Genomic DNA, 48,992 nt, shown 5'->3' on the forward strand with positions numbered 1-48,992 from the left:
AGTATAAATGAAAGTTGTATTTCATTGTATAGGTGACAAACACAATACCCAATTGTGCTTCATATTATATATATAACAAAGCGATGTATATTTTTCAGAAAAGTGTTAAGGAATAGGAGTAGGTATATTTTGATTTAAAATAGAGGGGAGGAAATATCTTATATTGTTCTCGGTTAGGCGAGAATGATTAGGATAAAGATATGGAAACAAAACACGAGGTTTGTATTGTATGTGAAAATAAGAAAGATGATGGTATACATGTACAAACAAGTTTTATATGTGACACTTGTGAGCGAGACATGGTAGAAACTGAAACGAATGATCCTAAATATATATATTATTTACAACAACTACGAAAAATTCAAATATCATATTCATAAATAGGCATACACGCCTATTATTTTTTTTGTCTCAATATCTCTGTATAATAAGTAAAGAATGAAAAATAAGGAAGAGATAAACATGAATCAAAATCAAATACCGTTATATGAGGCGTTAATTCAGTTTAAAGATAAAAATCCTTTATCTTTACATGTTCCAGGACATAAAAATGGTTCGAATTTTCCAGAGCGAGCACAAGTTGGTTTTAGTGATGTACTTTCTATCGATGTAACAGAACTAACAGGATTAGATGATTTGCATAGTCCGTTTGAATGTATAGATGAAGCACAGCAATTGCTGGCTGATGTATATCGTGTAAAAAAGAGTTATTTTTTAATTAATGGTTCTACAGTTGGAAATTTGGCAATGATTTTATCATGTTGCGGGGAGCATGACATTGTTCTTGTACAAAGAAATTGCCATAAGTCTATTATCAATGGCTTGAAGTTAGCTGGAGTGAATCCAGTATTTTTAGAGCCGTGGATTGATGGATTGTATGGCGTGCCAGTTGGAGTTCAGTATGAGGTTATTAAGAGAGCTATTGAACGATATCCAGAAGCAAAGGCATTGATTTTAACACATCCTAATTATTATGGTATGGGGCTTGATTTAAAAGAAAGTATTTTATATGCACACGCACATAACATTCCTGTTTTAGTAGATGAGGCACATGGAGCGCATTTTTGTATAGGAGAGCCATTTCCCAAATCAGCATTAGAATACGGTGCTGATATAGTTGTACATTCTGCACATAAGACATTACCTGCTATGACTATGGGTTCTTATCTACATATAAATAGTAATTTAGTGAATGAAGAAAAAATTTCTTCTTATTTAAGTATGTTACAATCGAGCAGTCCATCTTATCCGATTATGGCTTCACTAGATGTAGCTCGTTTTGCATTAGCAAATATGAAGGAGAAGGGCTGTCATGAAATTGTGGGGTTTGTGAGGAGATTTAGAGAGGAATTACATAGTATTCCACAAATTTCTGTCTTACAGTATCCTTTGCAGGATGAGCTCAAAGTTACAGTACAAACGCGCTGTGAGCTTTCTGGATACGAATTACAATCTATATTTGAAAAGGTAGGTATATACGCAGAAATGGCAGATCCATATAATGTTCTATTGATTTTACCGTTGCAGGTGAATGAACAGTATATAAAAGCGATAGAAGTTGTACGACTGGCATTACGTAATTGTACGGTAACAGACAAGAGACCATCAATTCGGTATACTTACAAAGAAGGCTTTTCTTCTTTACCATTTACTTATAAGCAATTAGAGAAGTATAAGAAAAAAGTTGTATCTTTACAAGAAGCTACCGGAATGATTGCAGCGGATATGATCATTCCGTATCCACCGGGTATTCCCGTACTTATGTATGGAGAAGAAATTACGACAGAACACATTGAACAAATTTCTTATTTAGGAGAAATAGGTGCCCGTTTTCAAGGAAATATAAAATATATGAATGTGTATGATATAGAAAGAAAGTAGGTTTTAGGATGAAGGGATTATTTGTAACAATTGAAGGACCAGAGGGTTCAGGTAAATCAACATTAATTACAAAGTTGTTACCGCACTTTGAAAAGAAAGAACAAAAAGTAATAGCAACAAGAGAACCAGGGGGCATCGTAATTTCAGAAGAGATTCGAGAAATCTTACATAAAAAAGAGTATACAATGATGGAAGCACGTACGGAAGCATTGCTATATGCTGCAGCACGTAGACAGCATTTAGTAGAAAAAGTTATGCCAGCTTTGGAAAGAAACTATCTTGTATTATGTGATCGTTTTATTGATAGTTCTCTTGCCTATCAAGGTTATGCAAGAGGGCTAGGAATTGATAAAGTATTTGAAATTAATCGATTTGCAACAGAAGACTGTATGCCTGGTTTGACAATCTATCTAGATATAGAACCTGAAGTAGGCTTAGCACGCATTGAAAAGGATGCTAATCGTGAAGTGAATCGTTTAGATATGGAAAGTATGAAATTTCATAAACGCGTTCGTGAAGGGTACTTACAGCTTGTAGATCGTTTTTCAGATCGCATAGTTGTTGTGAATGCAAATCAATCAATGGAAAAGATTATGGAAGAAGTTATTCAGCTTATAGAAGATAAATTGTTATAATAGAAGGAAAGTATAAAACAAGTGAGGTATGCATTATGATGAGGACGTGGGAGCAGCTTTCTGCTATACAACCCATTGGTGTAAAGATGTTGATGAATAGTATTGCAAAAGGGCGTATATCCCACGCTTATTTGTTAGAAGGCGCAAAAGGAACTGGAAAATACGAAACGGCAATTCAAATGGCAAAAAGTTTTCTTTGTTTACAAAGAAAAGGTGTAGAACCGTGTCATACATGTACGAATTGTCGACGGATTGATTCAGGTAATCATCCCAACTTACACGTTGTAAAACCAGATGGATTATCTATTAAAAAACAACAAATTCATGACTTACAGGAAGAGTTTTCAAAAACAGGTTTAGAGGCAAATAAAAAGGTATATATTATTGAGCATGCAGATCGAATGACGGCAAATGCTGCTAATACCTTATTGAAATTTTTAGAAGAACCAAGTAGCGATACAACGGCTATTTTACTTACTGAACAAAGTCATCAAATTTTAAATACAATCTTATCACGTTGCCAAGTTGTAACATTTAGGCCCCTCGCTGCAGAAGCTTTAATTGAGAGATTACAGGCGGATGGCGTTCCGGTTTCTTTATCTACTCTTGCTGCACAGCTTACGAATAGTTTTGAGGAAGCATTATTACTGTGCAATGATGAATGGTTTGCACAAGCACGAACTTTAGTGATAAAATTATGTGAAGCGCTCGAAAAAGATACAGCCTCTCTTTTTTTTGTACAAGAAAAGTGGGGGAAACACTTTGGAGAGAAGGAACAATTACAACAAGGTTTAGATATGTTACTCCTTATTTATAAGGATTTATTATATGTTCAACTAGGAGAAGAAGATCGTCTCGTTTTTCAAGAGCAAAAGGAGATGTTTCATTCTTTCTCTTACGCTCAGAAGCGCATTGTATCAGCTCTTTTTAATATATTAGAAGCAAAAAATAGAATCAACGCTAATGTAAATGCGCAGCTTGTGTTCGAACAGTTAGTGTTGCGGTTGCAGGAGGGATGACCGTTTTGTATGATGTAGTAGGTGTTCGCTTTAAGAAGGCCGGAAAAGTGTATTACTTTGACCCGAATCAATTTGATATCTCAGAAAATGAATTCGTGATCGTGGAAACTGTAAGAGGTATTGAATATGGGAAAGTAGTTATTACAAAAAAGCAGGTTGATGAAAACGATGTGGTACTACCGTTAAAGAAAGTTATTCGCATTGCGAATGAAAATGATCGGACAGTTGTTGAAGAGAACAAACATGCTGCAAAAGAAGCATATCAAGTTTGTCAACAAAAGGTAGGGGAACACAAGCTTGATATGAAACTTGTAGACGTAGAATATACCTTTGATCGTAATAAGATCATTTTCTATTTTACAGCCGATGGTCGTATTGACTTCCGTGAGCTTGTAAAAGACTTAGCTGCAATTTTCCGGACAAGAATTGAGTTAAGACAAATTGGTGTTCGTGATGAAGCGAAAATGCTTGGTGGTATTGGTCCATGTGGTCGTATGCTTTGTTGTTCTACATTTTTAGGTGATTTTGAACCCGTATCCATTAAAATGGCGAAAGATCAAAATTTATCATTAAATCCTGCGAAAATTTCTGGTTTATGTGGCCGATTAATGTGTTGCTTAAAATATGAGAATGACGAGTATGAAGCGGCAAAAGAGCAACTTCCTGATTTAGATCAACGTATACAAACGCCGCATGGGCTTGGGCGCGTCATCGGATTAAATATTTTAGAAAGATTAATTCAAGTGGAACTAGTAGACAAGGAACGGATAGTGGAATATACGTTAGATGAATTAATTAATGAAGGGGTCGTTTCGAGTCAAACCACAGATTAATGAGGTGGGTGCTTGTGGAGAAAAAGGATATTTTTGCAGCTGTTTCCAGTATGGAAGAGCAAATTGGACATTTATATAAGCAGTTGGGAGAATTAAAGCAACATCTTGCAGAGTTACTTGAAGAAAACCAACATATTAAAATGGAAAATGAAAATTTGCGACGTCGTTTTGAAGAAGTACAGAATAAGGAAAAACAAAAAACGCAAAAGCGAAAAGAAATGAAACCTAAAACGGATATTGGTGAAGGATATGATAACTTAGCTCGTCTATATCAAGAAGGTTTCCATATCTGTAATTTACATTATGGAAGTGTACGTAAAGAAGGAGATTGTTTATTCTGTCTGTCATTTTTAAATAAAAAATGAAATTACCTTTCCAATATATTGGAAAGGTAATTTTTTATACATGTGAGTAAAGTTAAGATGGAATCGTTTTTGCTTTTACGTAAATAGGGTAGGTTAAGTATAAGAAAGGGAATTGTATATGCACTTATATGAAGATGAACGTTTAGATTATTTACTAGCAGAAGAAATGAAAATCATTCAAAGCCCATCTGTGTTTAATTTCTCTTTAGACGCAGTATTACTTGCAAATTTTGCGTGGGTTCCGATTCAAAAAGGGAATTTACTTGATTTATGTACAGGAAATGCTGTTATTCCACTTTTATTAAGTACAAGAACAAAAGGTAAGATTACAGGTGTAGAAATTCAAGAGCGTTTATATGATATGGGAATCAGAAGTGTTCAGTATAACAATCTGGAAGAGCGAATTCATTTAATACATGGGGATTTAAAAGATATGCCGGAGCAGCTGGGGCGCCATCAATATGATGTTGTAACATGTAATCCACCATATTTTCAAACGCCAAAGGCATCTGAGAAAAACATTAACGAGCATTTAGCTATAGCTCGTCATGAAATTATGTGTACATTAGAAGATGTCGTATATGCTAGTAGTCAGCTTGTAAAGCAGGGCGGTAAGGTAGCGTTTGTTCATCGACCAGGTCGATTACTTGATATTGTAACATTAATGAGAAAGTATAAGATTGAACCAAAACGTGTACAGTTTGTATATCCAAAGGCGGGTAAAGAAGCAAATACGCTACTAATAGAAGGAATTAAAGATGGAAATGCAGATTTGAAAATTTTACCGCCCCTTTTCGTATATGAGGAAAATAATGAATATACAAAGGAGCTTCGTTCGATTTTATATGGAGAAAAATAAACATTATTTTTACGTAGTAGAATGTTCAGATGGAAGTTATTATGCAGGATATACAAATCATATAGAAAAACGAATTCAGACTCATAATAGTGGTAAGGGAGCTAGGTATACACGTGCTAGGCTCCCAGTTGTTTTAAAATACTTAGAGACTCACGAGGATAAACGGACAGCGATGCAAGCTGAATATCATTTTAAACAGTTAAGGCGAAAAGAGAAAGAAGAATACATACAAAAAGGAGAACGCTATGTGGCAGCAGAAAAGCTTTCAAGAAAATGAAAAGGGTGTCTTATATTTAGTTCCAACACCGATCGGTAATTTGGAGGATATGACGTTTCGTTCAATTCGGATATTGAAAGAGGCTGATATCATTGCTGCTGAAGATACACGGCAGACGAAAAAGCTTTGTAACTATTTTGAAATTGACACACCAGTCATGAGTTATCATGAGCACAATAAGGAAATAAGTGGACAGAAAATTTTAGATAAGCTAGAAGATGGAAAAACAGTAGCTCTTGTAAGTGATGCGGGTATGCCTTGTATTTCTGATCCCGGCTACGACATTGTGGTAGCAGCTGTAGAGGAGCGATATCATGTTATTCCGCTTCCAGGGGCAAACGCTGCTCTTACAGCGTTAATTGCATCAGGGTTAGAGACAAGACATTTCTATTTTTATGGATTTTTACAAAGAAATAAAAAAGAACGTAAAGCGGAATTAGAAAAGCTTCGTTATGTTCCAACTACGATGATGTTTTACGAAGCACCACATCGATTAGACGATACGTTAATTTCTATGAAAGAAGTACTTGGAAATAGAGAGATTGTATTGTGCCGAGAGCTAACGAAAAAATTTGAAGAATTTATTCGTGGATCGATAGAAGAAGCGATTGAATGGACAAAACAAAATGAAGTTCGTGGTGAATTTTGTATATTGGTATCTGGATCAAAAGAGGAAGCTGCTTCAGAGGAACAATGGTGGGAAGCTATATCAGTATACGATCATATCGAACATTATATAAACGAGCAAGGAATGTCTTCAAAGGATGCAATTAAAAAAGTTGCAAACGATCGAGATTTGTCGAAACGAGACGTGTATCAAATCTATCATGTCGATAAAAAATAAGCTTCTCATAATTGAGAAGCTTATTTTGCAGCTTGAATATATTGTTGAAGTTCGTTTAAGATTTGTTCAGCGCCTTCTTTGCTTAAAATAATTTTACCTTCAGCTAAAGAAAGGTTGCCATCAGATACTTCACCAGTTACTTGGCAAGTCATGTTTGGCTTATATTTTTTTAGGATGATTTTTTCGTCATCAACGTAAATTTCAAGAGCATCCTTCTCTGCAATACCTAATGTACGACGTAATTCAATCGGAATTACAACACGGCCTAATTCATCAACTTTACGAACGATACCAGTAGATTTCATATTCGTTATCCTCCTCATATTCTGTAAGTTTGTGAGTCTATATTTTAATTCGTCATTTTTCGACAAAATACCCTATGAACATATGATACCAATCATTTACATTTCCGTCAATTCATAAATTATAGATTTTATGAAAGAATTATAGATTTTTTTACTCCTTATATATAATAGAAAATGAAAGAATTGCACAAGTATTTTTACTGCATTTTTTAATTTTATCAATTTTTTCAGAAAAAACACTGTATATTTTTTGGGAAATGAGTAATAGATGATAAAGATAATCGAGCATTAATTCGTTTTTATGCGTCAGTTTTTGATATACTGTTTATAAATACATATGAGGTCATTTGGGAGGCTTAAAACAATGACAGAGGAAAAGAAAACCTTTTATATTACTACTCCAATTTATTATCCGAGCGGAAAGCTTCATATTGGACATGCTTATACGACGGTAGCGGGAGATGCAATGGCACGCTACAAGCGCATGCAGGGATACGATGTTCATTATTTAACAGGTACTGATGAGCATGGACAAAAGATTCAAAAGAAAGCAGAAGAATTGCAAGTTACACCACAAGCATATGTTGATAACATTGTAGCAGGAATTAAAGAACTGTGGGAGAAAATGGACATTTCTTACGATGACTTTATTCGTACAACAGAAGACCGTCATAAAGAAGTTGTCGAAAAGATTTTTAAACAACTTGTCGATCAAGGCGATATTTATCTTGATGAGTATGAAGGATGGTACTCTGTACAAGATGAAACATTCTACACAGAACACCAACTTGTTGATCCAATTATGGAAGGTGACAAAGTAGTTGGTGGAAAAAGCCCAGATAGCGGTCATGCTGTAGAACTTGTTCGTGAAGAATCTTATTTCTTTAGAATGGGTAAATATGTAGATCGACTATTACAGTTTTACGAAGAAAATCCACACTTCATCCAACCTGAATCTCGTAAAAATGAAATGATTAATAACTTCATTAAACCAGGTTTAGAAGATTTAGCAGTTTCACGTACTTCTTTTGATTGGGGAGTTCGTGTACCAGGTAACCCAAAACACGTTATTTACGTATGGGTAGATGCATTGTCTAACTACATTACAGCACTAGGATATGGAACAGATAATGAAGAGAAGTATAAAAAGTATTGGCCAGCAGATGTTCATTTAGTAGGAAAAGAAATTGTTCGTTTCCATACGATTTATTGGCCAATTATTTTAATGGCACTAGATTTACCGCTGCCGAAAAAAGTGTTTGCTCATGGATGGATCTTAATGAAAGACGGAAAAATGAGTAAATCAAAAGGAAATGTAGTTGATCCTGTTACGTTAATTGATCGTTACGGATTAGATGCACTACGTTATTATTTACTTCGTGAAGTTCCATTTGGATCAGACGGTGTATTCACACCAGAAGGATTTGTAGAGCGAATTAACTTTGATCTTGCGAACGACTTAGGAAACTTATTAAATCGTACAGTAGCGATGATTGATAAGTACTTTGATGGAGAGATTCCTGCTTTTAAAGAAAATGTAACAGAGTTTGATCAAACGTTAGTAGCATTCGCACAAGATATATTGAAAAAAGTAGAAGAAGCAATGGAGAACATGGAGTTCTCAGTGGCATTAAGCTCTATTTGGCAATTGGTTAGCCGTACGAATAAATACATTGATGAAACACAACCTTGGGTATTAGCAAAAGATGAGAATGACCGTGATAAACTTGCTTCTGTAATGGCACATCTTGCAGAAATGCTTCGTCAAACAGGTATTATGCTTATGCCATTCTTGACAGCAACACCAAGTAAAATCTTTACGCAACTTGGCCTTACTGATGAAGCACATCAATCTTGGAATAGCCTTTCTACGATTGGTTGTATTCCTGCTGGTACAAAAGTAGTGAAAGGACAGCCAATATTCCCACGCTTAGAGGTGGAAGTAGAAGTTGAATATATTAAAGAACAAATGAAAGGTTCTGCCCCTAAAGTGGAAGAGAAAAAGGAAGAAGAACCGAAAGCAGAAGAAATTACAATTGATGATTTCTTTAAAGTTGAATTGCGTGTGGCGGAAGTAATAGAAGCAGAACCTGTGAAAAAAGCAGATAAGCTTTTAAAAATTCAACTTGATTTAGGTACAGAAAAGCGACAAGTTGTTTCTGGCATTGCTAAATTTTATACACCGGAAGAATTAAAAGGGAAAAAAGTTATTTGTGTAACGAATTTAAAGCCAGTGAAATTACGTGGTGAATTATCACAAGGTATGATTTTAGCAGGCGAAGAAAACGGAGTATTATCGTTAGCGACAATTGATCAAAGTTTACCGAATGGTACAAAAATCAAGTAATCCTGACAAAATAAGAGATGTTTCACGTGTAACATTCGTGAAGCATCTTTTTTCTTGTTAGGAATCTTTTTAAAAATTTCTTTTTTGTATTAAGATTGTGCTATCGTTTTTATTACGTTGTTAGGATAGAGATTTTGAAACATGATAGAGTTTATTTCATATAAAAGGAGTTATTTGCTATGTTGTTTGATACACATTCACATTTAAATGCAGAGCAATTTAAAGAAGACTTGCAGGAAGTCATTGTAAGAATGAAAGAAGCTGGGGTTTCATATACAGTTGTAGTTGGTTTTGATGAAGTAACGATAAAAAAGGCAATGGAACTTGCAGAAACGTATGATTTTATTTATGCAGCAGTTGGTTGGCATCCGGTTGATGCAATTGATATGACAGAAGAGCATTTAGTTTGGCTAGAAGAATTAGCAGCACACCCAAAAGTGGTTGCTCTTGGTGAAATGGGATTAGATTATCATTGGGACAAATCTCCGAAAGAAGTACAGAAAGAAGTATTTCGTAAACAAATTCAGTTAGCAAAGAAAGTAAAGTTGCCTATTATTATACACAATCGTGATGCAACGCAAGATATCGTGGATATTCTAGAAGAAGAAAATGCAGCTGAAGTAGGAGGCATTATGCATTGCTTTAGCGGCAGTGTAGAAGTGGCGCAGCAATGTATTGGCATGAATTTCTTAATTTCATTGGGTGGGCCAGTAACTTTCAAAAATGCAAAAAAACCGAAGGAAGTTGCAATGGAAATTCCAATGGAAAAGTTATTAATAGAAACGGATTGTCCATACTTAACACCACATCCATTTCGTGGTAAACGAAATGAACCAAGCTATGTGAAACTTGTAGCAGAAGAAATTGCAAACTTAAAAGGGATTTCATATGAAGAGGTCGCAAAGATAACTACAGAAAATGCAAAAGCGTTATTTGGTGTTGAATAAGAAAGAATGGGGGTTCATTCTTTTTTGTGTTGTTATCTTAGAAAGAAAATGTAATTTAGTTAACTAGCGGATACATGTATGGCGAGGAAAACAAGTAAAGATTAAAGTGTTACAATAAGAAGAGTAGGCAGAGGGTTTTTTCTCCTCTGCTTTTTAAATTGTATCAATGGGAAAATAATAATGGAAAAGTATTCGTTTTTTTGTTTTACTAAGTAGAGACGAAATGAGTGTGGAGGCAGTCATGAAAATTAAAGAGATTATCGTTGTAGAAGGTAAAGATGATACAGTTGCAATTAAGCGCGCTGTCGATGCAGATACAATTGAGACGAACGGTTCAGCAATCGGTGATCATGTCATTGAGCAAGTAAAATTGGCACAGCAAAAACGAGGCGTTATTATTTTGACGGATCCTGATTATCCAGGAGAACGTATTAGGAAAATTATTTCTGAAAAGGTTCCGGGTTGTAAGCATGCTTTCTTACCGAAAGAAGAGGCACTTGCAAAAAGAAAAAAAGGAGTCGGAATTGAACATGCTTCCAATGAATCCATTCGCCGTGCTTTAGAAAATGTTCATGAAGAAATGGAAGCTTATACGAGTGAAATTAGTTGGAGTGACTTAGTAGATGCTGGTCTAGTGGGCGGAGAACAAGCAAAAAGTCGTAGAGAAAAAATGGGTAAACTATTAAAGATCGGTTATACAAATGCGAAGCAGTTACATAAACGTTTACAAATGTTTCAAGTTTCAAAAGGAGCATTTGCGGAAGCATATAAACAAGTATTACAGGAGGAAAAGAAATGAAGGATATTGCAACACCGAATCGTACGAAAGACATTGTTGAAAAATACGGATTTTCATTCAAAAAAAGTTTAGGACAAAATTTTTTAATTGATACAAACGTATTAAATCGTATTGTAGATTATGCAGAGATTGGATCAGAGAGCGGAGCGATTGAAATTGGTCCTGGTATTGGAGCTTTAACAGAACAATTAGCAAAGCGTGCTAAAAAGGTAGTAGCATTTGAAATTGATCAACGATTATTACCAATTTTAGATGAAACGTTAGCTCCTTATGGTAATGTAACTGTTATTAATAAGGATGTTTTAAAGGCAGATGTGCATGAAGTATTTGGAGAACAATTTGACGAAGGGCAAGACGTAATGGTGGTAGCGAATTTACCTTACTATGTTACAACACCAATTTTATTTAAGTTGCTCGAAGAAAAGCTACCAGTGCGCGGATTTGTTGTTATGATGCAGAAGGAAGTCGGCGATCGTTTAGCAGCGAAACCAGGTACGAAAGATTATGGTTCTTTATCTATTGCAATCCAATATTATACGGAAGTAGAAACAGTGATGACTGTTCCTCGTACTGTATTTGTACCACAACCAAATGTAGATTCTGCAGTTATTCGTCTTTTAAAACGTCCAAAACCAATTGTAGAAGTGAAAGATGAGAAGTTTTTCTTTGAGGTAGTACGAGCAAGCTTTGCACAACGTCGTAAAACGTTGATGAATAACTTATCAAATAATCTAAATGGTTTCCCGAAAGATAAAGAGTTATTAGAGCGTATTTTAACAGGAGTAGGCATTGACCCAAAACGACGAGGCGAAACATTATCAATTGAAGAATTCGTAGCACTGAGTAATGCGTTAGTCTCTCATAAAGTAAAACTTTAATTAGTGGGAGGTCTCATCTTCCATTGATTATCAGTCCTTACCAATCGGGCTTTTACGGTCAGTTGCTTTCCACCTAAATTCTTTGCTTTTACTGAATTTCGGGATGTGTGGGGCTTACTGCACACAATAGCGTGATAAACAATAAAAGGACGGCTCCATTGGAGCTGTCCTTTTTGTCACCTTTTCTACTCTGGATTCATACGTTAAGAAAAGAAGATGGTTAGTGAGATGGCCTAATGAGTTTGGAGGTAAGATAATGGCTGTACATGTGGGAGATTTAGTAGAACGGCATTCATATAATCGAGATATTCTTTTTCGTATTACAGAAATAAAAGGTGAAATTGCAATATTGTTTGGAGAAGAAGTTAGGCTGATAGCAGATGCACCACTTGAAGATTTAATTATCATTGATCAGCGTGAGTATAAAAAAAGAGCAAAGCGTGAAAAGGAAACGATAGAACAAACATATCGTCTGTTTCATCAGGACTATGTTTTGATGAAGCAACGTCACGAACATAATTCTACAGGTGGATATACGAGTGAAGTTAATTATTTTCAAATGCCAGGTAGGGTTTTGCATATAGATGGGGACCCATTATATTTACGGAAATGTTTAGATTTATATACAAAGATAGGTGTTCCAGTTCAAGGGATACATTGTAAAGAAACAGAAATGCATGAAAAGGTAGTCGATTTAATCGATCATTTTCGTCCAGATATTTTAGTAATTACAGGACATGATGCATATACAAAATCAAAGGGAGTTATGGGAGATTTAGCAGCTTATCGTCATTCTCGGCATTTTGTACAGGCCGTTCGGGAAGTACGCAAGAAATATCCTTCTTTAGATCAACTTGTTATTTTTGCTGGGGCATGTCAGTCTCATTTTGAAGCTTTAATTCGAGCTGGTGCTAATTTTGCTAGTTCACCATCGCGTATTAATATTCATGCATTGGATCCAGTATATGTAGTGGGAAAGATTAGTTTTACTTCATTTATGGAACGCGTAAATGTATGGGATGTTGTTCGAAATACCATTACTGGGCAAAAAGGTCTTGGTGGTATTGAGACCCGTGGGCTTTTACGAACAGGGTTACCATTTCAATATTATGAAGAGTAAGCAAGGTATATATGTACCTTGCTTTTTTTATGGGAAAAGTATTAATTTTCTTGGTAAAAGCTGTACCTTAAACAAGGATTTGTAAGTGTTTGGATAAAAAAAGATAAGAACGTACAGACTATACAATGATACTTTTACAATATAGTAATTCTTCTATCTATTCGAACGCATTAGGTTCTTGCGAAGATATTGTCCATTACATATGGGTAATGATTGGGATAGATATATCATGTATTTATGTATTCACTCTAAATTACAGCGAGGTGTAGCAAAGTATATGTCAAAACGTTTAGATGAAATAAAAAGTGAATTAGACCATCATCTTGGAAAGCGTCTTATGTTAAAGGCGAATAGTGGAAGAAGAAAAACAGTGGAACAATCAGGGGTACTAGCAGAAACATATCGTTCTGTTTTTGTTGTGCAGTTAGATCAACAAGAGGATACGTTGCAGTGCGTTTCCTATAGCTATGCAGATGTTTTGACAGAAACCGTGGAATTAACATTTTATGATGACCCTCAGAACGAGGTTATTTTAGGATAACGACCTACTATGTTACATATATTCCCATAAATAAAGAAGAACATTTTTTTGTAAACTAATTATACCGTAGCAAAATAAGGAGGGAACCTGCATTGAGTAGACGAAGAGGAGTCATGTCAAGTCAGTTTAAAGAAGAGCTCGCAAAAGAGCTTGGATTCTATGATGTTGTTCAGAAAGAAGGATGGGGCGGAATTCGTGCGAAAGATGCTGGTAATATGGTGAAACGGGCCATTGAGATTGCAGAGCAGCAATTAATGAAACAAAACCAGTAGTTGTAAGATAACTTCTATGCTACGGTAGCCGAGGAGAAATTCCTCGGCTTTTTGCACGCTAAAAGGTACCATCATTTTGCATAAGTAGTTTCATTCTGAATGCTTTTCGTTATAATTAGGGAAGTGTCATCGTCTTACTATAAATTTATGGTAAAATAAACGATAAAAGATTGAGTACATAGAGTGGGTGAATAGATTGAAGCTACTAGTGAAAGCACCAGCAAAGATTAATCTGTCGTTAGATGTACTAGGGAAAAGACAAGACGGCTATCATGAAGTGAAAATGATTATGACAACAATTGATTTAGCAGATCGTTTAGAGCTAACGGAGTTATCAGAAGACCGCATTGAAATTGTATCCCATAATCGGTATGTCCCAGACGACCAGCGTAATTTAGCTTATCAAGCAGCGAAATTATTAAAACAGAGATTCAATGTAAAGAAAGGCGTATCTATTTCTATTGAAAAAACAATTCCGGTGGCAGCAGGATTAGCTGGCGGTAGTAGCGATGCAGCTGCTGCATTAAGAGGACTTAATAAGTTATGGAATTTGGGTCTTACAATAGAGGAGCTAGCAGAGCTTGGTGCAGAAATTGGATCAGATGTATCTTTTTGTGTATATGGCGGGACAGCTATTGCTACAGGAAGAGGAGAAAAAATAGAGCACATTAAGACACCTCCTTCTTGTTGGGTTATTTTAGCTAAGCCTCATATCGGTGTATCTACTGCTGACGTATATGGAAATTTACAATTAAATCGTGTTACGCATCCAGATGTAGAGCAGATGGTTGAATCCATTAATAGCGGTAATTATAAAGGTATTTGTGATGCTGTAGGGAATGTTCTAGAGGATGTAACGTTTAAGATGCACCCTGAAGTTGCACGTATTAAGGCACAGATGAAGCGCTTTGGTGCAGATGCAGTTTTAATGAGTGGTAGTGGACCAACTGTATTTGGATTAGTACATCATGATTCAAGAATGCATCGCATTTATAATGGTTTAAAAGGATTTTGTGAACAAGTATATGCAGTACGTTTATTAGGAGAGAGAGAAACGCTTGAATAAAGACGTATAATAAGTTATGATTTGGTTAGAATATTCGTGATTTGGGGTGAGGGTATGAAAATTAGACGGAGTACAAGACTAGTCGATATGACTTACTATTTATTGCAAAATCCTCGTCAGTTAGTTTCTCTCACTTTTTTTGCTGAACGGTATCAATCAGCTAAGTCCTCTATTAGTGAAGATTTAGTTATTATTAAGCAAACGTTTGAACAACAAGGGGTCGGCACATTGCAAACGATACCAGGGGCAGCAGGAGGAGTGAAATATATACCATATATAAGTGAAGAAGAAGCAAATCTGATTATTAATGAGCTATGTAGTTTATTTGAGAATCCAGATCGTATTCTTCCAGGTGGATACTTATATATGACGGATCTTTTAAGTAATCCGCGTTATATCAATGGAGCGGGTCGCTTATTTGCCTCTGTATTTGCAAAACAACCAATTGATGCGGTTATGACGGTAGCAACAAAAGGGATTCCGCTTGCATATGCGGTAGCAAATTATTTAGATGTACCTGTGGTAATTGCAAGAAAAGATAATAAGGTAACAGAAGGGCCTACAGTTAGTATTAACTATGTATCAGGTTCATCTAAGCGCATTCAAACAATGACTTTAGCAAAACGTAGTCTTCCGGAAGGTGCTAATGTTTTAATTATTGATGACTTCATGAAGGCCGGCGGAACAATTCAAGGTATGATTAGTATGCTAGAAGAGTTTAATGCCAACGTTGTTGGAATCGGTGTATTAGTAGAATCAACAGATATTGAAGAAAGACTTATTAATAACTTTGTTTCTCTAATCCGTTTAGCAGAAGTAGATATTAAAGAGAAAACAATTCAAGTGGAAAAAGGGAATTATTCACTTGTACCATTTGACGAAGGGCTTGTAGAAGCTGAATAAAAAGGTAAAGCATCCGCTTTATCTTTTTTTGTAAATGAAAGTGCTAGTAGGCGGTAAGCCTTTTCTTATATAAATCCTTTCTTTTTGAGGTGGGAGCGGATCCAATTATGGGCGGAAGCGGTCAGCCTATTTTCCTATCCCATGCCAAGTGAAAATAAAGAGAGAACGAATTTAGGTGGTTTTTTGTTCTTAGTAGCAGCAACTTATATGTTGAAAAACAAAAAGAGATTTATATAGCTAAAGTTTTACCGCCTACTAGCAAGGTACATTCTATTTGTTTGAGAATAGATGAACTCAGTTTGTAGGGGTAAATTATTTTTGAAACTAACAATAAAAGGGTGAGAAAATATGAAAGTAGTTCAAACAAATCAAGCACCACAAGCAATTGGTCCATATTCACAAGGAATTATCGTAAATAATATGTTTTATAGCTCAGGACAAATTCCATTAACAGCAGGTGGAGAAATTGTAACCGGTGATGTAAAAGTACAAACAGAACAAGTATTTCAAAATTTACAGGCTGTATTAGAAGAAGCAGGAGCATCATTTGATACAGTTGTAAAAACAACTGTATTTTTAAAAGATATGGATGATTTTAACGATGTAAACGAAGTGTATGGAACATATTTTTCCACACATAAACCAGCTCGCTCTTGTGTACAAGTTGCAAAATTACCGAAGGATGTTTCCGTCGAAATTGAAGTAATCGCCCTTATAAAATAAATATTTGTAAGCGATAACGTCCATTAATTCTTATATTCCATTAAAATAAAAATTTTTATCTTAAAAATTTTTAAAAAATTAGAGGGAAAATAGAAAATTTGTGGAATTTATACAAACATATCGCTTATTTAGAAAAGGGTGGTGAACACAAGATGGAAGTGACTGACGTAAGATTACGCCGCGTAAACACAGAAGGCCGTATGAGAGCGATTGCCTCTATTACTCTAGACCATGAATTTGTTGTTCATGATATTCGTGTAATTGATGGCAATAATGGATTATTTGTAGCAATGCCAAGTAAACGTACTCCAGATGGAGAGTTCCGTGATATTGCACATCCGATTAATTCTAATACACGCTCTAAAATTCAAGATGCGGTTTTAACTGAGTATCACCGTTTAGGCGAGTTAGAAGAAGTTGAGTTTGAAGAAGCTGGAGCTTCGTAAAATTCGAATAAAAAGGGCTCGAATAAAAAGAGCTCTATAATTTTGTAACAAACTCCTGTAAACACTTACAGGAGTTTGTTTTTTAGCTGTAAATCTATTTCGATTTATTAGCACCTAATTTCCGGTTATGGAAATAAAAGAAGCCCTCCACTCGCTTACTCCGTTTGTTTTCATACGGCATGGGATCCAAAAAGGCCTCGATCGCTACTATGCAAGGGCGGACGCTCTCTCCCACCCAAAAAGAAGGGGTTATTTCAGTTTTGTATTTATTTCCGCTAATTAAAGCCTTACTTTATTCCCCACGTTATATGTAAAATCCTAATTTATTTAAAATCATTCGAAATAGTATATCTTATTTCCTAAAAAAAGATACTAAAGAGTAAAACATCTTATAAGAAGTATGGTAAAATTTAATAGTTATGCTCTGTTTCTTGAAATATATAGTGATTTAGGATAATATCTTTAATGGATAAATAGGTTGCGATGGAGGGTCTATATGTCAAACAGATTTGCAGTGATTCTAGCTGCAGGTAAAGGCACACGTATGAAGTCCAAGCTATACAAAGTGCTTCATCCTGTATGCGGAAAACCAATGGTACAGCATGTAGTCGATCAAGTATCTCAATTAGGATTGCAGAAACTTGTCACGGTAGTTGGACATGGTGCTGAAAAAGTACAAGAACAACTAGGGGACGTAAGTGAATTTGCATTACAAGCAGAACAACTTGGTACAGCACATGCTGTTGATCAAGCTGCTGATGTACTTGCAAATGAAGAAGGAACAACTTTAGTTATTTGTGGTGATACACCACTTATAACAGCTGAAACAATGGAAGCATTGTTAAAACATCATGAAGAAGCAGGGGCGAAGGCGACAGTGCTAACGGCATACATAGAAGAACCTGCTGGATATGGACGTATTGTTCGTAATGAACACGGTCATGTTGAAAAGATCGTTGAGCATAAAGATGCAAATGAAGTAGAGCTATCTATTAAAGAAATTAATACAGGTACGTATTGTTTTGATAATAAAGCACTATTTGCTTCACTTTCTAAAGTTTCAAATGATAACGTACAAGGTGAATACTACCTTCCGGATGTTATTGAAATTTTGAAAAATGAAGGTCATATTGTATCAGCTTATCAAACAGAGCATTTTGATGAAACGTTAGGTGTTAACGACAGAGTCGCTCTATCGCAAGCGGAAATTATTATGAAGAAGCGTATCAACCATAAGAACATGGTGAATGGTGTTACAATTATTGATCCAAGTAACACATATATTTCTGCGGATGCAATTATTGGTAGTGATACAGTTCTTCATCCAGGGACGATTATTGAGGGTAAAACTGTAATTGGTTCTGATTGTGAAATTGGTCCACATACAGTAATACGTGATAGTGAAATTGGAGACCAGACAACAATTCGTCAATCTACTATACATGACAGTAAGATTGGTACGGAAGTTTCAGTCGGACCATTTGCACATATTCGCCCAGATTCAGTTATTGGTGATGAAGTACGCGTTGGAAACTTCGTGGAAATTAAAAAGACTGTTTTTGGTAATAGAAGTAAAGCTTCACACTTAAGTTATATCGGGGATGCACAAGTTGGAGAAGACGTGAATCTTGGTTGTGGTTCAATTACGGTGAATTACGATGGCAAGAATAAATTCAAAACAGTTATTGGAGATGGCGTATTTATTGGTTGTAATTCAAACCTTGTTGCTCCTGTAACAGTTGAAGATGGTGCTTATGTTGCGGCAGGGTCTACAATTACTGAGACTGTTCCATCAAAAGCATTATCGATTGCACGTGCACGTCAAGTTAACAAAGAAGACTATGTTGATCAATTGCTGAATAAGAAAAAATCATAATGTGGAGGGTTAATCTAGATGTCGACTCAATATCTAAATTCTAATTTGAAAGTATTCTCTTTAAACTCTAATAAGGAACTTGCTGAGCAAATTGCAAAGCATATTGGAGTAGGGCTAGGAAAGTGTTCTGTTGACCGTTTTAGTGATGGAGAAGTTCAAATTAACATTGAAGAAAGTATTCGTGGTTGCGATGTATTCATTATTCAATCTACAAGCTTCCCAGTAAACGAACATATCATGGAATTACTTATTATGATCGATGCATTAAAACGTGCATCTGCAAAAACAATTAATATCGTTATTCCTTACTATGGTTATGCGCGTCAAGACCGTAAAGCGCGTTCTCGTGAACCAATTACATCGAAACTTGTAGCAAACTTGCTTGAAACAGCAGGTGCAACTCGTGTAATCACTCTAGATTTACACGCTCCACAAATTCAAGGGTTCTTTGATATCCCAATCGATCATCTAATGGGTGTACCGATCCTTTCAGATTACTTCGAGACAAAAGGTCTTAAAGATATCGTAATCGTATCTCCTGACCATGGTGGCGTAACACGTGCAAGAAAAATGGCGGATCGCTTAAAGGCGCCAATCGCTATTATTGATAAACGTCGCCCACGTCCGAACGTATCGGAAGTAATGAATATCATTGGTAACATTGAAGGTAAGACAGCAATTTTAATTGATGACATCATTGATACAGCTGGTACAATTACATTAGCAGCAAACGCTCTTGTTGAGAACGGTGCTTCTGAAGTATATGCTTGCTGTACACACCCAGTTTTATCTGGACCAGCAATTGAGCGTATCCAAAACTCAAATATTAAAGAGTTAGTTGTAACAAACTCTATCGTATTACCAGAAGAGAAGAAAATTGATAAAGTACACGAGCTTTCTGTTGCTCCATTAATCGGAGAAGCAATCATCCGTGTTTATGAAGAAGAATCTGTGAGTGTATTATTCAATTAATTGGATAGAATGAGACGTAACCAAATTTGGTTACGTCTTTTCGTATCGTAAAAAGAAAGTAGTGGTACAAGAATGAAATTAATAGTAGGACTTGGGAACCCAGGTAGAGAATATGAATTAACAAGGCATAATATTGGATTTATGGGAATTGATGAGCTTGCAAGACGATGGGGCATTTCCTTAAATGAACAAAAGTTTAAAGGGATGTATGGTTCAGGTTTTGTTAATGGTGAGAAGGTAATTTTATTAAAGCCACTTACGTATATGAATTTATCCGGAGAAAGCATCCGTCCACTTATGGATTACTATAAAATTGATGTGGAAGATTTTGTTGTCATGTATGACGATTTAGATATTCCAGTAGGTAAATTGCGCCTTCGTATGAAAGGTAGTGCAGGTGGTCATAATGGTGTGAAATCGACAATTTCTCATTTAGGTACGCAAGAATTCCAACGTATTCGTATGGGGATTGATCGTCCGAAAAATGGTATGAAAGTAGTGGATTATGTATTAGGGCGTTTCACAGCAGAAGAGTTGCCAGAGGTAAATCAATCCATTGAAAAAGCTGCGGATGCATGTGAAGAGTGGTTAAAGAAACCATTTCTTCAAATTATGAATACTTTTAACGGTTAATGTTCTAATTTGGAATATTTTATGATGTTTTTATCCATACTAGTAGTAATTGTACAATTAGGAGGATAGTATGGAAGGACATTATTACTGTAGACATTGTGGAGATAATGTGGGTTCCATTACCGCAGAAAAGGTATACAGCAAAGTTTTATTTCAACTAACAGAGCAAGAACGATTGGATATGATTCATTTTCATGAAAATGGAAATATATATATAAAAACAATCTGTGAGTCGTGCCAAGAAACGCTCTCATCTTATCCAGAGTATTATGAGTATGAAAAATTTCTACAATAAAATGTTGTCGCTTTGGCATGTCCAAAGCATTTTTCTGTTTTCTTTTTCCAAAATATTTGCATAAAAATATATTAACTTGCTCTTTTATGTTGAGAGGAGTTTTGAAAATGATAGGGTTATTAGAGCAATTTTATAAAAACAAAGAAATACAATCCATTATTAATGGGTTAGAAGAAGGATTGAAGGAACAGCTTGTATCAGGTATGGCAACTTCTTCTCGCTCTTTATTAATGGCTGCTTTATATAAAAAAACAAAGCAGTCACAGCTTGTTGTTACACACAACTTATTTCAAGCGCAAAAAGTATATGAGGATTTAGTTTCATTACTTGGTGAACAGGATGTATGGTTATATCCAGTTAATGAATTAATTGCGTCGGAAATAGGGGTTGCAAGTCCAGAACTAAAAGCACAGCGTATTGAGGTTTTAAATCGTTTAGCAATGGGCGAGCAAGGCATCATTGTTGTTCCAGTTGCTGGTTTACGTAGATTTTTACCAATAAAAGAACTATGGAAGCAAAAGCAGATCGAAATTAATCTAGGGCAAGAGATTGATTTAGATGCATTGCTTCATACGTTGCATCACATTGGATATGAACGTAAATCAATGGTAGAAGCACCTGGAGAATTCAGTTTACGTGGGGGAATATTAGATATTTACCCGTTAACTGAAGAATTACCGTTTCGTATAGAGTTCTTTGATACAGAAGTAGATTCTATCCGCTCATTCGATGTAGAAGAACAACGCTCTCAAGATAGAAGGGAAAGCGTGAAATTTGGTCCTGCAACGGAATTTTTATTTTCAAAAGATGAACTAAAATTAGGAGTGGAGCGTCTTGAAGAAGGTTTAATGAAGACGATGCAGAAGCTCTCTGATGATAAAATCAAGACAGCGGTGCTTGAAACGGTTAGTCATGAGATAGAAATATTGAAAAACGGACAGAACATAGAGCAAATGTTTAAATATTTATCTATTTTTTACAAAGAACATGCTAGTCTAATAGACTATTTACCTGAGAATGGTGTTGTTATTTTAGATGAAATTTCGCGTATCCAAGAAACAGCATCACATCTTGAGACGGAAGAAGCAGAATGGTATACATCGCTTCTAAGTGAAGGAGCAATTATTCAAGATTTGACGTTCTCACACCAATTTGAAGAGTTTCTACATCATAAAAAAAGAAGCTTTGTATATTTAACATTATTTTTACGCCATATTGCACATACGCACCCACAAAATATTGTTAATGTAACGTGTAAAACAATGCAGGACTTTCATGGGCAAATGCAGTTGTTAAAAACAGAAATTGATAGATGGACTGAAGGGAATTTCACGACAGTTGTATTAGGAACTGACGAAGAGCGCGCAAAAAAATTACAATATATTTTAAGTGATTATGATATTGAAGCAGACATTATAGAGTCTACGGATATATTGCTTCCTGGTCGCCTTCAAATTGCTGTAGGTGATTTGCATGCAGGATTTGAAATGCCAATGCAAAAGCTTGTTGTAATTACAGAAAAAGAGCTGTTCCATAAGAAAGTAAAAAAATCACAACGCAAGCAAAAACTATCAAATGCAGAGCGTATTAAAAGTTATTCAGAGTTAAAAGTTGGAGACTACGTTGTTCACGTAAATCATGGTATCGGTAAATTTTTAGGAATTGAAACACTAGAAATTAATGGTGTCCATAAAGATTATTTGAATATTAAATATCAAGGTAATGATAAATTATATGTGCCAATCGAACAAATTGATCAAGTACAAAAATATGTAGGGTCAGAAGGTAAGGACCCGAAAGTTTACAAACTAGGCGGAAATGATTGGAAAAAAGTCAAAACAAAGGTAGAAAAATCTGTACAAGATATTGCAGATGACTTAATTAAATTGTATGCAGAGCGTGAGGCTTCAAAGGGATATGCATACACGCCGGATACTGCGGAGCAACAGGAATTTGAATCATCTTTCCCATATCAGGAGACAGAAGATCAGTTGCGTTCTATTGAAGAAATTAAGAAAGATATGGAACGTGGTCGTCCGATGGATCGACTTTTATGTGGTGATGTTGGATATGGAAAAACAGAAGTTGCGATTCGTGCGGCGTTTAAAGCAATTATGGATGAAAAGCAAGTTGCAATTTTAGTACCGACAACCATTCTTGCACAACAACACTATGAAACGATTCGAGAGCGTTTTCAAGACTATCCAATTAATATTGGGTTGTTAAGTAGATTTCGTACTAGAAAACAACAAAATGAAACCATTAAAGGTTTAAAAGATGGAACAGTTGATATTGTTATTGGAACGCATCGTATTTTATCTAAAGATGTAACTTATAAAGATTTAGGTTTACTAATTATTGACGAAGAACAACGATTTGGTGTTACGCATAAAGAAAAGATTAAACAATTGAAAGCAAATGTTGACGTATTAACATTAACAGCAACGCCAATTCCACGTACGCTTCATATGTCTATGCTCGGTGTAAGGGATCTATCTGTTATTGAGACACCACCAGAAAATCGTTTCCCAGTACAAACATATGTGGTTGAGTATAACCCGGGATTAATTCGAGAAGCGATAGAACGTGAACTGGCAAGGGGCGGCCAAATTTATTTCTTATATAATCGTGTTGAAGATATTGAAAGAAAAGCAGACGAAATCTCTATGTTAGTTCCAGAGGCACGTGTGACGTATGCGCATGGAAAAATGAATGAGAGTGAATTAGAATCTGTCATGCTATCGTTTTTAGATGGACAGCATGATGTTCTTGTAAGTACAACGATTATTGAAACAGGTGTTGATATCCCTAATGTAAATACATTAATTGTATTTGATGCTGATCGTATGGGATTATCACAGCTTTATCAGCTTCGTGGGCGCGTTGGTCGTTCAAATCGTGTTGCTTATGCATACTTTGCATATAAGCGTGATAAAGTGTTATCAGAGGTTGCTGAGAAGCGTTTACAAGCAATTAAAGAATTCACAGAACTTGGGTCAGGATTTAAAATTGCAATGCGAGATTTATCCATTCGTGGTGCTGGTAACTTGTTAGGAGCTGAGCAACATGGATTTATTGATTCCGTCGGATTCGATCTATACTCTCAAATGTTAAAAGATGCGATTGAACAGCGTAAAGGAACACAAGGAATTGAAAATACGATTGATGTTGAAATCGATTTAGAAGTCGATGCATACTTGCCAGACGCTTATATTTCAGATAGTAAACAAAAAATTATGATGTACAAACAATTTAGAGGTGTCTCTACGATTGAAGATATTGAAGAATTACAAGAAGAAATGATTGATCGTTTCGGAGACTATCCGCAAGAGGTTGGATATTTATTACAAATTGCAAATATTAAAGTATTAGCAACGAAAGAACAGATTGAACTAATTAAACAAACAAAATTTGAAGTAACGTTTTTATTCTCAGAACAAGCAAGCCAAAATATTGATGGTGGAAAATTATTTATGCTTGGTAATAGTTTTGGCCGTATGATTGGTCTTGGTATGGAAGGTTCTCGTTTGAAAGTTGTTATGAAAACGAATGGATTAGAGACATCAAAATGGTTAACAATCGCTGAAAATTTATTAAAAGGTTTGTCTGACGTGAAAAAAGAAGTAATAAATGCCTAAAACAAAATAAAAAATGCAATTCGACGTGCATAGAAGAACTAATGTGTAAAATACTATGTCTAACAGTTGGTGATTTTTACATGAACAGGTAAATTCACCACTTTCATCATCAGTAGAAAGTGAGGCAGCATTAGAATGAAAGCAACTGGAATCGTACGTCGAATTGATGATTTAGGTAGGGTAGTAATTCCGAAAGAAATTCGTAGGACTCTTCGTATTCGAGAAGGGGATCCGCTAGAAATTTTTGTTGATCGCGATGGAGAAGTTATTTTGAAAAAATATTCTCCAATTAGTGAATTAGGTGATTTTGCAAAAGAATATGCAGATGCTTTATACGATAGTTTAGGACATAACGTACTCGTATGTGATCGCGATTCTATTATCGCTGTAGCAGGGGTATCTAAAAAAGAATACTTAAATAAAAGTGTTGGCGATTTAGTGGAAAAGACGATGGAAGATCGAAAATCTGTTGTTATGACAGATGAAAGTGAAATATCGATTATAGATGGTGTAACTGAAAAGGTTAGTTCTTATACAGTTGGCCCAATCGTTGCAAATGGAGATCCAATTGGAGCTGTTATCATCTTTTCAAAAGAAGAAATTATAAGTGAAGTAGAGCATAAGGCAGTAAATACTGCTGCAAGTTTTTTAGCAAAACAAATGGAACAGTAATTTTCTTAATTATAATATTTTTTATGAAAAGGAATTTTTTCGGAAAGTAGGATTGTATTTCATTAAAAGGTAGCATCTTGCTACCTTTTTTAATTGTATAAATCTAAAAAGAAGCCTGTTTTTTTCTTTGTGATATAATACGAGGGATGAGAATAGGAAAAGGAGTTTTCTCGTATGGAAGCGAAGAAGTATCAAGCTTTTTGGCGCGGAGCTATTATATTAACTGTTGCAAGTTTTGTTACGAAAGTATTAAGCGCTTTTTACCGTATTCCATATCAAAATATAGCGGGAGATATTGGTTTCTATATTTATCAACAAATTTACCCGTTTTATGGATTTTGTTTAATTTTAGCTACTTATGGTTTCCCCATCATCATTTCTAAGATGGTAGCAGAGCGTTTGGAACAAGGAAAACAGGAAGAAGCAGAGGAGATTATTTGTGTTTCTTTTTGGTTTTTATTAGGAATCGGTTGTATAGGTTTCTTTACACTGTTTTTTGGTGCTCACACGATTGCATCAGCCATGGGTGATGCAAATTTAGATAAACTGCTAAGAATTATTTCATTTTCATTCTTGTTAATGCCATTTTTATCTGTTGCACGAGGGTATTTTCAAGGGTTTAATAATATGATGCCGACAGCTGTATCACAAGTTATTGAACAAACGATTCGTGTATCTATTATTGTGTTTCTATCGTTGTTCCTCATCGCACATGAATTTGATTTATATACAGTTGGAGCAGGAGCGATGTTGGGATCGATTGTAGGCGGGATTATCGGTATATTCGTACTTTTGTTTTATATGCGACATAATTTTCGTTCTATTTTCTTGCAAGGATGGAAGAGGATACACGATAAGAAAGAAATAATCCGAATCCTTTTTTGGCAAGGACTAGTTATTTGTGTTAGTAATTTAGTTTTAATTTTTATGCAAATGGCAGATTCAGTTTCGTTATATACATTGCTTATTCAGGCGGGAGAACCGGCAGAAGTTGCAAAAGTATTAAAAGGTGTTTATGACAGAAGTATCCCGCTTATGCAGCTTGGTACAGTTGTGACGACTTCATTTTCACTTTCGCTTATTCCAATTATTACGGCAGCAAAAGAAAGAGGAGACCGTCTGTTTATTCAACAAAAGGTGCAGTTAGCGATGAAGATCACTTTTGTGATTGGAGTTGCGGCTTCCTTAGGATTAGCGTGTATTATTAAGCCAGCAAATATTATGTTGTTTGAAAATAGTGAGGGGTCAGCTGTATTAGCTATTTTAGCTGTTTCTATTTTATTTAGTTCCTTATCCATTACAACAGCCTCCATTTTGCAAGGGCTTGGTCAAACTGTAAAGCCAGCATTGTTTGTTGTATTTGGAGGATGTCTGAAGTTATTGCTCAATTATATGTTAATGCCGAAATTTGATGTAACTGGGGCGGCAATTGCGACGGTAATTTCGCTCATGGTTATTGCTTTGTTAAATAGTGCTTTACTTATTCGAATTGTAGAAGAACCACTCATTCATAAACAAGGTATATTTGGTGTAACGATAAGCGGATTAGGAATGGTCGTTATGTTAATGTTATTTATGCGTATTTATGAAGGGTTTGGACTAGCGAGTGATGAAGGTTATAGAGGATTAGCTACAATTGAAGCACTATTAGGCGTAGCAATTGGCGGATTGGTATATCTATTTTTAATTATGAAATTAAGTGTTTTTACAAAAAAAGAATTAGGAACTGTTATGAAGCAAGAGAAGGTACAAGCTTCATTGAAGAAGAGTGGATAGAGGTGACTGGTTGTGAGTGGAGTAATTACGATTTTAGGATTAGGTGCTGGTGAATTAGATCAGCTGACAATGGGTGTGTACCGAAAGATAAAAGAAGCAGATCATATGTATGTGCGTACGAAAGAACACCCTGTTATTGAAGCGTTAGAAAAAGAAGGAGTAAAGTATACAGCTTTTGATGATGTATATGAGGCGCATGACACATTTGAAATTGTATACGAAACAATTGCAAATACGTTAATAGAACAAGCACAAGGTACGGATATTATATATGCTGTACCAGGACATCCGCTTGTTGCAGAACGAACTGTTCAACTACTCTTGCAAAAAGGAAAAGAAAAGCAAGTTGAGGTGCAAATTGAAGGTGGACAAAGCTTTTTGGATCCGATGTTTGCTAGTTTAAAAATAGATCCAATTGAAGGGTTTCAGCTTATTGATGCAACTTCATTTGAACGTGGACAATTAGAATTACGCCAACACTTAATTTTTTGCCAAGTATATGATGCGTTTGTTGCATCTGAGGTTAAGCTGACATTAATGGAGATGTTACCGGATGAGTATGAAGTATACATTGTAACAGCTGCAGGAACATCGTTTGAGCAGGTGAAGAAAGTACCGCTCTATATGTTAGATCATGAAACAGAGTTGAATAACTTAACGAGCGTGTACATACCGCCTGTTGCTGAGCGTGCTTCTTTATATCAACAATTTGATGTGCTAAGAGAAATCATTGCTGAGCTTCGTGGACCAAATGGTTGTCCGTGGGATAAAAAACAAACGCATCAGTCTTTAAAGAAATATTTAATCGAAGAAGCATATGAAGTGTTAGAAGCAATTGATGAAGAAGATGATGATCACCTGATTGAAGAGCTTGGTGATGTGCTCTTGCAAGTTATGCTTCACGCTCAAATTGGAGAAGATGAGGGTTGGTTCTCCATTGATGACATTATCCGAACGCTAGCTGAAAAAATGGTGCGTCGTCATCCACATGTATTTGGAGATATAGATGTGGAGAATGCAGAAGAAGTTGTTTCAAACTGGGAAGAAATTAAAAAACAAGAAAAAGGACATGTAAAGGAATCTGTTTTAATAGGAATTCCAAAAAGTTTACCACAATTATTGCGTGCGTATGAAATTCAGAAAAAAGCAGGAACAGTTGGCTTTGATTGGGATGATGTACAGCCAATGATGGAAAAAGTTTTTGAAGAATTGAAAGAGTTTGAGCAAGAAGTTACAAAGATGGATAAGGAAAAAATGTTAGGTGAGCTTGGAGATTTACTATTCGCCTTCGTTAATGTTGCTCGCTACCACAAATTGAACCCAGAAGAGGCACTTCATAAAACAAATGAAAAATTTATGAGCCGTTTTATATTCATGGAAGCGAAAGTAGCTGAAATGAATAAGGAAATGCAGGAGTTAACATTAGAGCAAATGGACGCTTTATGGGAAGAAGCAAAACGGATAGAAAATCAATAAGGGGGAAATGAGATGCGCTTAGATAAGTTTCTGAAAGTATCACGTTTAATTAAAAGAAGAACACTGGCAAAAGAAGTAGCCGATCAAGGAAGAATTACGATTAATGGACAAGCTGCAAAGGCAAGTTCCGACGTGAAGGTAGATGACGAACTAACGATTCGTTTTGGACAAAAAGTAGTAACTGTAAAAGTGAACGAATTAAAAGAAACAACAAAAAAAGAAGATGCAGCTAACATGTATACAGTAGTACGTGAAGAGAAAGTGAAAGCAGAAGAAGGCTTGTTCTAAATTATTTCCTTCCCTCATACATTATTTACTAGATCGTATAAAGCTATGGGGGGATTGACGTGAATAAGAGTTATTCAACTATGTCTTCTAACCAACAGAATGTTTCTGTAGAACATGATATTGTTATGCGTGGTAGACGTGTAATAGATATTACTGGTGTAAAACAAGTAGAGAGTTTTGATAGTGAAGAATTTTTGTTAGAAACTGTAATGGGTTTTTTAACAATTCGCGGTCAAAATTTACAGATGAAAAATTTGGATGTAGAAAAAGGTATTGTATCCATTAAAGGGAAAATTAATGAGATGTTGTACATTGATGAGAATCAAGGGGAGAAAGCTAAAGGGTTCTTTAGTAAGTTATTTAAATGAGTTTAACAATTCAATTGTATACAATGCTTTCCATGATCGGAATGGGTGCTTGGGTTGGAGCGGCATTAGATACATACCAACGCTTCTTGCAGCGATCGCAGCGCAATCGTTGGATTGTATTTATATATGATATACTGTTTTGGATTGTCCAAGCACTGTTTGTCTTTTACGTATTGCTAATTGTAAATGAAGCCGAATTACGTATATATGTTTTTGCAGCTTTGCTTTGTGGTTTTGCTGCATATCAAAGCCTATTGAAAGCAGTGTACATGCGAGTATTGAATTTTCTCATTTATATTTTTGTGCAAACGGTACAATTTTTTATTAAAATTGTACAGCTACTTATGATAAAACCTGTTATTATTATAGCGCAGCTTATTATTGCTTTTATATTATTTTTATTTCGTATACTATCTTCAATTGGGAACGTGTTGTGGAAGTGTTCCGGATGGATATTACTTTTTGTATGGAAAGTTTTTTTCTGGCCTGTTCGATTTCTTACTTTGCTCATATGGAAACTTCTCCCTAACCGTGTTAAACTTTTTATAAAGAGATATGCGGGGTTAATGCAACATACAAAGAAATTGAAGAATTATATCTCTCACATCTGGGAGCGTATAAAAAAGAAGTTAGGGGGACCTCGGAAATGAGGGAACTGAGGCAAAGATTGATTGAAGAACAGAGTCCAAATTCTGCCAAAGAACATATAATACAAAAGAATGAAAACAGAAGGCGATTATATCGCCGTTTGGCCGTTTTTTTTGTTTTTGCTTTTACAATTATTGCGAGCATTAGTGTAACGTTTTATCAGCAAAATAGTTCCATTAAAGCAAAAGCAGCAAAGGTTGAAGAGATGCAAAAAGAATTGAATTCATTAACAAAGAAAGAAAAAAAACTAAAAGATGATGTTCAAAAGTTGAATGACGAAGAGTATGTTTTAAAGATTGCTAGGAGAGATTATTTCTTCTCTGGAAAAGGGGAGATAATTTTTCCTGTTTCTAAGTAGGTCGTGTCTTATTGACACTATATTTTAGGATTATATATAATAAAGTAAAATTTGACTTTTTAATCACTAAGGAGGAGCATTTTTTTTATGTCAATCGAGGTAGGCAGCAAGTTACAAGGTAAAGTAACAGGTATTACAAATTTTGGGGCTTTTGTGGAGCTGCCAGAAGGCTTAACGGGTCTTGTTCATATTAGTGAAGTTGCTGATAATTATGTGAAGGATATTAATGATCACTTAAAAGTAGGTGATCAAGTAGAAGTAAAAGTTATTAATGTTGAAAAAGACGGGAAAATTGGTCTATCTATTAAAAAAGCGAAAGAACGTGTAAGAACAGAAGGAGATCGTCCACGTGGTGAATATCAACGCGGTGGGGATCAACAACGTTCTGGACGTCCACAGCGTAATCGTTCTTTTAACAGAGATAACCGTGGTGGCCGTGATAATGGTGGCAATCAAAAAGAAACGTTTGAGCAAAAAATGGCACGCTTTTTAAAAGACAGTGAAGATCGTTTAACTTCTTTAAAGCGTAATACAGAATCTAAACGTGGTGGCCGTGGCGCTCGTCGCGGATAAGAACGTTTTATTCTTAACATATAGAGAGGTGCCCGGAGTAATTTGCTCGGGGTGCTTTTTTATGTAAATAAGCATATTTAAAAAAGAATAAAAAAACTTTTTAAAACGTATTGACTTTAAAGTGTATTTGATATAAGATACTAATTGTCCGTTAAATAAGACGACATGGCGGTGTAGCTCAGCTGGCTAGAGCGTACGGTTCATACCCGTGAGGTCGGGGGTTCGATCCCCTCCGCCGCTATATTAATTTTAACGGCCCGTTGGTCAAGTGGTTAAGACACCGCCCTTTCACGGCGGTAACACGGGTTCGAATCCCGTACGGGTCATCTAAAAAGATCATGCATAGCGCATGATCTTTTTTTTGTTAAGAAATTGTAAATGAATACAATGCTTCTACAAAAATACCCTATATTTTTAGAATTTTCTATTATTTTAAAGTGCTTATGTTTAACAACTTGTATATATATAGGTTTATTTTGAATAAAAAGTCGAACGATTATGTAGGTATGAACTGTTGTTTTGACAAAAATCCCAATAATCATCTTTTATAATGACAGTAATTAAACTATGCAGGTGGTGTTAAAAATATGCCAAAAGCAGGAAGGAATACTGTGAACACAAGTACACTGGCTATGAATGGTGGACAGCTCAGATCAATAACGTGGACAAGCAAGTTGAAAGTGAAGTTAGAGCAAGTTTTCTTTAGATGGGGATTTGTTATTGCTGTAATCGGTTTTCTTTTAGGACGAGCATATATATTAACGAACATTTTACCGTTTGCACTACCGTTTTTTGCTGCTGTTTATGTAATGAAACGTGATAAGATGGCACTCGCATTTCTGGCTCTTATGGGTGGTGCGCTTTCCGTTTCGCTAGACAATTTATTTTTTGCCTTTGCATCTATTTTTACTTTCTTTATTTATAATATCTTCTTTAGTCGTTTTACACGTAAAATTGTTGGACTTGTACCATTTCAAGTATTTATCTCCGCATTAACCGCACATCTCGTTGTTGTTTACTTCGCGCAGCAAGCCGTCACTATGTATGACTTACTAGTAAGTACCATTGAAGCAGGACTTAGTTTTGTTTTAACGATGATTTTCTTGCAGAGTGTACCATTATTAACGGAAAGAAAGGGAAAACAACAAGCATTAGAAACGGAAGAAATTGTTTGTTTAATTATATTGCTTGCATCTGTATTAACGGGTACAACAGATTGGTTTATTTACGATGCTTCAGTTCAACATATTTTCACGAGATATTTAGTATTATTATTTGCTTTTGTTGCAGGGGCAGCTACTGGTTCAACGGTAGGAGTTGTTACAGGATTGATATTGAGTTTAGCGAACGTAGGTAGTTTATCTCAACTTAGCCTGCTAGCTTTTTCCGGGTTACTTGGTGGATTATTAAAAGAAGGGAAGCGTCTTGGTGTAAGTTTAGGGTTGTTAATTGGTACAAGTTTAATTACATTATACGTCGATAAGCAAGTAAATATTATAACAACTTTAATAGAATCTGGAGTGGCGATAGGATTCTTTCTATTAACACCGAAGGCAATTATTGATCGGCTTGCTAAATTTATGCCAGGAACACAAGAGCATTCTCAGGATCAACAACAATATTTACGTAGAATGCGTGATGTGACAGCGAATAAAATTAATCAATTTGCAAATGTATTTTCTGCATTATCTAATAGTTTTTCGGTATATGGATATGTGGAGGAAGAAGATGAGGAGACAGAAGCTGATTTATTCTTGAGTACAATTACAGCAAAGACGTGTCAATCATGTTTTAAAAAGGATCAATGCTGGGTAGTGAATTTTGATAAAACATATGATTATATGAAACAAATTATGAATGAAACAGAAGAAGGAACCCTTCAGCATAACCGTAAACTAGTTCGTGAATGGGAAAAGCACTGTGTAAGAGGAAAAAAGGTAACAGATTTAATGGAAGGAGAATTAGGACATTTCTATGAGGGGCAAAAGTTACGAAAACAAATGAAAGATAATCGTAGAATTGTTGCGGAACAATTATTAGGTGTTTCAAAAGTAATGGAAGATTTTGCGAAAGAAATTCAGCGTGAACGGGAAAATCATCAAGTGCAGGAAGAACAAATTCTACAAGCGTTTCGTGACTTTGGTGTTGAGGTGGAACATGTTGATATCTATTGTTTAGATAGAGGGAATATTGATATTGAAATGATGATTCCAGCGGCATCTAATCAACATGGTGAATGTGAAAAATTAGTTGCACCAATGCTTTCGGATATTTTAAAAGAAAATATTATTGTTAAACATGAAGAACCTTCTGCTTATCCGAATGGTCATAGCATGATATCTTTTGGGTCAGCGAAAACATTTTTTCTTGATACAGGACTTGCTACAGCAGCAAAAGGAGGCGGATTTGTATCGGGAGATTCGTATGCGATGATGGATTTAAGTGTTGGGAAATATGCTCTTGCCATTAGTGACGGAATGGGTAACGGACAAAGGGCACATATGGAAAGTAAGGAAACGGTAAAATTGTTACAAAAAATATTGCAATCCGGTATCGATGAAGAGATTGCTATTAAGTCTATTAATTCAATTCTTTCATTGAGAACGACAGAAGAAATGTTTACGACGCTTGATTTAGCTATGGTTGATTTACGTGATGCAAGTGCAAAATTTTTAAAAATTGGTTCAACCCCAAGTTTTGTAAAACGTGGAAATGACGTTATTAAAATAGAGGCAAGCAATTTGCCGATGGGAATCATTGAGGATGTTGAGGTAGATGTTGTTGGTGAACAATTAAAAACAGAAGATATTTTGATTATGATGAGCGATGGGATTTTTGAGGGAGCGCAGCATGTGGAAAACCATGAATTGTGGATGAAGCGTAAAATTAAAGAACTACAAACAGATGATCCGCAAGAAATTGCTGATATCATTATGGAAGAGGTTATTCGTTCTAGTGATGGATATATTAATGACGATATGACGATTGTCGTTGCTAAGGTAAAGAAGAATATGCCAAAGTGGGCTACGATTCCAATCATGGGTAAACAAGCACAGTAGAGGGGCAGCGGGTTTCTCGGTTTGATTATGAGGTCTAGGGTGATACCTAGGCCTTTTTCTTATAGAAAAAAGTAGTTTCATTCTTCCTATGAAGATAGAGGAGGGATGTAAGATAAAAATGTGAATTTTGTACATCTTTTTTTTGCACAAAGTTTGTAAAAGTTGTACCATTATAAGCAAGGTAAAGTATGTTATTGTTTGGTTTTAACGAAAGGTGATTGCGAAGTTGAAAGATACATTTGTTGAAAAAGTAGATGAGTTTGCAAAGCGGCATGATGTATTAGAGGAATATTCGACAATTGTTGTAGGAGTTTCTGGAGGCCCTGATTCTTTAGCTCTTTTATATTATTTATTAGAGAAAAGAGAAGAGAGGAAATTGAAGATTGTAGTCGCACATGTGGATCACATGTTTAGAGGAAATGAATCCTATGGAGACTTGCAATTTGTAGAAAAACTTTGCCGAAAGATTGGGGTTATTTGCGAAACGATAAGAATTAATGTATCGCAATATCAACAGCAATATGGCATGAATGCACAGGTAGCTGCTAGGGAATGCCGATATGCATTTTTGGAAAGAATAATGAGGAAATATGGTGCGCTATATGTAGCTCTTGGACATCATGGAGATGATCAAGTGGAGACGATTTTAATGCGTCTCGTCCGCGGGAGTACTCCGAAGGGTTATGCTGGAATTGCTGTGAAACGTCCTTTCCATGGTGGATATTTAATTAGACCTTTATTAGCGGTAACAAAGAAAGAAATCAATGCTTATTGTAATAGGAAAGGGATTACACCACGTATGGACCCGAGTAATGAAAAGGAAATATATACGAGGAATCGATTACGTAAGCATGTCCTGCCTTATTTAAAGAAGGAAAACCCTCATGTGCATGAGCAATTTCAAAAATTTAGTGTGCTTATGCAAGAGGATGAGGCGTATTTGCAGGAATTAGCTTTTGAAAAGATGAATAAAGTAATTACAAAAAAAAGTGATAAACACATCGTCTTATCAATTCCTGCCTTTGAATCCATGTCTATGCCTTTACAAAGGCGAGGGATTCAACTAATATTAAACTATCTTTATGAATACAAGATTCCTTCTTCGCTTTCTTCTATACATATTGACAAAGTTATTGCATTTTTTAAACGGACACACCCTTCAGGATCACTTGATTTTCCTTTTGGTCTAAAAATTGTTCGTACATATGAAGAATGTAGTTTCCGATTTGAGCAAGAAATTGTTTTTCCTTTTTCACAAGTTTTATCAGTACCAGGTGCCATTACATTAGCAAATGGGGATGAACTTGTAGCAGAAGTAAATGAGGAATTACCAAGCAACATGAATGAAACGGTATTTGTTGCTAAGTATAATGATATATCATATCCTCTTCTTATTCGCTCTAGAGAAAATGGAGATCGCATGTCGATAAAAGGTATGAGTGGTACTAAAAAGATAAAAGCTATTTTTATTGAGGCGAAAGTACCGAAAGAAAAAAGAGAAGAGTGGCCAATTGTTTGTGATGCAAGCGGGAATATTATTTGGGTTCCATTGTTGAAACAATCTTCATTTGCTATTTCAAATGAAGTAGCAGATAAGGATAAGTATATTATTATTCACTACAAAAGCAAGGAGTCTTCCAGGAGGATAATGAAATGATGAATCAAGATATCGAAAAAGTATTAATTTCCGAAGAACAAATACAAGAAAAGGTGCATGAGCTAGGTGAAATTATTGCAAAGGACTACAAAAATACAGTACCTCTTGCAATTGGTGTATTAAAGGGTGCAATGCCATTTATGGCAGACTTATTAAAAAGAACAGATACATATCTTGAAATGGATTTTATGGCTGTTTCTAGCTACGGTCATTCTACAGTTTCAACAGGTGAAGTAAAAATTTTAAAAGACCTTGATACTTCTGTAGAAGGTCGCGATATTTTAATCGTTGAAGATATTATTGATAGCGGTCTTACATTAAGTTATTTAGTGGACCTATTCAAATATCGTAAGGCGAAATCTGTAAAGATTGTTACGCTACTAGATAAACCAACTGGACGCAAAGTCGATCTAAAAGCAGATTACGTTGGGTTTACTGTTCCTCATGAATTTGTTGTAGGATATGGCTTAGATTATAAAGAGCAATATCGTAATCTTCCTTATGTTGGAGTGTTAAAACCAAGCGTTTACTCAAATTAATTAAATACAGGCGTTATAATTGTATAGGAAAGTTTTTCTATGTTACGATTTACTATAGTGTTTATGCCGTGAGAGGAGGTTAGGAATGAATCGTATCTTCCGTAATACCATCTTTTATTTACTGATATTCTTAGTAGTAATTGGAATCGTGAGCTATTTTAATGGTTCAACACAAAAAACAACATCAATTAGCTACGATAAATTCATTACTAAACTTGAAAAAGGTGAAGTGCGTAATGTGCAGCTTCAACCGAAAAATGGTGTATTTGAGGTAAAAGGACAATTTAGCAATGCTAGTCAAGAAGAACAATTTGTTACTTATGCACCAAATACTGAAGAATTACAAAAGAAAATTAATGACAAAGCGCAAGGTGCTGAAGTGAAGTACCAACCAGCAGAGGAAACAAGTGCTTGGGTGACATTCTTTACTTCTATCATTCCGTTTGTGATTATCTTCATTTTATTCTTCTTCTTACTAAACCAAGCTCAGGGCGGTGGTAGCCGTGTTATGAACTTCGGAAAAAGTAAGGCGAAGTTATACAATGATGAAAAGAAAAAAGTACGTTTCAGAGATGTGGCTGGAGCGGACGAAGAGAAACAAGAGCTTGTTGAGGTAGTAGAATTCTTAAAAGATCCTCGTAAGTTCGCTGAAGTTGGTGCCCGTATTCCGAAGGGTGTCCTATTAGTTGGACCTCCAGGTACAGGTAAAACATTACTTGCACGTGCTGTTGCAGGTGAGGCTGGCGTTCCTTTCTTCTCTATTAGTGGTTCTGATTTCGTAGAGATGTTCGTCGGTGTCGGTGCTTCCCGTGTACGTGATTTATTTGAAAATGCAAAGAAAAATGCTCCTTGTATCATTTTCATCGATGAAATTGATGCAGTGGGTCGTCAGCGTGGAGCTGGTCTTGGCGGTGGACACGATGAGCGTGAGCAAACGTTAAACCAACTTCTTGTTGAGATGGATGGATTCGGTGCAAATGAAGGTATTATTATCATCGCTGCAACAAACCGTCCTGATATTCTTGATCCGGCATTATTACGTCCAGGACGTTTTGACCGTCAAATTACAGTGGATCGTCCAGATGTAAATGGGCGTGAAGCAGTACTGAAAGTACACGCTCGTAATAAACCGCTTGATGAGAATATTAACTTAAGAGCCATTGCAACTCGTACACCAGGATTCTCTGGTGCGGATCTTGAAAACTTATTAAACGAAGCAGCATTAGTAGCTGCGCGTCAAGATAAGAAGAAAATTGATATGTCTGATATCGATGAAGCGACAGACCGCGTTATTGCAGGTCCTGCGAAGAAAAGTCGTGTTATTTCTGAAAAAGAACGTAACATCGTGGCATTCCATGAAGCGGGTCATACTGTAATCGGTGTCGTGCTTGATGAAGCTGATATCGTTCATAAAGTAACAATTGTCCCTCGTGGTCAAGCTGGTGGTTATGCGGTAATGCTTCCAAAAGAAGATCGGTACTTCATGACAAAACCAGAATTACTTGATAAAATCACTGGTTTACTTGGTGGTCGAGTGGCTGAGGAAATTGTATTTGGTGAAGTAAGTACAGGAGCTCATAACGACTTCCAACGTGCGACTGGCATTGCAAGACGCATGGTAACGGAATTTGGTATGAGTGACAAGCTTGGACCAATGCAGTTTGGTAGCTCACAAGGTGGTCAAGTGTTCTTAGGAAGAGACTTCCATTCAGAACAAAACTACAGTGATGCAATTGCACATGAAATTGATGTGGAAATGCAAACAATTATGAAAGAATGTTATGCTCGTGCAAAACAAATTCTTACTGAAAAACGTGATAAGCTTGATATTATTGCAAAAACGTTACTTGAAGTAGAAACATTAGATGCAGAGCAAATCAATCATTTATATGATTATGGGGTTTTACCTGAACGTACGAAGTCGTCTGAAGATGTGAAAGTAAATATTACTATGAAAAAAGATGACGAAAACACAGAAGATAAATAAGAAATGAAGGAGTGACAATCGTCACTCCTTTTTTATGTTGAGGAAATAGTGTACTTGTATATATAAATACAGATTGAAAATCGACATGAAATCCTTCCTTTTAGGTGGGAAAGAGGATCCGCCCATGCATAGAAGTGGTCGGTGCTTTTTTTAGCCACATGCCATGTAAAAACAGAAGGAGAAAATGAGCGAAAGTTTCTTGTCGTTCTTCATAGCCACAATTTATATGTTAGAAAATCAAATCGGATTTACATATAAATTTGAATCTTCTTTGCATTAAAAATTGAAATAGTGAACAATCTTTTTGTAAAATGATGAAGATGGAAAAACTGATTATATAGGTATGTATGATATGATGGCAGTATCAGTTTTGTACATACTGCACAAATATAAGATTAAATAAGATAAGTGGTGAGAATATGATTTTTGTATTGGATGTAGGGAATACAAATGCGGTGCTTGGTGTATTTGAAGGTGGAAAACTTCGTCAGCATTGGCGCATGGAGACAGATCGTCATAAAACAGAAGATGAATACGGTATGTTAGTGAAACAGTTACTTGAACATGAGGGCCTTTCTTTTCAAGATGTGAAAGGGATTATTGTTTCTTCGGTTGTACCACCAATTATGTTTGCTTTAGAGCGTATGTGTGAGAAGTATTTCAAAATTAAACCACTTGTAGTGGGACCGGGAATAAAGACAGGTTTAAATATTAAATATGAAAATCCACGTGAGGTTGGAGCGGATCGTATTGTAAATGCTGTAGCTGGTATCCAATTATATGGAAGCCCGCTTATTATTGTCGATTTTGGTACAGCGACTACATATTGTTATATTAACGAGAATAAGCATTATATGGGTGGGGTAATTACACCGGGGATTATGATTTCGGCAGAGGCTTTATACAGTAGAGCGGCTAAACTTCCTCGTATTGAAATTACAAAACCAAGTAGTGTTGTTGGAAAAAATACGATAAGTGCAATGCAATCTGGAATTCTTTACGGATATGTTGGACAAGTAGAAGGTATTGTGAAGCGTATGAAAGAGGAAGCTAAACAAGAACCGAAAGTTATTGCAACTGGTGGATTAGCGAAGTTAATTGCAGAAGAATCTAATGTAATTGATATTGTAGATCCGTTTTTAACATTAAAAGGCTTGCATATGTTATATGAGCGTAATGCAAATTTACAACATGAGAAGGGTGAATAAATAAGTATGAAAGATTATTTAGTAAAAGCATTGGCGTTTGATGGAGAAGTTCGTGCGTATAGTGTACGTACAACAAATACGGTAAGTGAGGCGCAAAGACGTCATGATACGTGGAGAACTGCTTCAGCAGCACTTGGGCGTTCGTTAACAGCTGGTACAATGATGGGGGCTATGTTAAAAGGTGACCAAAAGCTGACAATTAAGGTGGAAGGAAATGGTCCACTTGGCCCGATTCTAGTAGATGCTCATGCAAATGGTGATGTGCGTGGATATGTAACGAATCCGCATGTTGATTTTGAAGCAACGGAGCAAGGGAAATTACGTGTATATCAAGCGGTAGGTACAGAAGGGTTCGTAACGGTAATTAAAGATATCGGTATGAGGGAACCGTTTATCGGACAATCTCCAATTGTTTCGGGTGAATTAGGAGAAGATTTCACATACTATTTTGCTGTCTCTGAACAAACGCCTTCTTCTGTTGGTGTTGGTGTTCTTGTAAACGGAGATGATAGTATATTGGCTGCTGGTGGATTCATTCTACAAATTATGCCAGGGGCACAGGAAGGAACGATCTCATTTATTGAAGAACGTTTGCAAAAAATCCCGCCTGTTTCAACATTAATTGAACAAGGTCTTTCGCCAGAAGAATTGCTATATGAAGTATTAGGGAAAGACAAAGTAAAAGTACTAGAAACAATGGATGTTCAATTTAACTGTACATGCTCTCGTGAGCGCATTGAAGCAGTATTGATTAGTTTAGGTAAGGAAGAACTAAAGCAAGTTCGTGAGGAAGAAGATGAAACAGAAGTACATTGTCATTTCTGTAATGAAAGATATAAGTTCTCTAAAGAAGATATTACAAATATAATTAATAGTCTATAAGGGTAATTTCTATTAATTTTCAATCATCTAAATAAATTGACAACTAAGAAAAATTCTGTCAAAATTATAATATATACAAAACCAATAAAAATACTCGGTGTTAGGAGTGACAGGAATGCGAGTGGCACAATCAGTTTCAGAATTAATCGGGAAAACGCCGATCGTTAAGTTGAACCGCATCGTAGAGCAAGACAGCGCAGAAATATACTTAAAATTAGAATTTATGAATCCTGGAAGTAGCGTGAAAGATCGTATTGCACTATCTATGATTGAAGCTGCTGAACAAAAAGGATTATTAAAAGAGGGCGATACAATTATTGAACCAACGAGTGGTAACACGGGAATTGGTTTAGCAATGGTAGCTGCTGCAAAAGGATATAAGGCTATTTTAGTAATGCCGGAAACAATGAGTGTTGAACGTCGTAATTTACTACGTGCTTATGGAGCTGAATTAGTATTGACTCCAGGATCAGAAGGAATGGGTGGCGCAATTCGCAAAGCAACTGAATTAGCAAAAGAGAATGGTTACTTTATACCACAACAATTCCAAAACCCAGCTAATCCAGAAATTCATCGTTTGACAACAGGACCAGAAATCGTTGAACAAATGGGCGATCAATTAGATGCGTTTATCGCAGGTATTGGTACTGGTGGAACAATCACAGGTGCTGGTGAGGTTTTAAAAGAAAAATATGAAGGTATTAAAATTTATGCGGTAGAACCTGCAGATTCTCCGGTGTTATCGGGCGGGAAACCAGGTCCACATAAGATTCAAGGTATCGGAGCAGGATTTGTTCCAGAAACATTGGATGTAGAAGTATATGATGAAGTGATCCAAGTTAAAACAGAGCAAGCATTCGAGTATGCGAGAAGAGTAGCTCGTGAAGAAGGGATTTTAGTTGGTATTTCTTCAGGTGCTGTCATTTATGCTGCGACAGAAGTAGCGAAAAAACTTGGTAAAGGGAAAAAGGTACTTGTTGTTATTCCGAGTAATGGTGAGCGTTATTTAAGTACACCGCTTTATCAATTTGAATCATAATTAGTACGGTCAAGAGAAAGTATTCCTTCTCAGGAATGCTTTCTCTTTTTTTGTTTGAAAATAGGAAAAGAGTGAATGACTAGAAAACTTCATGTAAAATAAGTAGTAGTAAAGTTAAATTATTTTCACTAGCTCCCAAGGACAATTATTTCACACTAAACATCTATAATTTAAGATGATAGTTCTAAGGGAGTGGGATAAAAGAAGACGGGGTGTTGGTATGCAGCAAAGAAAATCTTTAGCGCTTTCTATTCCATATCAGTTAGATTTTTTTAAGCAGTATAAGTTTCTTTCTCAGGATAAAAATCAACATATTTTGTTAGAAAGTGGACGAGGGGGTCGCTATAGTATCGCGGGGCTTGATCCTGTAGCGGTAATTCAGGGGAAGAATGAAACGTTACATATAAGTGAAAGCGGTAAGGAAACAATAGAACAAGGTAATCCTTTAGATTTAATGCAAAAGTATATGGAACGATGGAAAACGGATCATAATCCAGACTATCCGCCGTTTCAAGGAGGCGCAATCGGATATTTTAGTTACGACTGTATCCGTTATATTGAGAAACTTCCGTCCTTTGCAGTGGATGACGTGGATATACCTGACATATTCTTTTTGTTATTTGATGACGTGTTTGTGTATGATCAACAAGAGGAAGTGTTGTGGATTATTACACATTATATAGATGAGCGTGAAGAAGCAGAAGGGCGTTTGAATGAATGGAAGAGCGTTTGGATGAAGGAAGCTCCTGAAGTTAAAGTGCCATTTGAATGTCCTGAAAATAGAAATGAAGCAGTAGCTTTTACAGAAGAAGGATTTATGAAAGCTGTTCAGCGTATTCAAGAATACATTGGAGCTGGAGATGTGTTTCAAGTAAATCTGTCTACAAGACAAGAGAAAACATTGCAAACACATCCACTAGAAATTTATACGAGCCTTCGTGAAATTAACCCATCACCATATATGGGATACTTAGAGCTTGGGGATTTTCAAATTGTTAGCGGTTCACCGGAATTGTTAATTAAAAAACAAGAGAATGAAGTGAGCACTCGTCCGATTGCCGGTACACGTTCTCGCGGGAAAAATGAACAAGAAGATGAAATCTTGGCAAAAGAGTTAATTGAAAATGAAAAAGAACGTGCAGAACATGTCATGCTTGTAGATTTAGAGCGTAATGACTTAGGGCGAGTTTGTAAGTATGGAACTGTAGAAGTAGATGAATTTATGGTAATCGAAAAATACTCACATGTTATGCATATCGTTTCAAATGTTCGGGGTGAGGTTGAACCGGATAAGGATGCTTTCGATTTAGTAAGAGCTGTGTTTCCAGGTGGAACGATTACGGGTGCACCGAAAATCCGTACGATGGAAATTATCGAAGAATTAGAACCTGTTCGCCGCGGGATTTATACAGGTTCAATTGGATGGATTGGTTACTCAGGAGATATGGAATTAAATATTGTGATTCGTACGCTTCTTGCAAAGGATGGTCAAGCGTATGTGCAGGCTGGGGCAGGAATTGTAATTGATTCAAATCCAAAAAATGAGTATAAAGAATCGTTGAAAAAAGCAATCGCCCTGTGGCGTGCGAAAGAAAGCAGCGAAGAAACGGTTGGGTGAGAGAAATGATATTGATGATTGATAATTATGATTCTTTTACATTTAATTTAGTACAATTTCTTGGAGAACTTGGACAAGAGCTTGTTGTTAAACGTAATGATGAAGTTACGATTTCAGATATTGAACAAATGAAACCAGACTTTTTAATGATTTCACCAGGACCTTGTAGTCCTAATGAAGCTGGTATAAGTATGGATGTCATTAAATATTTCGCAGGAAAGATTCCTATTTTTGGTGTGTGCTTAGGTCATCAATCGATTGCGCAAGTATTTGGAGGAGATGTTGTTCGTGCAGATCGTTTAATGCACGGGAAAACTTCTCCGATGTACCATGATGGAAAAACGATTTTTGCAGATATTCCGAATCCATTTACAGCAACGCGTTACCATTCTCTTATTGTCAAAAAAGAAACATTGCCAGAATGTTTAGAGGTGACATCTTGGACAGAAGAGGGAGAAATTATGGCGCTTCGTCATAAAACATTGCCAATTGAAGGGGTGCAATTTCATCCAGAGTCTATTATGACTTCACATGGGAAAGAGTTACTGCAGAACTTTATTCGTAGTTATAGTCCGAGTGTATCGTCATGCTAATTTATGTAAATGGCACATATGTAGAAGCGGATGAAGCAAAAATCTCTCCTTATGACCATGGATATTTATATGGCCTGGGGGTTTTTGAGACATTTCGTATTTATAACGGGCATCCATTTTTATTAGATGATCACTATGAACGCTTAATGGGTGCTCTTTCTACTTTGCAAATTGAATGGACGATGACGAAAGATGATGTACTGCGTATTTTACAGGAGTTACTCGTAAGAAATGGGTTAGAACATGCATATATTCGTTTTAATGTTTCAGCTGGTATAGATGAAATAGGTTTACAAACAGGGGCTTATGAAGGGCCCTCTGTCATCGTATTTATAAAGCCTTTGGCAGTTCCGAGTGTAGTGGAAAAGGAAGGCGTTGTTTTGAAACAAACACGAAATACGCCAGAAGGAGCATTTCGTTTAAAGTCCCATCACTATTTAAATAACATTTTAGGGAAACGTGAAATTGGAGATGCACCGGATAAAGAAGGGATTTTCTTTACTGAAGCAGGTCACGTTGCGGAGGGGATTGTTTCGAATCTCTTTTTTGTAAAGGAAGGTGTTTTATATACGCCATCACTTGAAACGGGGATTTTAAATGGAATCACTCGTGCTTTTATTATAAGAATTGCTGAAGTATTAGATGTACGTGTGGAAGAAGGTTTCTTTACACAAAAGGAACTGCTTTCTGCTGATGAGGTGTTTGTAACAAATTCTATTCAAGAAATTGTTCCGCTTAATCAGATTGGCGAAAGTGATTTCCCTGGTAAAGAAGGGAAGGTTACAAAGTCTCTAATACGTGTATATGAAATGCATAGAGAAAATCTTTGGAGCCGGAATGAACTGCGAAGAGGAGATGTGTCGTGTGAAGTGGAATTATGATTTGCGCTGCGGCGAATATACATTAGATTTAAATAAAAAGACATTAATCATGGGGATTTTAAATGTTACACCGGACTCATTCTCAGATGGTGGGAACTTCGATGAGGTGAACGCAGCTGTAAGTCATGCAAAAGAAATGGTAGAAAACGGTGCAGATATTATTGATATAGGTGGAGAATCAACTCGTCCTGGTTTTGCAAAAGTTTCGGTGGAAGAAGAGTTGGGGCGTGTAATTCCGATGATCCAAGCGGTATCAAAAGAAGTGAAAGTACCTATTTCGATTGATACGTATAAAGCTGAAGTAGCTGAGCAAGCGATTGAAGCGGGTGCCCATGTTATTAATGATGTGTGGGGAGCAAAGGCAGAACCGAAAATTGCAGAAGTTGCAGCTCATTATAATGTGCCGATTATTTTGATGCATAATCGTGAGAATACAAATTACCACAATCTTATAGCTGATATGATTGCGGATTTATATGAGAGTGTTAAAATTGCAAAAGATGCAGGTGTACCGGATGAAAATATTATTTTAGATCCAGGTATCGGTTTTGCGAAGACGCCAGAACAAAACTTAGAAGTAATGCGTAATTTAGAACAGTTGCATGTATTAGGATATCCAGTTCTTCTTGCGACTTCGAGAAAGTCATTTATCGGGCATGTTTTAGATTTACCGGTAGAGGAACGTGTAGAAGGGACAGGGGCATCGATTTGTCTTGGAATTGAAAAAGGTTGTGAAATGATTCGTGTTCATGATGTGAAGGAAATGGCACGTATGGCAAAGATGATGGATGCGATGATTGGTAAGGGGGTAAAATGATTGGATAAAATTTATATTCATGATATGGAGTTCTATGGCTATCATGGTGTATTTCCAGAAGAGAATAAATTGGGCCAAAGATTTAGAGTGGATTTAACGGTAGAATTGGATTTAAAACAAGCGGGCGAAAATGATAACTTAGAGCATTCGGTAAACTATGGAGAGCTCTTCGAACTTTGTAGACAAGTGGTTGAGGACCGAACGTACAAGCTTGTAGAAAGTATTGCAGAAAATATAGCGGCAAATATATTAAAACAGTATATAAGTATTTCGCGGTGCACAGTAAAAGTTATTAAACCAGATCCACCAATACCAGGGCATTATCGTTCTGTGGCGGTAGAGATTACGAGAGAACGACCATGAAAAATATAGCGTATGTTGCTTTAGGGTCAAATATTGGTGATCGTTATGCTTATTTATCACAAGCGATTGAAATGTTAAATAAAAATCCCTATATTCGAGTAGAAGATGTTTCTTCTGTATATGAAACAGATCCAGTTGGATATACAGACCAAAATCGTTTTTTAAATTTAGTTATAAAAATTTCTACCAATTTATTGCCGCAAGAATTGTTGAAAGTAACGCAAAGGGTCGAGAATGGTTTAGGAAGAAAAAGGGAAATTAGATGGGGACCGCGAACCGTTGACCTTGACATTTTGCTTTATAATCAAGAAAATATTGAAGCAGAGAATCTTATTGTTCCGCATCCGCGGATGTTCCAAAGAGCTTTTGTTATCGTTCCATTGTTAGAAATTAATCAAGATATAAAACAAAACATTTCACGTTCACAAATAGATGAAATGAAAAGGCGAGAGGGAGTAACGGTATGGAAGCAGAAAAATGGGGAAGACGCATTCGTGCTTTTCGGAAGTTAAAAGGTTATACGCAAGAAGGTTTTGCGAAGGAATTAGGGGTATCTGTATCTGTTTTAGGAGAAGTTGAGAGAGGGAATAGAACTCCAACTCAAGATTTTGTAGTAGAAGTTGCGAAGACATTAAAGATTTCAATAGATGAATTAATGCCAAAGTGAGGATAAAGAAAGGAGGCAGTTGATTGTTAAAGATTGCAAACATTGAGATGAAGAATCCGGTTGTGCTAGCACCGATGGCGGGAGTGTGTAACTCTGCATTTCGTTTAACAGTAAAGGAATTTGGTGCAGGTCTAGTATGTGCTGAAATGGTAAGTGATAAGGCGATTTTATTTAATAACAAAAAAACATTAGATATGCTATATATCGATGAGAGAGAAAAGCCGCTAAGTTTGCAAATTTTTGGTGGTGAGAAAGAAACGCTTGTTGACGCTGCGAGATATGTAGATAAAAACACAACAGCGGATATTATCGATATCAATATGGGGTGCCCTGTTCCAAAAATTACGAAGTGTGATGCTGGTGCAAAGTGGCTTTTAGACCCGAATAAAATATATGAAATGGTAGCAGCGGTTGTAGATGCTGTTGAAAAGCCAGTTACAGTGAAAATGCGTATTGGTTGGGATGAAGAACACATTTTCGCAATTGAAAATGCTAGAGCGGTTGAACGTGCAGGCGGTCAAGCTGTAGCGGTTCATGGGCGTACACGTGTTCAAATGTATGAAGGAAAAGCGGATTGGGATATTATTAAACAAGTAAAGCAATCTGTAAATATTCCTGTTATCGGAAATGGTGATGTGGAAACACCTCAAGATGCGAAACGCATGCTTGATGAAGTTGGTGTTGATGGTGTTATGATAGGTCGAGCAGCTCTTGGGAATCCATGGATGATTTATCGTACGGTAAAATATTTAGAAACAGGGGAATTAATGCCTGAACCAATGGTGCGTGAGAAAATAGATGTATGTATGCTGCACTTAGATCGCCTTATTGATTTAAAGAATGAAGATATTGCGGTAAGGGAAATGAGAAAGCATGCAGCTTGGTATCTAAAAGGTGTAAGTGGTAATGCGAGAGTGCGTAATGCGATTAATGCTTGTAATACGCGTCAAGACTTTGCTTCTTTATTAGGGGCGTTTGTAGAGGAAGTAGAAGCGAAACAACAAACAATTCATGTTGGTTAAGTAGAAGTAAGAGGAGATGATTGACATTCTCTCGTTCACTTCCTATAATTACGTGAAAGAAAGAAGACTGCCAGTATACTACTGGCAGTTTTTCTAGTTGGGTAGAAAATGATATACTGTATATATTGTAAATTTTAATAGAGCTGGAGTGATATCAATACCATGGATAACATGAACCACGAAGAATTAAACGACCAATTGCTTGTGCGTCGCGAGAAGTTACATAATTTACGTGAACAAGGAATCGATCCGTTTGGTAAACGTTTTGAGCGTACACATTCAACGAAAGAATTATTCAACTTGTATGGAGAGTTCTCTAAAGAAGAATTAGAAGAGAAGGAAATCTCTGTTTCTATTGCTGGTCGTATTATGACAAAGCGAGGTAAAGGGAAAGCAGGTTTTGCACATATTCAAGATTTACACGGACAAGTTCAAATCTATGTTCGTAAAGATGCTGTTGGAGATGAGCAGTATGAATTATTTAAGACAGCTGACTTAGGTGATTTAGTAGGGATTGAAGGGAAAGTTTTCAAAACAAATGTAGGAGAGCTTTCAGTAAAAGCGACAGGCTTCATATTATTAACAAAAGCTCTTCGCCCGCTGCCGGATAAATATCATGGATTGAAAGATGTTGAACAACGCTACCGTCAACGTTACTTAGATTTAATTACAAGTATGGAAAGTCGTGAAACATTTGTTACTCGTAGTAAAATCATTCGTGAAATGAGAAGATACTTAGATGACAATGGTTATCTTGAAGTGGAAACACCGATGATGCATGCAATTGCGGGTGGGGCATCTGCTCGTCCATTCATTACACATCACAATGCGTTAGATATGGAACTATATATGCGTATTGCAATCGAGTTACACTTAAAGCGCCTTATTGTAGGTGGTTTAGAGAAGGTATATGAAATCGGTCGTGTATTCCGTAATGAAGGTGTATCAACGCGTCATAATCCTGAATTTACAATGATTGAATTATATGAAGCGTATGCAGATTATAAAGATATTATGAAACTAACAGAAAATATGATCGCTCATATTGCGAAACAAGTACTAGGTACAACAACAATCCAATACGGTGAGCAAGAAATTAATTTAGAGCCAGAATGGACGCGTCTTCATATGGTAGATGCGATTAAACAATACTCTGGAGCGGATTTCTGGAATCCAATGAGCGTTGAAGAAGCGCGTACACTAGCAAAAGAGCATGGTGTAGAAATTAAAGATACAATGGAAGTTGGACATATTATTAATGAATTCTTCGAACAGAAGGTAGAAGAAAAGTTAATCCAACCTACATTTATCTATGGTCACCCAGTGGAAATTTCTCCTCTTGCGAAAAAGAATGATGAAGATCCACGCTTTACAGATCGTTTCGAATTATTCATTGTTGCTCGTGAGCATGCAAATGCATTTACAGAATTAAATGATCCGATCGATCAAAAAGAGCGTTTTGAAGCACAATTAAAAGAACGTGAGCAAGGTAATGATGAAGCGCATATGATGGACGATGATTATATCGAAGCACTTGAGTATGGTATGCCTCCTACAGGTGGACTTGGAATTGGTATCGATCGCCTTGTTATGCTATTAACAAATGCACCATCTATTCGTGATGTGCTGTTATTCCCAGCGATGCGTCATAAACAAGACTAAACTAAGCTTTGGAGATTTCTCCAAAGCTTTTCTTTTTGTTGTTTTGTATAGAGAAGTAAAGCCTTGACGACTTATTTCCGATATAGAAGAAAGGTACTTTACAGAGGAAGATAGTGCTGTTTTTATATTTTTTTACTATGTTAAAAATTTTATTGGAAAAACTATTGCATTTTAATAAACGAACTGGTATATTTATATTCGTTGTCACGAAAGACAATAAAGAAAATAAACGAAAACAACTTTTAAATAAAAAAGTTGTTGACGAAAATATAACGAAATGTTATATTAATAAAGTCGCTTAGGCGGCAAACGAGTTCTTTGAAAACTGAACGAAACAAACAACGTGAAACGTCAATTTTTATTTT

The 48,992-nt window shown here is 36.1% G+C and carries 50 protein-coding genes and 2 tRNA genes; 51 read left to right on the forward strand and 1 reads right to left on the reverse strand.

From position 1 onward, the window contains the following. The first annotated feature begins 200 nt into the window (after window positions 1–200). The 9 genes from HRG09_RS21660 to rsmI all read left to right on the forward strand — a co-directional run bounded on the left by HRG09_RS21660 (window position 201) and on the right by rsmI (window position 6,713). Entirely contained in the window at window positions 201–380 is a 180-nt protein-coding gene (locus tag HRG09_RS21660) for a sigma factor G inhibitor Gin (protein WP_174102888.1), read from the forward strand. Between the two features lie 82 nt (window positions 381–462). Then, a complete protein-coding gene (locus tag HRG09_RS21665) occupies window positions 463–1,881 on the forward strand; it encodes an aminotransferase class I/II-fold pyridoxal phosphate-dependent enzyme (RefSeq protein ID WP_174102889.1) in 1,419 nt (472 codons plus the stop codon). An 8-nt stretch (window positions 1,882–1,889) separates the two neighbouring features. Beyond that, the gene (gene tmk / locus HRG09_RS21670; RefSeq protein ID WP_174102890.1) at window positions 1,890–2,516 is read left to right on the forward strand and encodes a dTMP kinase; all 627 of its coding nucleotides are present in this window, start codon (window positions 1,890–1,892) and stop codon (window positions 2,514–2,516) included. Between the two features lie 35 nt (window positions 2,517–2,551). Next, window positions 2,552–3,535: a DNA polymerase III subunit delta' gene (holB, locus tag HRG09_RS21675; RefSeq protein ID WP_174102891.1), complete on the forward strand. Its 984-nt coding sequence runs from the start codon at window positions 2,552–2,554 to the stop codon at window positions 3,533–3,535. 5 nt (window positions 3,536–3,540) lie between these two features. Then, window positions 3,541–4,368: a PSP1 domain-containing protein gene (locus HRG09_RS21680; RefSeq protein ID WP_174102892.1), complete on the forward strand. Its 828-nt coding sequence runs from the start codon at window positions 3,541–3,543 to the stop codon at window positions 4,366–4,368. Window positions 4,369–4,382: 14 nt separating this feature from the next. Next, complete coding sequence (gene yabA, locus HRG09_RS21685) at window positions 4,383–4,733, forward strand: DNA replication initiation control protein YabA (protein WP_000412052.1); 351 nt, start codon at window positions 4,383–4,385, stop codon at window positions 4,731–4,733. Window positions 4,734–4,851: 118 nt separating this feature from the next. After that, window positions 4,852–5,592: a tRNA1(Val) (adenine(37)-N6)-methyltransferase gene (locus tag HRG09_RS21690; RefSeq protein ID WP_174102893.1), complete on the forward strand. Its 741-nt coding sequence runs from the start codon at window positions 4,852–4,854 to the stop codon at window positions 5,590–5,592. Beyond that, window positions 5,579–5,869: a GIY-YIG nuclease family protein gene (locus HRG09_RS21695; RefSeq protein ID WP_174102930.1), complete on the forward strand. Its 291-nt coding sequence runs from the start codon at window positions 5,579–5,581 to the stop codon at window positions 5,867–5,869. The genes HRG09_RS21690 and HRG09_RS21695 overlap by 14 nt, the downstream gene beginning before the upstream one ends. Then, window positions 5,838–6,713 carry a 16S rRNA (cytidine(1402)-2'-O)-methyltransferase gene (gene rsmI, locus HRG09_RS21700; RefSeq protein WP_174102894.1) on the forward strand — a complete coding sequence of 292 codons (876 nt, stop codon included), beginning with the start codon at window positions 5,838–5,840 and terminating at the stop codon, window positions 6,711–6,713. The genes HRG09_RS21695 and rsmI overlap by 32 nt, the downstream gene beginning before the upstream one ends. Window positions 6,714–6,733: 20 nt before the next feature. Here the strand turns inward: rsmI and HRG09_RS21705 are convergent, their stop codons facing one another. Then, window positions 6,734–7,018 (reverse strand): transition state genes transcriptional regulator AbrB, encoded by a 285-nt coding sequence (locus tag HRG09_RS21705; RefSeq protein WP_097897759.1) that lies wholly within the window; start codon window positions 7,016–7,018, stop codon window positions 6,734–6,736. A 364-nt stretch (window positions 7,019–7,382) separates the two neighbouring features. Here HRG09_RS21705 and metG point away from each other — a divergent pair, with 364 nt between their 5' ends. The 42 genes from metG to lysS all read left to right on the forward strand — a co-directional run bounded on the left by metG (window position 7,383) and on the right by lysS (window position 48,627). Continuing rightward, window positions 7,383–9,365: a methionine--tRNA ligase gene (metG, locus tag HRG09_RS21710; RefSeq protein ID WP_254610150.1), complete on the forward strand. Its 1,983-nt coding sequence runs from the start codon at window positions 7,383–7,385 to the stop codon at window positions 9,363–9,365. A gap of 179 nt (window positions 9,366–9,544) precedes the next feature. Next, window positions 9,545–10,312, forward strand: a complete 768-nt coding sequence (locus HRG09_RS21715; protein WP_174102896.1) for a TatD family hydrolase — start codon at window positions 9,545–9,547, stop codon at window positions 10,310–10,312. 241 nt (window positions 10,313–10,553) lie between these two features. Beyond that, on the forward strand, window positions 10,554–11,111 hold the full coding sequence (gene rnmV, locus HRG09_RS21720) for a ribonuclease M5 (RefSeq protein WP_174102897.1): 558 nt from the start codon (window positions 10,554–10,556) through the stop codon (window positions 11,109–11,111). Continuing rightward, window positions 11,108–11,989 carry a 16S rRNA (adenine(1518)-N(6)/adenine(1519)-N(6))-dimethyltransferase RsmA gene (gene rsmA, locus HRG09_RS21725; protein ID WP_174102898.1) on the forward strand — a complete coding sequence of 294 codons (882 nt, stop codon included), beginning with the start codon at window positions 11,108–11,110 and terminating at the stop codon, window positions 11,987–11,989. Before rnmV ends, rsmA begins: the two co-directional genes overlap by 4 nt. Window positions 11,990–12,245: 256 nt before the next feature. Further along, window positions 12,246–13,109, forward strand: coding sequence for a sporulation peptidase YabG (gene yabG / locus HRG09_RS21730; RefSeq protein WP_174102899.1), 864 nt, complete (start codon window positions 12,246–12,248; stop codon window positions 13,107–13,109). 277 nt (window positions 13,110–13,386) lie between these two features. After that, window positions 13,387–13,650 carry a biofilm formation stimulator Veg gene (gene veg, locus HRG09_RS21735; RefSeq protein ID WP_174102900.1) on the forward strand — a complete coding sequence of 88 codons (264 nt, stop codon included), beginning with the start codon at window positions 13,387–13,389 and terminating at the stop codon, window positions 13,648–13,650. 92 nt (window positions 13,651–13,742) lie between these two features. Then, window positions 13,743–13,922, forward strand: a complete 180-nt coding sequence (gene sspF / locus HRG09_RS21740; RefSeq protein WP_174102901.1) for an acid-soluble spore protein SspF — start codon at window positions 13,743–13,745, stop codon at window positions 13,920–13,922. Window positions 13,923–14,118: 196 nt separating this feature from the next. Further along, window positions 14,119–14,988 (forward strand): 4-(cytidine 5'-diphospho)-2-C-methyl-D-erythritol kinase, encoded by an 870-nt coding sequence (ispE, locus tag HRG09_RS21745; RefSeq protein ID WP_174102902.1) that lies wholly within the window; start codon window positions 14,119–14,121, stop codon window positions 14,986–14,988. A gap of 54 nt (window positions 14,989–15,042) precedes the next feature. Further along, on the forward strand, window positions 15,043–15,891 hold the full coding sequence (gene purR / locus HRG09_RS21750) for a pur operon repressor (RefSeq protein ID WP_174102903.1): 849 nt from the start codon (window positions 15,043–15,045) through the stop codon (window positions 15,889–15,891). A 348-nt stretch (window positions 15,892–16,239) separates the two neighbouring features. After that, the gene (locus HRG09_RS21755) at window positions 16,240–16,614 is read left to right on the forward strand and encodes a RidA family protein (protein WP_174102904.1); all 375 of its coding nucleotides are present in this window, start codon (window positions 16,240–16,242) and stop codon (window positions 16,612–16,614) included. A gap of 152 nt (window positions 16,615–16,766) precedes the next feature. After that, window positions 16,767–17,060 carry a septation regulator SpoVG gene (gene spoVG / locus HRG09_RS21760; protein ID WP_000454042.1) on the forward strand — a complete coding sequence of 98 codons (294 nt, stop codon included), beginning with the start codon at window positions 16,767–16,769 and terminating at the stop codon, window positions 17,058–17,060. A gap of 496 nt (window positions 17,061–17,556) precedes the next feature. Continuing rightward, window positions 17,557–18,936, forward strand: coding sequence for a bifunctional UDP-N-acetylglucosamine diphosphorylase/glucosamine-1-phosphate N-acetyltransferase GlmU (glmU, locus tag HRG09_RS21765; RefSeq protein WP_174102905.1), 1,380 nt, complete (start codon window positions 17,557–17,559; stop codon window positions 18,934–18,936). A gap of 18 nt (window positions 18,937–18,954) precedes the next feature. Beyond that, window positions 18,955–19,908 (forward strand): ribose-phosphate diphosphokinase, encoded by a 954-nt coding sequence (locus HRG09_RS21770; RefSeq protein ID WP_000107420.1) that lies wholly within the window; start codon window positions 18,955–18,957, stop codon window positions 19,906–19,908. 72 nt (window positions 19,909–19,980) lie between these two features. Continuing rightward, entirely contained in the window at window positions 19,981–20,541 is a 561-nt protein-coding gene (gene pth / locus HRG09_RS21775) for an aminoacyl-tRNA hydrolase (protein ID WP_174102906.1), read from the forward strand. A 70-nt stretch (window positions 20,542–20,611) separates the two neighbouring features. Continuing rightward, window positions 20,612–20,836 (forward strand): anti-sigma-F factor Fin family protein, encoded by a 225-nt coding sequence (locus tag HRG09_RS21780; protein ID WP_174102907.1) that lies wholly within the window; start codon window positions 20,612–20,614, stop codon window positions 20,834–20,836. A gap of 107 nt (window positions 20,837–20,943) precedes the next feature. Beyond that, a complete protein-coding gene (gene mfd / locus HRG09_RS21785) occupies window positions 20,944–24,474 on the forward strand; it encodes a transcription-repair coupling factor (protein ID WP_174102908.1) in 3,531 nt (1,176 codons plus the stop codon). A 135-nt stretch (window positions 24,475–24,609) separates the two neighbouring features. Next, window positions 24,610–25,146, forward strand: a complete 537-nt coding sequence (gene spoVT / locus HRG09_RS21790; protein ID WP_174102909.1) for a stage V sporulation protein T — start codon at window positions 24,610–24,612, stop codon at window positions 25,144–25,146. A 174-nt stretch (window positions 25,147–25,320) separates the two neighbouring features. Continuing rightward, complete coding sequence (locus HRG09_RS21795; RefSeq protein WP_174102910.1) at window positions 25,321–26,922, forward strand: putative polysaccharide biosynthesis protein; 1,602 nt, start codon at window positions 25,321–25,323, stop codon at window positions 26,920–26,922. A 12-nt stretch (window positions 26,923–26,934) separates the two neighbouring features. Further along, window positions 26,935–28,398: a bifunctional methyltransferase/pyrophosphohydrolase YabN gene (yabN, locus tag HRG09_RS21800; RefSeq protein WP_174102911.1), complete on the forward strand. Its 1,464-nt coding sequence runs from the start codon at window positions 26,935–26,937 to the stop codon at window positions 28,396–28,398. Between the two features lie 12 nt (window positions 28,399–28,410). Further along, a complete protein-coding gene (locus HRG09_RS21805; RefSeq protein WP_017154396.1) occupies window positions 28,411–28,686 on the forward strand; it encodes an RNA-binding S4 domain-containing protein in 276 nt (91 codons plus the stop codon). A gap of 80 nt (window positions 28,687–28,766) precedes the next feature. Then, complete coding sequence (yabP, locus tag HRG09_RS21810; protein ID WP_217448138.1) at window positions 28,767–29,054, forward strand: sporulation protein YabP; 288 nt, start codon at window positions 28,767–28,769, stop codon at window positions 29,052–29,054. Further along, window positions 29,051–29,704 carry a spore cortex biosynthesis protein YabQ gene (yabQ, locus tag HRG09_RS21815; RefSeq protein WP_174102913.1) on the forward strand — a complete coding sequence of 218 codons (654 nt, stop codon included), beginning with the start codon at window positions 29,051–29,053 and terminating at the stop codon, window positions 29,702–29,704. The genes yabP and yabQ overlap by 4 nt, the downstream gene beginning before the upstream one ends. Beyond that, complete coding sequence (gene divIC / locus HRG09_RS21820) at window positions 29,701–30,060, forward strand: cell division protein DivIC (RefSeq protein WP_174102914.1); 360 nt, start codon at window positions 29,701–29,703, stop codon at window positions 30,058–30,060. Before yabQ ends, divIC begins: the two co-directional genes overlap by 4 nt. A gap of 87 nt (window positions 30,061–30,147) precedes the next feature. Next, a complete protein-coding gene (locus tag HRG09_RS21825; RefSeq protein WP_017154400.1) occupies window positions 30,148–30,633 on the forward strand; it encodes a S1 domain-containing RNA-binding protein in 486 nt (161 codons plus the stop codon). A 167-nt stretch (window positions 30,634–30,800) separates the two neighbouring features. Next, a tRNA-Met gene (locus HRG09_RS21830) sits at window positions 30,801–30,874 on the forward strand. Between the two features lie 13 nt (window positions 30,875–30,887). Further along, window positions 30,888–30,959: transfer RNA gene (locus HRG09_RS21835), tRNA-Glu, on the forward strand. A gap of 261 nt (window positions 30,960–31,220) precedes the next feature. Continuing rightward, window positions 31,221–33,692 (forward strand): stage II sporulation protein E, encoded by a 2,472-nt coding sequence (spoIIE, locus tag HRG09_RS21840; RefSeq protein WP_174102915.1) that lies wholly within the window; start codon window positions 31,221–31,223, stop codon window positions 33,690–33,692. 226 nt (window positions 33,693–33,918) lie between these two features. Continuing rightward, on the forward strand, window positions 33,919–35,349 hold the full coding sequence (gene tilS, locus HRG09_RS21845) for a tRNA lysidine(34) synthetase TilS (RefSeq protein ID WP_174102916.1): 1,431 nt from the start codon (window positions 33,919–33,921) through the stop codon (window positions 35,347–35,349). Further along, window positions 35,346–35,888: a hypoxanthine phosphoribosyltransferase gene (hpt, locus tag HRG09_RS21850; protein WP_174102917.1), complete on the forward strand. Its 543-nt coding sequence runs from the start codon at window positions 35,346–35,348 to the stop codon at window positions 35,886–35,888. Before tilS ends, hpt begins: the two co-directional genes overlap by 4 nt. An 85-nt stretch (window positions 35,889–35,973) precedes the next feature. Further along, window positions 35,974–37,875 (forward strand): ATP-dependent zinc metalloprotease FtsH, encoded by a 1,902-nt coding sequence (ftsH, locus tag HRG09_RS21855; protein WP_174102918.1) that lies wholly within the window; start codon window positions 35,974–35,976, stop codon window positions 37,873–37,875. A 419-nt stretch (window positions 37,876–38,294) separates the two neighbouring features. Then, window positions 38,295–39,083 (forward strand): type III pantothenate kinase, encoded by a 789-nt coding sequence (locus HRG09_RS21860; RefSeq protein ID WP_174102919.1) that lies wholly within the window; start codon window positions 38,295–38,297, stop codon window positions 39,081–39,083. Between the two features lie 6 nt (window positions 39,084–39,089). Further along, window positions 39,090–39,965 (forward strand): redox-regulated molecular chaperone HslO, encoded by an 876-nt coding sequence (gene hslO, locus HRG09_RS21865; protein WP_174102920.1) that lies wholly within the window; start codon window positions 39,090–39,092, stop codon window positions 39,963–39,965. Between the two features lie 115 nt (window positions 39,966–40,080). Next, entirely contained in the window at window positions 40,081–41,004 is a 924-nt protein-coding gene (cysK, locus tag HRG09_RS21870; RefSeq protein WP_174102921.1) for a cysteine synthase A, read from the forward strand. A gap of 220 nt (window positions 41,005–41,224) precedes the next feature. After that, window positions 41,225–42,622 (forward strand): anthranilate synthase component I, encoded by a 1,398-nt coding sequence (trpE, locus tag HRG09_RS21875; protein ID WP_174102922.1) that lies wholly within the window; start codon window positions 41,225–41,227, stop codon window positions 42,620–42,622. A 5-nt stretch (window positions 42,623–42,627) separates the two neighbouring features. Further along, window positions 42,628–43,215 (forward strand): aminodeoxychorismate/anthranilate synthase component II, encoded by a 588-nt coding sequence (gene pabA / locus HRG09_RS21880; protein ID WP_098338906.1) that lies wholly within the window; start codon window positions 42,628–42,630, stop codon window positions 43,213–43,215. Next, window positions 43,209–44,096 (forward strand): aminodeoxychorismate lyase, encoded by an 888-nt coding sequence (gene pabC / locus HRG09_RS21885; RefSeq protein ID WP_174102923.1) that lies wholly within the window; start codon window positions 43,209–43,211, stop codon window positions 44,094–44,096. The genes pabA and pabC overlap by 7 nt, the downstream gene beginning before the upstream one ends. After that, a complete protein-coding gene (gene folP, locus HRG09_RS21890; RefSeq protein ID WP_174102924.1) occupies window positions 44,053–44,913 on the forward strand; it encodes a dihydropteroate synthase in 861 nt (286 codons plus the stop codon). The genes pabC and folP overlap by 44 nt, the downstream gene beginning before the upstream one ends. Continuing rightward, a complete protein-coding gene (folB, locus tag HRG09_RS21895) occupies window positions 44,914–45,276 on the forward strand; it encodes a dihydroneopterin aldolase (RefSeq protein ID WP_174102925.1) in 363 nt (120 codons plus the stop codon). It begins immediately after the preceding gene. Then, window positions 45,273–45,788, forward strand: coding sequence for a 2-amino-4-hydroxy-6-hydroxymethyldihydropteridine diphosphokinase (gene folK / locus HRG09_RS21900; protein ID WP_174102926.1), 516 nt, complete (start codon window positions 45,273–45,275; stop codon window positions 45,786–45,788). Before folB ends, folK begins: the two co-directional genes overlap by 4 nt. Then, the gene (locus tag HRG09_RS21905) at window positions 45,740–45,943 is read left to right on the forward strand and encodes a helix-turn-helix domain-containing protein (protein WP_174102927.1); all 204 of its coding nucleotides are present in this window, start codon (window positions 45,740–45,742) and stop codon (window positions 45,941–45,943) included. Before folK ends, HRG09_RS21905 begins: the two co-directional genes overlap by 49 nt. Window positions 45,944–45,966: 23 nt before the next feature. Next, window positions 45,967–46,965, forward strand: a complete 999-nt coding sequence (dusB, locus tag HRG09_RS21910) for a tRNA dihydrouridine synthase DusB (protein WP_174102928.1) — start codon at window positions 45,967–45,969, stop codon at window positions 46,963–46,965. A gap of 162 nt (window positions 46,966–47,127) precedes the next feature. Further along, on the forward strand, window positions 47,128–48,627 hold the full coding sequence (gene lysS / locus HRG09_RS21915; protein WP_174102929.1) for a lysine--tRNA ligase: 1,500 nt from the start codon (window positions 47,128–47,130) through the stop codon (window positions 48,625–48,627). Window positions 48,628–48,992: the final 365 nt, after the last annotated feature.

Source organism: Bacillus sp. Xin1 (assembly GCF_013314535.1).
Lineage (GTDB): Bacteria > Bacillota > Bacilli > Bacillales > Bacillaceae_G > Bacillus_A.

Coding starts and splice junctions, on each gene's coding strand:
- HRG09_RS21660 (WP_174102888.1), top strand. CDS start 201: ATGGAAACAAAACACGAGGTTTGTATTGTATGTGAAAATAAGAAAGAT.
- HRG09_RS21665 (WP_174102889.1), top strand. CDS start 463: ATGAATCAAAATCAAATACCGTTATATGAGGCGTTAATTCAGTTTAAA.
- tmk (WP_174102890.1), top strand. CDS start 1,890: ATGAAGGGATTATTTGTAACAATTGAAGGACCAGAGGGTTCAGGTAAA.
- holB (WP_174102891.1), top strand. CDS start 2,552: ATGATGAGGACGTGGGAGCAGCTTTCTGCTATACAACCCATTGGTGTA.
- HRG09_RS21690 (WP_174102893.1), top strand. CDS start 4,852: ATGCACTTATATGAAGATGAACGTTTAGATTATTTACTAGCAGAAGAA.
- HRG09_RS21695 (WP_174102930.1), top strand. CDS start 5,579: ATGGAGAAAAATAAACATTATTTTTACGTAGTAGAATGTTCAGATGGA.
- rsmI (WP_174102894.1), top strand. CDS start 5,838: ATGTGGCAGCAGAAAAGCTTTCAAGAAAATGAAAAGGGTGTCTTATAT.
- HRG09_RS21705 (WP_097897759.1), bottom strand. CDS start 7,018: ATGAAATCTACTGGTATCGTTCGTAAAGTTGATGAATTAGGCCGTGTT.
- metG (WP_254610150.1), top strand. CDS start 7,383: ATGACAGAGGAAAAGAAAACCTTTTATATTACTACTCCAATTTATTAT.
- HRG09_RS21715 (WP_174102896.1), top strand. CDS start 9,545: ATGTTGTTTGATACACATTCACATTTAAATGCAGAGCAATTTAAAGAA.
- rnmV (WP_174102897.1), top strand. CDS start 10,554: ATGAAAATTAAAGAGATTATCGTTGTAGAAGGTAAAGATGATACAGTT.
- rsmA (WP_174102898.1), top strand. CDS start 11,108: ATGAAGGATATTGCAACACCGAATCGTACGAAAGACATTGTTGAAAAA.
- yabG (WP_174102899.1), top strand. CDS start 12,246: ATGGCTGTACATGTGGGAGATTTAGTAGAACGGCATTCATATAATCGA.
- veg (WP_174102900.1), top strand. CDS start 13,387: ATGTCAAAACGTTTAGATGAAATAAAAAGTGAATTAGACCATCATCTT.
- purR (WP_174102903.1), top strand. CDS start 15,043: ATGAAAATTAGACGGAGTACAAGACTAGTCGATATGACTTACTATTTA.
- HRG09_RS21755 (WP_174102904.1), top strand. CDS start 16,240: ATGAAAGTAGTTCAAACAAATCAAGCACCACAAGCAATTGGTCCATAT.
- spoVG (WP_000454042.1), top strand. CDS start 16,767: ATGGAAGTGACTGACGTAAGATTACGCCGCGTAAACACAGAAGGCCGT.
- glmU (WP_174102905.1), top strand. CDS start 17,557: ATGTCAAACAGATTTGCAGTGATTCTAGCTGCAGGTAAAGGCACACGT.
- HRG09_RS21770 (WP_000107420.1), top strand. CDS start 18,955: ATGTCGACTCAATATCTAAATTCTAATTTGAAAGTATTCTCTTTAAAC.
- pth (WP_174102906.1), top strand. CDS start 19,981: ATGAAATTAATAGTAGGACTTGGGAACCCAGGTAGAGAATATGAATTA.
- HRG09_RS21780 (WP_174102907.1), top strand. CDS start 20,612: ATGGAAGGACATTATTACTGTAGACATTGTGGAGATAATGTGGGTTCC.
- mfd (WP_174102908.1), top strand. CDS start 20,944: ATGATAGGGTTATTAGAGCAATTTTATAAAAACAAAGAAATACAATCC.
- spoVT (WP_174102909.1), top strand. CDS start 24,610: ATGAAAGCAACTGGAATCGTACGTCGAATTGATGATTTAGGTAGGGTA.
- HRG09_RS21795 (WP_174102910.1), top strand. CDS start 25,321: ATGGAAGCGAAGAAGTATCAAGCTTTTTGGCGCGGAGCTATTATATTA.
- HRG09_RS21805 (WP_017154396.1), top strand. CDS start 28,411: ATGCGCTTAGATAAGTTTCTGAAAGTATCACGTTTAATTAAAAGAAGA.
- yabP (WP_217448138.1), top strand. CDS start 28,767: ATGTCTTCTAACCAACAGAATGTTTCTGTAGAACATGATATTGTTATG.
- yabQ (WP_174102913.1), top strand. CDS start 29,051: ATGAGTTTAACAATTCAATTGTATACAATGCTTTCCATGATCGGAATG.
- divIC (WP_174102914.1), top strand. CDS start 29,701: ATGAGGGAACTGAGGCAAAGATTGATTGAAGAACAGAGTCCAAATTCT.
- HRG09_RS21825 (WP_017154400.1), top strand. CDS start 30,148: ATGTCAATCGAGGTAGGCAGCAAGTTACAAGGTAAAGTAACAGGTATT.
- spoIIE (WP_174102915.1), top strand. CDS start 31,221: ATGCCAAAAGCAGGAAGGAATACTGTGAACACAAGTACACTGGCTATG.
- hpt (WP_174102917.1), top strand. CDS start 35,346: ATGATGAATCAAGATATCGAAAAAGTATTAATTTCCGAAGAACAAATA.
- ftsH (WP_174102918.1), top strand. CDS start 35,974: ATGAATCGTATCTTCCGTAATACCATCTTTTATTTACTGATATTCTTA.
- HRG09_RS21860 (WP_174102919.1), top strand. CDS start 38,295: ATGATTTTTGTATTGGATGTAGGGAATACAAATGCGGTGCTTGGTGTA.
- hslO (WP_174102920.1), top strand. CDS start 39,090: ATGAAAGATTATTTAGTAAAAGCATTGGCGTTTGATGGAGAAGTTCGT.
- cysK (WP_174102921.1), top strand. CDS start 40,081: ATGCGAGTGGCACAATCAGTTTCAGAATTAATCGGGAAAACGCCGATC.
- trpE (WP_174102922.1), top strand. CDS start 41,225: ATGCAGCAAAGAAAATCTTTAGCGCTTTCTATTCCATATCAGTTAGAT.
- pabA (WP_098338906.1), top strand. CDS start 42,628: ATGATATTGATGATTGATAATTATGATTCTTTTACATTTAATTTAGTA.
- pabC (WP_174102923.1), top strand. CDS start 43,209: ATGCTAATTTATGTAAATGGCACATATGTAGAAGCGGATGAAGCAAAA.
- folP (WP_174102924.1), top strand. CDS start 44,053: ATGAACTGCGAAGAGGAGATGTGTCGTGTGAAGTGGAATTATGATTTG.
- folK (WP_174102926.1), top strand. CDS start 45,273: ATGAAAAATATAGCGTATGTTGCTTTAGGGTCAAATATTGGTGATCGT.
- HRG09_RS21905 (WP_174102927.1), top strand. CDS start 45,740: ATGGAAGCAGAAAAATGGGGAAGACGCATTCGTGCTTTTCGGAAGTTA.
- lysS (WP_174102929.1), top strand. CDS start 47,128: ATGGATAACATGAACCACGAAGAATTAAACGACCAATTGCTTGTGCGT.